Annotated in this window: 51 protein-coding genes and 6 pseudogenes; 44 read left to right on the top strand and 13 right to left on the bottom strand. The window is 45.6% G+C overall.

Features of this window, described 5'->3' with window-relative positions:
* Positions 1-83 precede the first annotated feature (83 nt).
* The 14 genes from E4T82_RS07190 to E4T82_RS07125 all read left to right on the top strand — a co-directional run bounded on the left by E4T82_RS07190 (position 84) and on the right by E4T82_RS07125 (position 11,990).
* Positions 84-722 carry an HAD family hydrolase gene (locus E4T82_RS07190; protein WP_135182174.1) on the top strand — a complete coding sequence of 213 codons (639 nt, stop codon included), beginning with the start codon at positions 84-86 and terminating at the stop codon, positions 720-722.
* A 241-nt stretch (positions 723-963) separates the two neighbouring features.
* Positions 964-1,752 carry a trans-2-decenoyl-ACP isomerase gene (gene fabM / locus E4T82_RS07185; protein WP_135182173.1) on the top strand — a complete coding sequence of 263 codons (789 nt, stop codon included), beginning with the start codon at positions 964-966 and terminating at the stop codon, positions 1,750-1,752.
* Between the two features lie 540 nt (positions 1,753-2,292).
* Positions 2,293-2,727 carry a fatty acid biosynthesis transcriptional regulator FabT gene (fabT, locus tag E4T82_RS07180; protein WP_135182172.1) on the top strand — a complete coding sequence of 145 codons (435 nt, stop codon included), beginning with the start codon at positions 2,293-2,295 and terminating at the stop codon, positions 2,725-2,727.
* Positions 2,724-3,701: a beta-ketoacyl-ACP synthase III gene (locus E4T82_RS07175; RefSeq protein ID WP_135182171.1), complete on the top strand. Its 978-nt coding sequence runs from the start codon at positions 2,724-2,726 to the stop codon at positions 3,699-3,701. The genes fabT and E4T82_RS07175 overlap by 4 nt, the downstream gene beginning before the upstream one ends.
* 59 nt (positions 3,702-3,760) lie before the next feature.
* Positions 3,761-3,985 carry an acyl carrier protein gene (locus E4T82_RS07170; protein ID WP_075105491.1) on the top strand — a complete coding sequence of 75 codons (225 nt, stop codon included), beginning with the start codon at positions 3,761-3,763 and terminating at the stop codon, positions 3,983-3,985.
* 195 nt (positions 3,986-4,180) lie between these two features.
* Positions 4,181-5,146, top strand: a complete 966-nt coding sequence (gene fabK / locus E4T82_RS07165) for an enoyl-[acyl-carrier-protein] reductase FabK (protein WP_135182170.1) — start codon at positions 4,181-4,183, stop codon at positions 5,144-5,146.
* Between the two features lies 1 nt (position 5,147).
* Entirely contained in the window at positions 5,148-6,071 is a 924-nt protein-coding gene (fabD, locus tag E4T82_RS07160; protein WP_135182169.1) for an ACP S-malonyltransferase, read from the top strand.
* A 3-nt stretch (positions 6,072-6,074) separates the two neighbouring features.
* A complete protein-coding gene (gene fabG / locus E4T82_RS07155; RefSeq protein ID WP_135182168.1) occupies positions 6,075-6,809 on the top strand; it encodes a 3-oxoacyl-[acyl-carrier-protein] reductase in 735 nt (244 codons plus the stop codon).
* Positions 6,810-6,820: 11 nt separating this feature from the next.
* The gene (fabF, locus tag E4T82_RS07150; protein WP_135182167.1) at positions 6,821-8,053 is read left to right on the top strand and encodes a beta-ketoacyl-ACP synthase II; all 1,233 of its coding nucleotides are present in this window, start codon (positions 6,821-6,823) and stop codon (positions 8,051-8,053) included.
* Positions 8,054-8,518 carry an acetyl-CoA carboxylase biotin carboxyl carrier protein gene (gene accB, locus E4T82_RS07145; protein ID WP_135182166.1) on the top strand — a complete coding sequence of 155 codons (465 nt, stop codon included), beginning with the start codon at positions 8,054-8,056 and terminating at the stop codon, positions 8,516-8,518.
* On the top strand, positions 8,515-8,937 hold the full coding sequence (fabZ, locus tag E4T82_RS07140) for a 3-hydroxyacyl-ACP dehydratase FabZ (RefSeq protein WP_135182165.1): 423 nt from the start codon (positions 8,515-8,517) through the stop codon (positions 8,935-8,937). The genes accB and fabZ overlap by 4 nt, the downstream gene beginning before the upstream one ends.
* A 17-nt stretch (positions 8,938-8,954) precedes the next feature.
* A complete protein-coding gene (gene accC, locus E4T82_RS07135; RefSeq protein WP_135182164.1) occupies positions 8,955-10,325 on the top strand; it encodes an acetyl-CoA carboxylase biotin carboxylase subunit in 1,371 nt (456 codons plus the stop codon).
* A gap of 34 nt (positions 10,326-10,359) precedes the next feature.
* Positions 10,360-11,226 carry an acetyl-CoA carboxylase, carboxyltransferase subunit beta gene (gene accD / locus E4T82_RS07130; RefSeq protein WP_135182163.1) on the top strand — a complete coding sequence of 289 codons (867 nt, stop codon included), beginning with the start codon at positions 10,360-10,362 and terminating at the stop codon, positions 11,224-11,226.
* Complete coding sequence (locus E4T82_RS07125) at positions 11,223-11,990, top strand: acetyl-CoA carboxylase carboxyl transferase subunit alpha (RefSeq protein ID WP_135182162.1); 768 nt, start codon at positions 11,223-11,225, stop codon at positions 11,988-11,990. The genes accD and E4T82_RS07125 overlap by 4 nt, the downstream gene beginning before the upstream one ends.
* 124 nt (positions 11,991-12,114) lie before the next feature.
* Here E4T82_RS07125 and E4T82_RS13175 read toward each other — a convergent pair.
* From E4T82_RS13175 to E4T82_RS07090, 7 genes and pseudogenes are all read right to left on the bottom strand, one after another.
* Positions 12,115-12,468 (bottom strand): annotated as a pseudogene (locus E4T82_RS13175) (hypothetical protein).
* Between the two features lie 239 nt (positions 12,469-12,707).
* A complete protein-coding gene (gene serS / locus E4T82_RS07115; protein ID WP_135182160.1) occupies positions 12,708-13,985 on the bottom strand; it encodes a serine--tRNA ligase in 1,278 nt (425 codons plus the stop codon).
* 212 nt (positions 13,986-14,197) lie between these two features.
* Entirely contained in the window at positions 14,198-14,569 is a 372-nt protein-coding gene (locus E4T82_RS07110; protein WP_135182159.1) for a DUF956 family protein, read from the bottom strand.
* Between the two features lie 243 nt (positions 14,570-14,812).
* The gene (locus E4T82_RS07105; RefSeq protein ID WP_135182158.1) at positions 14,813-15,724 is read right to left on the bottom strand and encodes a PTS system mannose/fructose/sorbose family transporter subunit IID; all 912 of its coding nucleotides are present in this window, start codon (positions 15,722-15,724) and stop codon (positions 14,813-14,815) included.
* Positions 15,725-15,739: 15 nt separating this feature from the next.
* On the bottom strand, positions 15,740-16,540 hold the full coding sequence (locus tag E4T82_RS07100) for a PTS mannose/fructose/sorbose transporter subunit IIC (protein ID WP_135182157.1): 801 nt from the start codon (positions 16,538-16,540) through the stop codon (positions 15,740-15,742).
* Positions 16,541-16,843: 303 nt separating this feature from the next.
* The gene (locus E4T82_RS07095) at positions 16,844-17,833 is read right to left on the bottom strand and encodes a PTS sugar transporter subunit IIB (protein ID WP_135182156.1); all 990 of its coding nucleotides are present in this window, start codon (positions 17,831-17,833) and stop codon (positions 16,844-16,846) included.
* A gap of 764 nt (positions 17,834-18,597) precedes the next feature.
* On the bottom strand, positions 18,598-19,413 hold the full coding sequence (locus E4T82_RS07090; RefSeq protein WP_135182155.1) for a Cof-type HAD-IIB family hydrolase: 816 nt from the start codon (positions 19,411-19,413) through the stop codon (positions 18,598-18,600).
* A 245-nt stretch (positions 19,414-19,658) separates the two neighbouring features.
* On the opposite strand from E4T82_RS07090, the gene E4T82_RS07085 reads away from it, so the two are divergent.
* The 4 genes from E4T82_RS07085 to E4T82_RS07070 all read left to right on the top strand — a co-directional run bounded on the left by E4T82_RS07085 (position 19,659) and on the right by E4T82_RS07070 (position 23,397).
* Positions 19,659-21,119: an NCS2 family permease gene (locus tag E4T82_RS07085; protein WP_135182154.1), complete on the top strand. Its 1,461-nt coding sequence runs from the start codon at positions 19,659-19,661 to the stop codon at positions 21,117-21,119.
* Between the two features lie 208 nt (positions 21,120-21,327).
* Entirely contained in the window at positions 21,328-21,774 is a 447-nt protein-coding gene (gene tsaE / locus E4T82_RS07080) for a tRNA (adenosine(37)-N6)-threonylcarbamoyltransferase complex ATPase subunit type 1 TsaE (protein ID WP_135182153.1), read from the top strand.
* The gene (locus tag E4T82_RS07075) at positions 21,761-22,294 is read left to right on the top strand and encodes a GNAT family N-acetyltransferase (RefSeq protein WP_135182152.1); all 534 of its coding nucleotides are present in this window, start codon (positions 21,761-21,763) and stop codon (positions 22,292-22,294) included. The genes tsaE and E4T82_RS07075 overlap by 14 nt, the downstream gene beginning before the upstream one ends.
* Positions 22,291-23,397: an LCP family protein gene (locus tag E4T82_RS07070; RefSeq protein ID WP_135182151.1), complete on the top strand. Its 1,107-nt coding sequence runs from the start codon at positions 22,291-22,293 to the stop codon at positions 23,395-23,397. Before E4T82_RS07075 ends, E4T82_RS07070 begins: the two co-directional genes overlap by 4 nt.
* A gap of 25 nt (positions 23,398-23,422) precedes the next feature.
* Here the strand turns inward: E4T82_RS07070 and E4T82_RS07065 are convergent, their stop codons facing one another.
* Together E4T82_RS07065 and E4T82_RS07060 are read right to left on the bottom strand one after the other, a co-directional pair.
* On the bottom strand, positions 23,423-23,713 hold the full coding sequence (locus E4T82_RS07065) for a chemotaxis protein (protein WP_135182150.1): 291 nt from the start codon (positions 23,711-23,713) through the stop codon (positions 23,423-23,425).
* Entirely contained in the window at positions 23,710-24,126 is a 417-nt protein-coding gene (locus E4T82_RS07060) for an HIT family protein (protein ID WP_135182149.1), read from the bottom strand. The genes E4T82_RS07065 and E4T82_RS07060 overlap by 4 nt, the downstream gene beginning before the upstream one ends.
* A 62-nt stretch (positions 24,127-24,188) precedes the next feature.
* On the opposite strand from E4T82_RS07060, the gene E4T82_RS07055 reads away from it, so the two are divergent.
* From E4T82_RS07055 to E4T82_RS13000, 9 genes and pseudogenes are all read left to right on the top strand, one after another.
* Positions 24,189-24,923, top strand: a complete 735-nt coding sequence (locus tag E4T82_RS07055) for an ABC transporter ATP-binding protein (protein WP_135182148.1) — start codon at positions 24,189-24,191, stop codon at positions 24,921-24,923.
* The gene (locus tag E4T82_RS07050; RefSeq protein ID WP_135182147.1) at positions 24,920-25,963 is read left to right on the top strand and encodes an ABC transporter permease; all 1,044 of its coding nucleotides are present in this window, start codon (positions 24,920-24,922) and stop codon (positions 25,961-25,963) included. The genes E4T82_RS07055 and E4T82_RS07050 overlap by 4 nt, the downstream gene beginning before the upstream one ends.
* 50 nt (positions 25,964-26,013) lie before the next feature.
* Complete coding sequence (gene ccrZ / locus E4T82_RS07045) at positions 26,014-26,808, top strand: cell cycle regulator CcrZ (protein ID WP_135182146.1); 795 nt, start codon at positions 26,014-26,016, stop codon at positions 26,806-26,808.
* Positions 26,805-27,440: a tRNA (guanosine(46)-N7)-methyltransferase TrmB gene (trmB, locus tag E4T82_RS07040; protein ID WP_135182145.1), complete on the top strand. Its 636-nt coding sequence runs from the start codon at positions 26,805-26,807 to the stop codon at positions 27,438-27,440. Before ccrZ ends, trmB begins: the two co-directional genes overlap by 4 nt.
* 401 nt (positions 27,441-27,841) lie before the next feature.
* Positions 27,842-28,729, top strand: a complete 888-nt coding sequence (locus E4T82_RS07035) for a glycosyltransferase family 2 protein (protein ID WP_135182144.1) — start codon at positions 27,842-27,844, stop codon at positions 28,727-28,729.
* Position 28,730: 1 nt separating this feature from the next.
* Complete coding sequence (locus E4T82_RS07030) at positions 28,731-29,717, top strand: sugar transferase (RefSeq protein WP_194185877.1); 987 nt, start codon at positions 28,731-28,733, stop codon at positions 29,715-29,717.
* Positions 29,710-31,455 (top strand): SP_1767 family glycosyltransferase, encoded by a 1,746-nt coding sequence (locus tag E4T82_RS07025; protein WP_245167488.1) that lies wholly within the window; start codon positions 29,710-29,712, stop codon positions 31,453-31,455. Before E4T82_RS07030 ends, E4T82_RS07025 begins: the two co-directional genes overlap by 8 nt.
* Before the next feature lie 2 nt (positions 31,456-31,457).
* Positions 31,458-32,336 (top strand): glycosyltransferase family 2 protein, encoded by an 879-nt coding sequence (locus E4T82_RS07020; protein ID WP_135182142.1) that lies wholly within the window; start codon positions 31,458-31,460, stop codon positions 32,334-32,336.
* A 409-nt stretch (positions 32,337-32,745) separates the two neighbouring features.
* A pseudogene (locus tag E4T82_RS13000) lies at positions 32,746-32,976 on the top strand (accessory Sec-dependent serine-rich glycoprotein adhesin); the annotation flags it as partial.
* Between the two features lie 29 nt (positions 32,977-33,005).
* Here E4T82_RS13000 and E4T82_RS12995 read toward each other — a convergent pair.
* Together E4T82_RS12995 and E4T82_RS12990 are read right to left on the bottom strand one after the other, a co-directional pair.
* The gene (locus E4T82_RS12995; RefSeq protein ID WP_280842409.1) at positions 33,006-33,239 is read right to left on the bottom strand and encodes a hypothetical protein; all 234 of its coding nucleotides are present in this window, start codon (positions 33,237-33,239) and stop codon (positions 33,006-33,008) included.
* Between the two features lie 312 nt (positions 33,240-33,551).
* Positions 33,552-33,713, bottom strand: a complete 162-nt coding sequence (locus tag E4T82_RS12990; protein ID WP_280842408.1) for a hypothetical protein — start codon at positions 33,711-33,713, stop codon at positions 33,552-33,554.
* Positions 33,714-34,158: 445 nt separating this feature from the next.
* Here E4T82_RS12990 and E4T82_RS12985 point away from each other — a divergent pair.
* Positions 34,159-34,623 (top strand): annotated as a pseudogene (locus E4T82_RS12985) (SdrD B-like domain-containing protein); the annotation flags it as partial.
* An 11-nt stretch (positions 34,624-34,634) separates the two neighbouring features.
* On the opposite strand, the gene E4T82_RS12980 reads toward E4T82_RS12985, so the two are convergent.
* Positions 34,635-39,914 carry a clumping factor B gene (locus E4T82_RS12980; protein WP_280842407.1) on the bottom strand — a complete coding sequence of 1,760 codons (5,280 nt, stop codon included), beginning with the start codon at positions 39,912-39,914 and terminating at the stop codon, positions 34,635-34,637.
* On the opposite strand from E4T82_RS12980, the gene E4T82_RS12975 reads away from it, so the two are divergent.
* The 16 genes and pseudogenes from E4T82_RS12975 to rbfA all read left to right on the top strand — a co-directional run bounded on the left by E4T82_RS12975 (position 39,901) and on the right by rbfA (position 57,036).
* On the top strand, positions 39,901-40,074 hold the full coding sequence (locus tag E4T82_RS12975; RefSeq protein WP_280842410.1) for an LPXTG cell wall anchor domain-containing protein: 174 nt from the start codon (positions 39,901-39,903) through the stop codon (positions 40,072-40,074). The two genes, E4T82_RS12980 and E4T82_RS12975, sit on opposite strands and share 14 nt — an antisense overlap.
* A gap of 547 nt (positions 40,075-40,621) precedes the next feature.
* Positions 40,622-41,881 (top strand): accessory Sec system protein translocase subunit SecY2, encoded by a 1,260-nt coding sequence (gene secY2 / locus E4T82_RS07010; RefSeq protein ID WP_135182141.1) that lies wholly within the window; start codon positions 40,622-40,624, stop codon positions 41,879-41,881.
* An 8-nt stretch (positions 41,882-41,889) separates the two neighbouring features.
* On the top strand, positions 41,890-43,464 hold the full coding sequence (gene asp1 / locus E4T82_RS07005; RefSeq protein ID WP_135182140.1) for an accessory Sec system protein Asp1: 1,575 nt from the start codon (positions 41,890-41,892) through the stop codon (positions 43,462-43,464).
* Position 43,465: 1 nt separating this feature from the next.
* Positions 43,466-45,043: an accessory Sec system protein Asp2 gene (asp2, locus tag E4T82_RS07000; RefSeq protein WP_135182139.1), complete on the top strand. Its 1,578-nt coding sequence runs from the start codon at positions 43,466-43,468 to the stop codon at positions 45,041-45,043.
* A complete protein-coding gene (gene asp3 / locus E4T82_RS06995) occupies positions 45,040-45,579 on the top strand; it encodes an accessory Sec system protein Asp3 (protein ID WP_135182138.1) in 540 nt (179 codons plus the stop codon). The genes asp2 and asp3 overlap by 4 nt, the downstream gene beginning before the upstream one ends.
* Before the next feature lie 13 nt (positions 45,580-45,592).
* Complete coding sequence (gene secA2 / locus E4T82_RS06990) at positions 45,593-47,974, top strand: accessory Sec system translocase SecA2 (protein WP_280842406.1); 2,382 nt, start codon at positions 45,593-45,595, stop codon at positions 47,972-47,974.
* Positions 47,975-47,985: 11 nt separating this feature from the next.
* Complete coding sequence (gene gtfA, locus E4T82_RS06985) at positions 47,986-49,503, top strand: accessory Sec system glycosyltransferase GtfA (RefSeq protein ID WP_135182137.1); 1,518 nt, start codon at positions 47,986-47,988, stop codon at positions 49,501-49,503.
* Positions 49,487-50,824, top strand: coding sequence for an accessory Sec system glycosylation chaperone GtfB (gtfB, locus tag E4T82_RS06980; protein WP_135182136.1), 1,338 nt, complete (start codon positions 49,487-49,489; stop codon positions 50,822-50,824). Before gtfA ends, gtfB begins: the two co-directional genes overlap by 17 nt.
* Positions 50,808-50,975 (top strand): hypothetical protein, encoded by a 168-nt coding sequence (locus E4T82_RS12510; protein ID WP_167753589.1) that lies wholly within the window; start codon positions 50,808-50,810, stop codon positions 50,973-50,975. Before gtfB ends, E4T82_RS12510 begins: the two co-directional genes overlap by 17 nt.
* A 362-nt stretch (positions 50,976-51,337) precedes the next feature.
* Entirely contained in the window at positions 51,338-51,808 is a 471-nt protein-coding gene (gene rimP, locus E4T82_RS06975) for a ribosome maturation factor RimP (RefSeq protein ID WP_135182135.1), read from the top strand.
* A 33-nt stretch (positions 51,809-51,841) separates the two neighbouring features.
* Entirely contained in the window at positions 51,842-52,981 is a 1,140-nt protein-coding gene (gene nusA / locus E4T82_RS06970; RefSeq protein WP_135182134.1) for a transcription termination factor NusA, read from the top strand.
* Positions 52,982-52,999: 18 nt separating this feature from the next.
* Positions 53,000-53,296 (top strand): RNase P modulator RnpM, encoded by a 297-nt coding sequence (gene rnpM, locus E4T82_RS06965; protein WP_135182133.1) that lies wholly within the window; start codon positions 53,000-53,002, stop codon positions 53,294-53,296.
* The gene (locus E4T82_RS06960) at positions 53,289-53,591 is read left to right on the top strand and encodes a YlxQ-related RNA-binding protein (protein ID WP_228065086.1); all 303 of its coding nucleotides are present in this window, start codon (positions 53,289-53,291) and stop codon (positions 53,589-53,591) included. Before rnpM ends, E4T82_RS06960 begins: the two co-directional genes overlap by 8 nt.
* A 17-nt stretch (positions 53,592-53,608) precedes the next feature.
* A pseudogene (locus E4T82_RS13170) lies at positions 53,609-53,738 on the top strand (translation initiation factor IF-2 N-terminal domain-containing protein); the annotation flags it as partial.
* A gap of 422 nt (positions 53,739-54,160) precedes the next feature.
* Positions 54,161-56,329, top strand: a pseudogene (gene infB / locus E4T82_RS06955) (translation initiation factor IF-2); the annotation flags it as partial.
* 353 nt (positions 56,330-56,682) lie between these two features.
* On the top strand, positions 56,683-57,036 hold the full coding sequence (rbfA, locus tag E4T82_RS06950; RefSeq protein WP_075105524.1) for a 30S ribosome-binding factor RbfA: 354 nt from the start codon (positions 56,683-56,685) through the stop codon (positions 57,034-57,036).
* Between the two features lie 109 nt (positions 57,037-57,145).
* Here rbfA and E4T82_RS06945 read toward each other — a convergent pair.
* Positions 57,146-57,529: pseudogene (locus tag E4T82_RS06945) on the bottom strand (transposase); the annotation flags it as partial.
* Between the last annotated feature and the right edge of the window lie 142 nt (positions 57,530-57,671).

Below are 57,671 nucleotides of genomic sequence, written 5' to 3'. Positions count from 1 at the left end.
TGTCAGTAGGCTTAGTATGAAAGTTTAGGAATGTTTCGATTTATGCTATAATGATATAAAAAACATCAAAAAAGGAGTAGTAGATGGCCTATAAAGGGATTATTTTTGATATGGACGGTGTCTTGTTCCAGACGGAACATTTCTATTATCAGCGACGGGCAGATTTTCTAGCGACCAAGGGTTTGTCGGTCGCTCACCTAAATCCAGCTATTTTTGTTGGAGGTCGGGCCAAACAAGTGTGGAAGCTCGTCCTGCAGGACGATTATGACAACTGGGATATCCCAGCCCTAGAAGCAGAATACAAAGAGTACAAGGAAGGTCGACAAACGCCCTACAAGGATTGTCTCTTCCTAGATGTGCCAAGGGTTTTGGCTAGTCTAAAGGAAAAGGGGATTGAACTTGCACTGGCTTCTAATACAGATCGCAGCGAGATTGAGCGTGCCTTGACCGAAGCGGGGATTCGTTCTTATTTCTCCCATGTCTTTTCTGGGACAGAATGTAAAGCCTGTAAGCCTGACCCTGAAGTCTACGAAAAAGTCTGGAGCGCGCTAGGCTTTGCCAAATCCGAAACTCTGGTCATCGAAGATAGCCCGAAAGGAATCGAAGCAGGAAAAGCCGCGGGTCTAACTGTCTGGGCCATTCGAGATCAAGAATTGGGCTTAGATCAGTCGCAGGCAGATGATTTTTTAGATCGACTGGGAGATTTGCTGGATAAGTTGTAAATGTAAGGAGCCTTGACTCCTTTTTTGTTATTTCTAAGACGAAATCGCATCGGCTGTCACACCAGAACTCCTTGTTTTCTGAAAAATATGTGATAGAATAGCTCCAACACGTAAAACCTCTTTCTTTGAGGCATCAAATGATCGTCGTTTCGCTTTGATTGATGATATGGTTCACTCATCAAAAGGAAACGATGCTAGCAACTAAAAGTTGACAGTCTATAACCATAAAAGGAGGACAAAGATGACCTATGAAACGATTCGGTATGAAGTAGAAGAGCGTATTGCGAGGCTGACCTTGTGCCGTCCCGAAGTATCAAATGGCTTTAATATTCCCATGTGCGAAGAAATGCTAGATGCAATTGGGCAAGCTGATTCAGATGAGGTAGCGCTTCTCATTATCCAAGCAGAGGGAACTGTTTTTTCAGTCGGCGGTGATTTGGTCGAAATGAAACGGGCTGTAGATGAGGATGATATTGCGTCCTTGGTCAAAATCGCAGAGCTGGTCAACCAGATTTCCTTTGCTCTTAAGAAATTGCCCAAGCCCGTCATCATGGTGACCGACGGTGCGGTGGCAGGGGCGGCAGCCAATATGGCTGTTGCAGCAGATTTTGTCCTTGCCTCTGATAAGACCAAGTTTATTCAGGCCTTTGTTGGTGTTGGTCTAGCACCTGATGCGGGTGGCTTGTTCTTGCTCAGTCGTAGTATCGGCGCAACCCGTGCCAGTCAACTTGCTATGACAGGCGAAAGTCTAAGCGCAGAAAAAGCCTTGGAATATGGACTGGTGTACAAAGTAGTCGAGCAGGAAAAATTAGTCAAGACCTGCCAGCAGTTGGTCAAACGCCTTTTAAGAAATTCGCCAAATTCCTACCGTGCCATCAAAGAATTGATGTGGAAGAGTGAATTTGAAACATGGGAAGAATATGCAGGGCTAGAACTTGATTTGCAACGCGAACTAGCTTTTAAAGAAGATTTTAAAGAAGGAGTCCGAGCTCATTTTGAACGCCGTAGACCACGGTTTGCAGGACAGTAGGAAAACGCACTCGTATTTTGAGTAATTGAACTCGCCCTAAACTCTGTGCGAAAAAGATAGTTAGCTGTTTTGGCTTTAGCCGATTACAGCTGAGAATCGAGGTCCATTTGAAAAAGCTAGCGCAACTTGTTAAGTTATAGTTTCATGTTGGCGGTAGCTAGCTGGATATTCACTACATTTCATTTGTTTAATTGAACACGGACTAAGAGCTGTGTAAAAAAAGATAGGCAGCTGTTCTCGCTTTAGCGAGTTACAGCTGAGAATCCCTTTAGTGGATAGGTAGCTGTTTTGGCTTTAGCTAGTTACAGTTACGAATGCCTTTAGGTGGACGTAGCTGTTTCAGCTTTAATTGATTACAGCTGGGAATATTAGGCTGAAAACCTCCACTGGAGCTTTTCACTCGTCGTATTTCCTATTTTGTCTAGGAGTTGTTTCACGTCCTCGTATCTTGTTTTTTTCCGGTGTGACAAAAAATATTTGACAATCAAACTAATTTGTCGTATACTTTGATAGTCAAAGTATGTAAGGAGGCATTCGATTGTGGAAGATGCAAAGATCAATGAATATCTGACTGCGATTTTTAATAATGTGCTCATTATTGAGGAGACCAGTCTGCGGGGGAGCCGCTTCAAGGATATTTCAATCAAGGAGATGCACACGATCGATGTCATTGGTGACAAAGCCGGTGTAACTCCGAGCGATGTTGCCCGTACTTTGATGGTGACACTAGGTACGGTGACCACCAGTCTGAATAATTTGGAACGAAAAGGCTATATTGAACGGATTCGATCGACCAAGGATCGTCGTGTGATTCATCTTCATTTGACCAAAAAAGGAAGATTGGTCTATCGTTTGCACCAACGATTTCACAATGAAATGGTGCGCCAGATTACATCAGATATGGATGAAGCCGAATTTAAGGTCATGAAAAAGGGTCTCTTGAAACTCTATCATTTCTTGGAGGACTTAAAATGACAACCTTTGCAAAAATCAGTCAGGTGGCTCACTATGTGCCAGCGCAGGTCATTGAAAATGATGATTTAGCGCAGCTGATGGACACGAGTGATGAATGGATTGCTTCGCGGACAGGCATTCGCAGGCGCCATATCACAAAAGATGAAGAGACCAGCGATTTAGCCGCGCAGGTAGCTACGCAACTCTTACAAAAAAGTGGCACTGCTCCAGAAACGATTGATTTTATCATCGTTGCAACGATTACGCCCGATTCAGCTATGCCTTCAACAGCAGCGCGAGTTCAAGCTAAGATTGGGGCAACGCAGGCCTTCGCCTATGACTTGGTCGCAGCCTGTTCAGGTTTCGTCTTTGCCTTATCTACTGCTGAAAAACTCATTGCTTCAGGGCGCTACCAAAAGGGTCTAGTGATTGGGGCAGAGATCCTATCAAAAGCCCTTGACTGGTCAGACAGAAGCACAGCGGTTCTCTTTGGAGATGGGGCGGGTGGTGTCTTGTTAGAAGCGACCGATCAGCCGCATTTCTTAGGAGAAATTCATCGGACAGATGGCAGCAGGGGCACGGATTTGCAGTCGGGTGTCCTAGGACTTTCATCTCCATTTTCAGAAGCAGGAGAAGATGCTCCCTATCTGAAAATGGAGGGGCGCTCCATCTTTGAATTTGCGGTTCGAGATGTGACCAAGACCTTGGACGACTTGTTAGCTAGTCAGGGCTTGACGGATGAGGATGTGGATTATTACCTACTCCATCAGGCCAACCGGCGGATTTTGGAAAAAATGGCCAAGAAGTTGCGCAGCGACATCCGTAAATTTCCAGCCAATATGGCGGAGTATGGCAATACCAGTGCGGCAAGTATTCCGATTCTACTATCGGAGTGTGTCGAGCAAGGAAAAATTTTCCTTGATGGCAGCCAAACCCTTGTCTTAAGCGGTTTTGGTGGAGGCCTCACCTGGGGAGCCATTCTTTTAACACTTTAGTTAATGAACTGTTTTTACAGTTATTAAAAATTTTATTATTTTCTTAAAGGAGAAACATCATGGCAGTATTTGAAAAAGTACAAGCAATTATAGTGGAAGAACTTGGTAAGGACGCAGAAGAAGTAACCCTTACAACAACATTTGAAGATTTAGATGCAGATTCATTGGATCTTTTCCAAGTCATCTCAGAAATTGAAGACGAATTTGATATTCAAATCGAATCAGAAGATGGTTTGAATACCGTAGCGGATTTGGTCGCTTACGTGGAAGAACAAACAAAATAAGACAGAAGAACAATAAAGAATAAAAATGCTAGTATCTAGCATTTTTACTGGAGTAAATACTTTGATTATCAAAACGTTGAACCATCAAAGTATTTTAAATAGGTAGTGGGGACAAGCACCCCGCTTCCTTGTTTAGTTAATTGTTTGATGTTCAAATGATTAACTAAGCAAATGAAGAATTGAAAAGGGGACATGATGCAAACAAAGATTACAGAACTACTTGAGATTGAGTATCCGATTTTTCAAGGTGGCATGGCTTGGGTTGCAGATGGAGACCTAGCTGGAGCAGTATCAAATGCTGGTGGTCTAGGGATTATCGGTGGAGGAAATGCTCCGAAAGAAGTCGTTAAAGCCAATATCGACAAGGTTAAGGCGCTGACAAATAAGTCCTTTGGTGTCAATATCATGCTCCTTTCACCCTTTGTCGATGATATTGTGGACTTGGTCATTGAAGAGGGCGTAAAAGTCGTGACAACTGGTGCTGGCAATCCAGGAAAATATATGGAGCGGTTCCATGCGGCGGGTATTACCGTCATTCCGGTCGTTCCAAGTGTTGCACTAGCGAAGCGGATGGAAAAGCTAGGTGTGGATGCGGTCATTGCAGAAGGCATGGAAGCAGGGGGACACATCGGTAAATTGACGACCATGACCTTGGTGCGGCAGGTGGCAGAAGCGGTTTCGATTCCTGTGATTGCAGCGGGTGGAATCGCAGACGGTCATGGGGCTGCGGCAGCCTTTATGCTGGGAGCAGAAGCCGTTCAGGTCGGGACCCGTTTTGTGGTCGCAAAAGAGTCCAATGCCCATCCCAACTTCAAGGCTAAGATTCTCAAGGCAAAAGATATTGATACCACCATTTCTGCTCAAGTGGTTGGCCATCCTGTACGGGCGATTAAAAACAAGCTCTCGACAGCCTATGCGAGTGCAGAAAAAGACTTCCTTCGTGGCTTGAAAGACAGCAAAGACATTGAAGAGCTAGGGGCAGGTGCCTTGAAACATGCAGTAGTAGATGGTGATGTGGAATACGGTTCTGTCATGGCTGGTCAGATTGCTGGATTGATTACCAAGGAAGAGTCTTGTGCCGAGATTGTGCAAGATATTTATGAGGGAGCAGCCCAAGTTATCAAGGAACAAGCAGCACGTTGGGCAGGAAATGGAGCATAAGATGATAAAAACAGCCTATCTATTTGCTGGTCAAGGAGCCCAATATCTAGGAATGGGACGGGACTTGTATGACCAGTATGACATTGTGAGACAGACCTTTGATGAGGCGGCAAGCGTCCTTGGTTATGATGTGCGAGACTTGATTGATACCGATGAAGAAAAGCTCAACCAGACCCGCTATACTCAGCCCGCTATTTTAACGACTTCGGTTGCGATTTGGCGCTTGCTCAAGGAAAAAGGAGCAAGAGCAGACATGGTAGCAGGTCTATCTCTGGGAGAGTACAGCGCCTTGGTAGCATCAGGTGCTCTGGACTTTAAGGAGGCGGTTGCCTTGGTGGCAAAGCGCGGTGAATATATGGAAACGGCTGCGCCAGCAGGGAACGGTAAAATGGTAGCGGTACTACATGCGGACTTGGACACCATTGAGAGTGCCTGTCAGGCTGCATCGATTCATGGCATTGTAGCGCCTGCCAATTACAATACCCCAGCTCAAATCGTCATTGGCGGTGAAGTAGCCGCGGTTGATGCAGCGGTTGCCTTGTTAAAAGAAGCTGGCGTGAAGCGAATGATCCTGCTCAATGTATCAGGTCCCTTTCATACCGCCTTATTGCAACCCGCTTCAAGGCGCTTGGCCGAGGATTTGGCAAGCATTTCCTTTGGGGATTTTGAGATTCCCTTGGTTGGAAATACCCTTGCTCGGGTCATGACCAAGGAGGAGATTGTGCCACTTTTGACCCGTCAGGTGATGGAGCCTGTGCGATTTTATGATGGGATTGCCTGCATGCAAGCAGCAGGGGTGACAGAATTTGTCGAAATTGGTCCGGGAACAGTCTTGTCAGGCTTTTTGAAAAAAATCGACCGTTCGGCACGTGTTCAGCAGGTGGAAAATCTGGCGACACTCACAGCGTTTACAACAGAGGACTAACAAATGGAAGTAAGTGGAAAAAATGTATTGATTACAGGGTCTAGTCGTGGAGTTGGCCTAGCGATTGCCCAGGAATTTACCAAGCAAGGTGCCAATGTTATCTTAAATGGACGAAGCAGCATTTCAGAAGAGGTCTTAGAGAGCTTCTCTGGTTATGGTGTCAAGGTTCATGTGGTGCTGGGTGATGTCGGAGAGCAGGCAGATGCCAAGCGTATGGTGGCTGAAGCCATTGATTTGGCAGGGTCTGTGGATATCTTGGTCAACAATGCGGGGATTACCAAAGATGGGCTTGCGCTCAAGATGACAGAAGATGATTTTGAAGCGGTGCTCAAGGTCAACCTTACAGGGACTTTCCACATGACGCAGGCTGTATTAAAGCCAATGACCAAGGCAAGGAGTGGTGCCATTATCAATGTCTCCAGCGTCGTTGGATTGATAGGAAATGCTGGTCAGGCCAACTATGCCGCATCTAAGGCAGGTGTGATTGGATTGACCAAGTCCATTGCCCGTGAAGTGGCAGGGCGCAATGTTCGTGTCAATGCGATTGCTCCGGGCTTTATCGAGTCGGATATGACAGCGGTCTTAGCAGATAAGATCAAAGAAGCCATGCTCGGGCAAATTCCGATGAAGCGCTTTGGCTTAGCACAAGAAGTGGCAGAGGTCGCTGTTTTCCTCGCTCGCCAAGAATACCTCACCGGACAAGTCATCGCCATTGACGGTGGCCTAACCATGCAATAAAGGAGTAAGATATGACAACACATCGCGTAGTAGTAACAGGATACGGTTTAACCTCACCGATTGGCAATACACCTGAAGAGTTTTGGCGCAGTTTAAAGACTGGAAAAGTCGGGATTGGTCCAATTACCAAGTTTGATACGAGTAGCTACAATGTTCACAATGCAGCAGAGGTCACCGATTTTCCATTTGATAAATATTTCGTTAAAAAAGATACAAATCGTTATGACTTGTACTCGCTTTATGCCATGTATGCGGCTCATGAAGCAGTTGCGAATGCGAATTTAGAAACGGAAAGCCTTGATCGTGACCGCTTCGGGGTCATCTTATCTACTGGTATCGGTGGGATTAAGGAAATCGAAGAGCAGGTTGAAAAGATGAATACCAAAGGGGCGAAGCGCATTCGGCCGATGGCTCTTCCTAAGGCGCTTCCGAATATGGCTGCGGGAAATATCGCCATGCAGGTAGGTGCAAACGGTATTTGCAAATGCGTTATCACTGCCTGTGCGTCCTCAAATGATGCCATTGGCGAAGCCTTTCGGGAAATCAAATTTGGTTTCCAAGATGTTATCCTAGCAGGCGGAGCAGAAGCAGCGATTACCCCGTTTGCTATCGGTGGTTTCCAGGCCTTAACAGCCCTCTCCACTACTGAAGATCCCCTGAGAGCTTCTATTCCTTTTGATAAGGACCGCAATGGCTTCGTCATGGGAGAAGGAGCAGCGGTTCTGGTCTTAGAAAGTCTCGAGCATGCTGAGAAGCGTGGAGCTACTATCCTAGCGGAAATTGTAGGCTACGGCAATACCTGTGATGCCCACCATATGACCTCTCCTCATCCAGAAGGGCTCGGTGCCGTCAAGGCGATGAAACTAGCGCTTACGGAAGCAGGTCTTGCACCAGAGGATATTGATTACATTAATGCGCATGGAACATCAACGCCGGCTAATGAAAAAGGAGAAAGCCAAGCGATTGTGACCGTATTTGGAACCGACACACCTGTTTCTTCTACCAAGTCCTATACAGGGCATTTATTGGGAGCTGCAGGAGCCATTGAGGCGGTTGCGGTGGTGGAAGCTATGCGCCATTCGCACGCTCCAAAAACAGCAGGCACCCAAGCCTTATCAGAGGACATTGAAGCAGATGTCATTTACGGAGAGGGACGCGACATGGAGATTCGCCACGCCATTTCCAATACCTTTGGTTTTGGGGGGCACAATGCTGTCGTTGCCTTTAAACGTTGGGAGGATTAAGTGAACAATACAGAGATTAAAGACTTGATGGATCAGTTTGACCAGTCAAGTCTACGTGAGTTTTCCTATACAAATGAAGGGGTGCAGCTTGTCTTTAGTAAAAATGAGCACAAACTTGAACCGACAGTTCCAGTTGGAGCCTCAGTGGCTGTATCAGAAACGGTGGTTGCTCCTCAAGTGAATACGACGCCAGCACCAACTACAGGAGCGATACTTGATGCCACTAGTGAAGGGACGGTAGTAGAAAGTCCGCTCGTAGGAGTGGCCTATCTCTCACCAGCGCCAGACAAGCCAGCCTTTGTATCTGTAGGAGATACAGTGAAACAAGGGCAGACGGTGATGATTATCGAAGCCATGAAGGTCATGAATGAAATTCCTGCACCGTGTGATGGTGTAGTGGCAGAGGTCTTGGTTGCAAATGAAGAGGTGATTGAATTTGGACAAGGATTGGTGAGGATTGTATGATCGATATTCAAGCAATTAAAGAAGCCCTACCTCATCGCTATCCCATGCTTTTGGTCGATCGGGTACTTGAGGTGACGGAAGATGAGATTGTCGCCTTAAAAAATGTGACCATTAATGAGCCTTTCTTTAACGGGCATTTTCCAGACTATCCAGTTATGCCGGGGGTTCTCATCATGGAAGCTCTAGCCCAGACAGCAGGTGTCTTGGAATTATCCAAGGAAGAAAACAAGGGGAAATTGGTCTTTTACGCAGGCATGGACAAGGTCAAATTTAAAAAACAAGTCGTGCCAGGTGACCAGCTCATCATGACTGCCCGCTTTGTCAAACGCCGCGGCACGATTGCAGTCGTAGAAGCTAAGGCAGAAGTAGATGGAAAACTAGCGGCGAGTGGGACGTTGACGTTTGCCATAGGGAGTTAAGAGAAAGGAGGAGAGCCATGTTTCGGAAAATACTCATAGCAAATCGTGGTGAAATTGCGGTGCGAATCATTCGAGCGGCGCGTGAATTGGGGATTGCAACGGTGGCTGTCTATTCAACGGCTGACAAGGAAGCTCTCCACACCATGCTGGCTGATGAAGCGATTTGCATTGGGCCGGCTCGTTCGCGGGACTCTTATTTGAACATGAATGCCATTATTTCTGCAGCCGTTGTAACGGGGGCAGAGGCGATTCACCCGGGCTTTGGCTTTTTAAGTGAAAATTCAATCTTTGCGACCCTTTGTGCAGAAGTGGGTATTCAATTTATCGGACCATCTGGCGATGTCATGGACATGATGGGAGATAAAATCAACGCTCGCGCCCAGATGATTGCGGCCGATGTACCAGTGATTCCAGGATCTGATGGTGAAATCATGACAGCAGATGAGGCGCTTTCTGTGGCAGAAGCCATTGGCTATCCTGTCATGCTCAAGGCTTCAGCTGGTGGCGGCGGAAAAGGGATTCGCAAGGTCGGAAAAGCTGAGGACCTCGTATCGGCCTTTGAATCGGCATCAAGTGAAGCCAAGGCTGCTTTTGGCAATGGTGCGATGTATCTGGAGCGGGTCATCTATCCAGCCAGACACATTGAGGTGCAGATTTTGGCAGACCGATACGGCCATGTTGTGCATCTAGGGGAGCGGGATTGCTCGCTCCAGCGCAACAATCAAAAGGTGTTGGAAGAAGCCCCATCTATTGCTATTGGACAAACCTTGCGGGAGCAGATTGGGCAAGCAGCGGTACGGGCAGCAGTAGCGGTTGGCTATGAAAATGCAGGAACGATTGAATTTCTCTTAGATGAAGCAAGTGGCCAATTCTACTTCATGGAAATGAATACCCGCGTGCAGGTCGAGCATCCTGTGACCGAGTTTGTGACAGGGGTCGATATTGTTAAGGAGCAAATTCGTATTGCTGCAGGGCAGGAATTAAGTGTAAGGCAGGAAGATATCGAGATTCAAGGACATGCTATTGAATGCCGAATTAACGCTGAAAATCCAGCCTCTCACTTTGCGCCGAGCCCAGGGAAAATTTCCAATCTCTACCTACCGAGTGGCGGTGTCGGAGTGCGCGTGGACTCGGCTGTTTATCCGGGCTATACCATTCCCCCTTACTATGACAGCATGATTGCCAAGGTCATTGTCCATGGTGCCAACCGTTTTGAGGCTCTGATGAAAATGCAGCGGGCCCTTTATGAGTTGGAAATTGACGGTCTTGTGACCAATACGGATTTTCAGTTGGACTTGATTGCGGATAAGCGAGTTGTAGCTGGGGATTATGACACGGCTTATCTGATGGAAGAGTTTTTGCCCCGCTATCAAGGAGGGGTAGAATAAGCTCTAGCAGTCATCACTAGAAAAGGAGGAGTTCATGGCTCTATTTGGAAAAAAGGATAAATACATTCGCATCAATCCCAATCGGTCGCTCCTGAACGAGACCGCTCAGAAAAAGCCAGAAGTACCCGATGCCTTATTTTCAAAATGTCCAGCCTGCAAGCGCCTGATTTATCAGAAGGAGCTGGGACAGGAAAAGATGTGCCAGCATTGTTCCTACACCTTTCGGATCAGTGCCTTTGAGCGCTTGAACTTGACGGTCGATGAAGGCTCGTTTGAAGAGTGGTTTACAGGAATAGAAACTGACAATCCTCTGGATTTTCCTAATTATTTGGAAAAATTAGCTGCAGTCCGCAAAAAGACTGGGCTGGATGAAGCTGTCATGACAGGAAGGGCACGGATTGTGGGACAGGAGGTGGCGCTCGGCATCATGGATGCGTCCTTTATCATGGCCAGTATGGGAACGGTTGTCGGTGAAAAGATTACCCGCCTGTTCGAGCTTGCGACAGAGCAGGGTTTTCCAGTTGTCCTCTTTACCGCTTCTGGTGGTGCCCGTATGCAGGAGGGGATTATGAGCCTCATGCAGATGGCGAAGATTTCAACGGCTGTCAAACGCCATTCCAATGCAGGGTTGTTTTACCTGACTGTGCTGACAGATCCGACAACAGGTGGGGTGACCGCCTCCTTTGCCATGGAGGGCGATATTATTTTGGCGGAACCGCAGGCCTTGGTGGGCTTTGCAGGTCGCCGTGTCATTGAAACAACCGTTCGGGAGCAGCTGCCAGATGACTTTCAAAAGGCTGAATTTCTGCAAGAACATGGTTTTGTGGACGCCATTGTCAAGCGTCAGGAATTGCGGGAGACCATTGGTTACCTAGTACGATTGCACGGAGGAAATAGATGACGGAGATTGCAAAAATCATTCGACAGGCGCGAGATCAGGCACGGTTGACCAGTCTGGACTACGCTCGTCTACTCTTAGATGATTTCATGGAATTGCATGGTGATCGTCAGTTTCGCGATGACGGTGCGGTGATTGGTGGTGTCGGATTCTTAGGTGGTCAGCCTATCACGGTAGTGGGCATTCAAAAAGGCAAGAGCTTGCAGGATAATCTCAAGCGGAATTTTGGCCAGCCACATCCAGAAGGCTACCGCAAGGCACTCCGCTTGATGAAACAGGCGGAAAAATTTGGCAGGCCCATTCTTACTCTGATTAACACAGCGGGAGCCTATCCGGGAATTGGCGCAGAAGAGCGGGGACAGGGTGAGGCTATTGCCCGAAATCTGATGGAGATGAGTGACCTAAAGGTTCCGATTATCGCCCTTATTATCGGTGAGGGTGGGTCTGGCGGAGCGCTCGCCCTCGCAGTAGCGGATCAGGTTTGGATGTTAGAAAATACCATCTATGCAGTGCTTAGTCCAGAAGGGTTTGCATCGATTTTGTGGAAGGATGCGAGCCGCGCTATGGAGGCTGCCTGTCTTATGAAAATCACCTCCTATGAACTCTTAGAAATGGGAGTGATCGATCGGGTGATGTCAGAGCAGGGGAGCCAGCAAGAACTGGTAGAGCGCCTAAAACAAGAGCTGATTGTGACCTTTCAGCATTTGAGTGCTCTTCCAGCGGAACAACTCGTCGCGAAGCGTTACGAGCGCTTTCGGAAATACTAATACTCGTCAAAAATCAATTGTGGAAGCTAGTCAGAATTCGATTTTTATAGAATCCAGTATAAAAGGAGTAAAGACAATCGTGATTTCGAAAGAATCGATTGTCTTTACTCCTCTTGTTTATTTTTTACTCCACATTCCAAGCGACACCCTCGTATTTCCAACCGCGGGTCGAGAGGACGTTCTTCTCATTGGCATCTCGTGTGTAGAGGTGCTTTTTTTATACCTGCGTGGTAGAGACGATAAACTGGGGTATTGCCGCTCGATTTGTAGGCTTCCCCCTCTAGTTTGCCTTAAATGTGACACCTTCGTATTTCCCTCCAGAATTGACTAGGGTATTTTTTTCATTGATACTTGCTGTGTAGAAATGCTCTTTTGTTACTTGACTATATAATCTAAAAACATCTACCTTAGTGCCACTTTGAAAAACAAATCCCTCATTTTTCCATCCTGCTGCTTGCAATGTCTGAACTTCATTCATGTTTGTAATTAACAAATGCTCTTTTGTACCTATATTTATTTTTAGTATATCAAATTCACAAACAGTAATTAAGCGATGATGCTTGGATAAATCATTATTCGCCATTCAGGAAAGATGCCTCCTATCTTTTTCTGGTTGATGAGTAAAAACAAATGGCTAATCCCTTGCTGGTAGGTATTTTAGTACAAATCAAAATAGGTCGAGTCTTGCTCAACCTATTTTAAACGATTCAAATTGTCTTATCTGGGTGCGATCACCTCAGCCCCGCCCATGTATGGACGAAGAACTTCTGGGATGGTGACAGAGCCATCTGCGTTTTGGTAGTTTTCGAGGATGGCTGCAACGGTACGGCCTACGGCAAGTCCTGAACCGTTCAAGGTGTGTAGGAGTTTGACCTTGCCGTCCGCCTCATCACGATAGCGGATTTGGGCACGGCGTGCCTGGAAATCCTCCGTATTAGAACAACTAGAGATTTCACGATAGGCGTTTTGAGCTGGAATCCAGACTTCCAAGTCGTAGGTTTTAGCTGCAGAGAAGCCCATATCGCCTGTGCAGAGAGCGAGAACGCGGTAAGGGAGTCCTAACTTTTGAAGAATATTTTCTGCGTTAGCCGTCATTTTCTCGAGTTCTTCGTAGGATTCTTCTGGTTTGGCAAATTTGACCATTTCAACCTTGTGGAATTGGTGGAGACGAATCAAGCCACGGGTATCACGACCAGCAGAGCCAGCTTCTGAACGGAAAGATGGGCTCATGGCAGTGAAGTAAATTGGCAAGTCTTTGCCATCTACAATTTCATCACGGTAGTAGTTGGTCAATGGCACCTCAGCTGTCGGAATCATAACGAAGTTGGTGCCATCTAGCTCAAAGGTGTCTTCCTTGAATTTTGGATATTGGCCTGTACCAAACATAGAATCATGGTTGACCATGTAAGGGGTGATGACTTCTTGGTAGCCTTCTGCGATATGTTCATCTAGCATGAAGTTGTAGAGGGCACGTTCCAAGCGAGCGCCGAGGTTTTTGTAGAAGAGGAAGCGAGCGCCAGTTACTTTGGCACCACGTTCCCAGTCGAGAATCCCCAAGTCTTCACCGAGGTCCCAATGGGCCTTTGGTTCAAAGTCAAATGCTCGCGGTGTACCCCAACGGCGTACTTCTACGTTTTCTTCTTCGTCTGCCCCGACTGGTACGCTGTCATGTGGTGTATTTGGCAAGATGACGAGGATTGCCTGTAATTCCTCATCGATGGTAAGGAGTTCCGCATCCAATCCTTTAATGGTGGCAGAGAGTGCTTGCATGGCTGCAATCTTGTCGTCTGCATTTTCCTTATTGCGTTTGGCTTGGGCGATTTCAGCTGAGACGGTGTTGCGTTCTGCCTTTAACTCTTCCACCTTGACCAAGACTTCACGGCGTTTTGCATCTAATTCCTTAATCGTTGCAAGGGTTTCGGTGTCTACACCACGAGTGGCGAGTTTTGCAGCCACTCCGTCAAAATCTGCTCGTATGCGTTTGATATCTAACATGGTTTTCCTCCTATAAAAAATGCACTCACGGAAGCGTTGGAGTGACGAGAGCCACGGTTCCATCCAACTTCACATGAGTGCACTTTGTTCTATGATAAAAATGGGATAAACGGTAGAATTTCATATCCCTTGCCTATCTGCTCACAGCGACCGCAGACTTTCTGAAAAGCGCACGATACTACTTATCCGTTGCGACTATTATACTTGATTTTTTATTTTTTGGCAAATAGATTTTTAAAAAATTGCCCGATAGTTTGCAAAAGTGTCGGTAATTTCACGACTTTTTCGTCGCCGAGATGTCCTCTCGCTTCTTTTAATATCTTGCCTGAATCCTTGGAAGCAAAGAGGAATTTTCCACTGTCTGTAAAGACTTGGAAATGCCGACTCACTGTTTTACCAGAGACGTTGGCGCCAATCTGTTGGACATTTTCCCAGGGGATTTGGATGTAGTCTTCGACGTTGGCATCGGCATAAAATTCCAAGGCCTTGTCGCCGATGAGAAATTTCCCGACCTTGCCTCCCACCCCTAGGTAGGAAACCCCGGTGGTTTGTAAGTCAACGACCTTATTTTGTGATTGTACCATAATTGATCCTTTATTGTTGTTCTACTTGATTATATCATAAAAAGAAGGTCGAAACCTTCTTTTTATGAAACTGTGCGTACAGGTTCTTACACTCTATAAAAATCAAAATCTGATTAGGCAACGAAGTCGCAGGTAGTTGAAATAGTTGAGAACTATTTCAAGTTGGAAATAAGAAAAGTGCTACTTTTCTCAACCGTTCAGCAAGGCGAGTTAACGACATCAGAGTTTGATTTTTGACGAGTATTACATGATATGAGCTACACGAGCAAGGATACCAACGATAAAGAGTCCAATGATGATGGCGATTGGAGAAACTTTTTTCTTCAACAACCACATGCATAGGAAGGTAAGAAGCAAGTTCATAAACCCTGGAATCAAACCGTTCAAGTTATCTTGGAAGGTTGTGATCTTCGTAGGAGTTTGTGACAGTCCTTGACCGACTTGTTCAAAGGCTTGACGAATTCCTTCGCTACCAGCTGGTAATTGATCCCAGTGGATATAGGCTTTGTCTGCAAGCGGTACTTCTGATACATTGAAGGTAAAGTTGATAGATACCCAACGTTGTGCAAGGACTGCAAGGATAAACATACCAAGGATGGACGCGCCTTTGGTGATGTCTTGGAGGATACCACCTGACATGTCTTTGGTGATTTCAGAACCAGCCTTGTAGCCGATTTCTTGTGTGTACCACAAGAAGGACATGCGGATAAGGTTCCATGCAACAAAGAAGATGATTGGTCCAATAACATTTCCTGAAAGGGCAAGAGAAGCTCCGAGGGAACCGAGTATTGGACGAACGGTAAACCAGAAGACTGGGTCACCGATACCCGCAAGAGGTCCCATCATACCGATTTTCACCCCTTGGATAGCCGCGTCATCGATTTCAGCACCGTTTGCACGTTCTTCTTCAAGGGCAAGTGTTACTCCAAGGATAGGAGCTGCCACGTATGGGTGAGTATTGAAGAATTCCATGTGGCGTTTGAGGGCTGCTGCTTGTTCTTCTTTATTTGTGTAGAGTTTCTTAAGAGCTGGTACTAAAGAGTAAGCCCAACCCAAGTTTTGCATACGCTCGTAGTTCCAAGAAGCCTGAAGGAATTGTGAACGCCACCATACTTTTTTACGGTCGTTTACGGAAAGTTGTAATTTTTCTGACATTGTAAATCTCCCTTCTTAGTAGTCTTCTAAGATATCGCCGATTGGGTCGTTAGAGGTAGCACCTCCGCCGCCATTTCCACCTGTTTTTGAAAGGTGAAGATAGATAAGGGCAATTGCAACACCAAGAGCACCAAAACCGATCAAGGTGATTTGAGTGACCGCTGCAAGTACGAAACCAATCGCAAAGAATGGCCATACTTCGCGCGTTGCCATCATGTTGATAACCATAGCAAAACCAACGGCTACCACCATACCACCACCGACTTGCATACCACCTTTAAGCCATTCAGGCATGAGGTTAAGCATAGCTTGTACAGATTCAGCAGGAATCGCAAGCAGAAGAGCCGCAGGTACAGCGATACGAAGTCCTTGGAGGGAAAGAGCGATTAAGTGGTAGCGTTCAAGAGCTGCGAAGTTTCCTTTTTCAGCAGCGGCATCAGCCCCGTGCACAAGAGCGACAGAAGCTGTACGGACGAGCATAGTAAGGAAAAGTCCAGCAATCGCAAGAGGAATCGCAATCCCTTGAGCGACACTGATGGCACCTTGAGAGAAGTCGCCACCTTTTACGAGGATAATCGCTGCAGCAACAGATGCAAGCGCAGCGTCTGGGGCAACAGCAGCCCCGATGTTTGCCCAACCAAGAGCTACCAGTTGAAGGGCGCCACCGAGAGCAACGCCTGCTGCAAGGTTACCTGTTACAAGACCGATAAGGGTACAAGCAACGATTGGTTGGTGAAATTGGAATTGGTCGAGGATTCCTTCCATACCAGCAAGGAATGCGACTACAACGACCAAGATCATTGAAAGTAATGACATGATAGATCCTTTCTTTTCATAACTTATGGATAGAACAGAGTGAAAACTCTTGGTTCCTTCTCTTTGTATGGGCAGATGATTACTCACTAGGTGAGGGGGTGAGTGTGATAGGCAACCGCTCAAGTCGTGTACCTGATGAAGCATCAACCGCCGTTTCTTATGCGAATGCTTTTCTTCTCACAATCATAGTCTAACGAGCTTATTACGAGCAAGAATGCGCAAACTGTTCTTCATTTATAACCGTAGGTAGAACAGAGTTCAGCGGGTCTAGGAGTGCTGTTAGAGTTTGAGAGGTGAGGAGCATTAGTGAGGGACATTTGCTTTGTTGATTAAGTCAAACAAGTCTTTTTTCGCGTCATTTGGTACTTTACGAACATCAAATTCAACGCCGAGGTCGCGCAATTTTTCAAAGGTAGCGACATCTTCTTTATCCATAGAAAGGACATTGTTGACCATTGTTTTACCTGTTGAGTGAGCCATTGAGCCAACATTCAAGGTCTTGATTGGCACACCACCTTCAACTGCACGAAGGGCATCTTGAGGTGTTTCAAATAGGATGAGGGCATGTGTATTTCCAAAGCGAGGATCTTTTGCCACGTCAATCAATTTCTGGATCGGTACGACATTTGCTTTCACGTTTCCTGGTGCAGCCTGCTTGATCAATTCTTTACGAAGGGCATCAGCAGCTACTGAATCAGATGCAACGATGATACGGTCTGCTTTTGAATCAGGTGTCCAAGCAGTTGCTACTTGACCGTGCAAGAGACGTGTATCGATACGAGCAAGGTTGATTTTTAATTTCCCGTCCCCGATGACTGTTCCCTCAGGGATAGCAGCTTGAGCCACCTCAGTTTTAGTAGCAGCTGTTTCTTCTACAGGGTTTAGTTCCTCTGGAAGGGCTTTGATTCCGTCTTTTGATTCTTTAATGATATTTGCAGCAACAGCGGCAACGCCAGCGTTTGCGTCCATCATTCGTTCTGTATAGGCTTGAATTAACATTGGTAGATTCAAGCCGGTGATGATAGCGAAGGTACGGTCTGGGTTTTCTCCCATGACACGGCTTGCTTGGTTGAATGGTGAACCACTCCACAAGTCGGCTAGGACCAAGACCTCGTCATCCGCATCAAAAGTAGCCACGGCATTGTTGAATTTTGCGTATAAATCATCTGGCCCCTCATTTGGCATAAAGGTTACAACTTGAACTTTTTCTTGTTCGCCAAAGATCATTGAACCAGATTGATGAATACCAGCGGCAAATTCACCATGGCTTGCAATAATGATTCCGATACTCATTATGTTTCCTCCTAAAAATTTTGTTAGCCAGTAAAAGGACATTTCATCTCCCCAGTGCCTGCCTATCTAAGACACTGTATTTCCTCGTTCCTTTCATCTGGCTAAAGTTCTCCATGTTACGGTCAATTGAGACGACATTTTTGAACTGTCTTATTATAAAACGGTTTCAAAGTTTCTGTCAAGTAAATATGTGCTATTTGTACGTAAACTTTGTAGAAAATTTCTGAAATCGGTCTATAGATTTACAGATTTGTTTGCAAAAAAAAGATTGACAGATAAAGGATTTTCATACTCCAAAACACCAGAAAAAAGATGACAGAAAAATGTGACATCTGATTTTGGTTTAAAAACTATAAAAACTCTTAAAAACACTATATCAGTATTTTTAAGAGTTGCTTCAAGATGAAGTTCACACTTTGAATTGGCTATTTTTCTATCACTTACGAGGGTTTGTCTATTTAAACAAGTTCAAAAGCTCTGCTAACGTAAGATTTGATTTTTCGATTTTTGCGAGCGGATCGAGCCACGTCAGCTACTTTTCGCTGTGGTAAAAGTGGGAGCGTGGGAGCGTGGGAGCGTGCCAGAAATTGTGATTTCGTTGAAATCGATTATCCTCGCTTTTTAGTTTCTGGGCTCGGGCTAAAATAATCCGTTGGATTATTTTACTCCACAAGAAGTCGCTACCGTCCGCACCACCTCAGAAAAGTATCGCAAAAGAACTTTTCTGTCAATCTGCTTAACTCCTCAGAGAGAAGCTGACAGGCTTAGTCTAAAAATAGGGCTTGCAGTTCTCTTGCGACACCGTCTTCATCATTGGTGTAGCTTGTCAAGCAGTCAGCATAAGGGATGAGCGTGTCGCTGGCATTTTTCATGGCATAGCCTGTTCCCGCTAGAGACAGCATTTGAATATCGTTGTGTTCGTCGCCAAAGGCAATCAAGTCCTTGGCCTCCATACGGTAGTGGTCGAGCAGATAGGTGAGGGCAGAGGCTTTTGTCACCCCTTTGGCACAGGCTTCAAGGATATTGAGAGGGCCACCCCAAGTGTTGAGTTCCAGTTCATCATTGAAATAGCGATTGATGTCATCTGCCAGAGCGTACTTGTCTGTGGCGCGGGTCTGCATCAAAATAGAGTGCGGGTCAGAGGTAATCCGCTCAGGCTTGATGAGGGTGTCTGGGGTGATTTGGTCAACGCCCAAGAGGGCAGGATCCACCTTGTACAAATAATTTTGGGTGATGAAAAACTTATGCTTGTACTCCCCTGCGATAAAATCTGCTTCAAACCGTTCTTCTTCTTTGAGGAAGTCGAGTAGATACTGTTTATCAATGCGGATATTTTGCTCCCATTCCCATCGTTGGTCTGGAATGTGGATAAGAGAGCCGTTGAAGTTGATCATCGGCGTTGTGAGTCCTAGTTCTCTATAATAATGGCGGGCCATGCGATAGGGACGACCCGTCGCAATAATCACGGTGTGGCCAGCTTCTTGGACCTTGCGAATGGTCTCAATTGTAAAGGCACTCAATTGGCTATTCCTATTTAATAATGTGCCATCTAAGTCAAGGGCAATCATTTTTTTCTTCATACAGGGAACTCCTTTCTGAGAGCTAATATGTCTCAGTATAGCAAAATAAAGCCCATCTGGCAAAACATAGTCAATGGATTCGCTTTTATGCATGTAGCTTGAAAATTGTAAAATCCAAACATTATTCGGTTGACAAAGCTGTTTTTTGCAAAAAAGAAAACGATTTCGCGAATATTACACTTGAAAAAGGAATGTTTTTGGTTTATAATGTGTTTATCGTTCGTAAATAAAGGAGAAAATGGAAAATGGACAAGTTTTTTGGTCTGAAAGAACATGGAACGACAGTTTCGACAGAAATCATGGCAGGATTGACGACATTTTTTGCCATGTCATACATTTTGTTTGTAAACCCAAGCGTATTGAGTGTGGCTGGTATGCCTTCGCAGGCGGTATTCTTAGCAACGATTATTGCTAGTACCGTCTCTACTCTTATCATGGGATTGTTTGCTAATGTTCCCTATGCCTTAGCACCAGGAATGGGCTTGAATGCTTTCTTTACCTATACAGTTGTTATCGGGCTAGGCTTTACTTGGCAGGAAGCTTTGGCAATGGTTTTCCTTTGCGGTTTGTTTAATATTTTTATTACCGTTACAAAGGTGCGTAAGAGTATCATAAAGGCGATTCCGGTTAGTTTGCAACATGCTATCGGTGGCGGTATCGGGGTGTTTGTGGCCTATCTTGGTTTTAAAAATGCAAACTTGATTACCTTCTTGACATCTGGTTCGGACATTATCACGGTCAATGGCGTGGCTCCTGCGGATGCAACAGCAGATACCTTCTCAAATGGCGTCTTTTCAGTCCTAGCAGGTGGTGGCGTTGTTCCAGCTATTTCAACCTTTACAGACCCAAGTGTCCTCTTGACCGTCTTCGGCTTGATTTTGACAGCTATCTTAGTTATTAAAAATGTACGTGGTGGTATCTTGATTGGGATTGTGGTAACAACCCTTGCAGGAATTCCAGCGGGTGTGGTGGACATTTCTTCTATTAATTTTGCAGAAAATCATATCGGAAGTGCTTTTGCAGAATTAGGGACAACTTTCCTTGCAGCCTTTGGTGGCATGGCCTCACTCTTTAGCAATACAGAGCGTTTGCCGTTGGTCTTGATGACAATCTTTGCTTTCAGCTTGTCTGATACGTTTGATACACTTGGAACCTTCATCGGTACAGGTCGTAAGACAGGCATTTTCTCGGCAGAAGATGAAGCGGCCCTTGAAAATGGCAAAGGCTTTAATTCAAAAATGGACAAAGCTCTCTTTGCTGATGCGATTGGTACGTCAATCGGTGCGATTTTTGGAACTTCCAATACAACGACTTATGTCGAGTCTGCCGCAGGAATTTCAGCAGGTGGACGGACTGGTTTGACTGCTGTAACGACAGCTGTCTTGTTCCTCTTGTCTATCCTCATCTTGCCATTTGTCGGTATTGTACCTGCAGCGGCAACTGCTCCAGCCCTTATCATTGTTGGGGTGATGATGGTGTCTTCTTTCCTTGATGTGGATTGGAGTAACTTTGAAGATGCGCTCCCAGCTTTCTTTGCAGCCTTCTTCATGGCACTATGTTTCTCTATCTCATACGGAATTGCAGCAGCCTTCATTTTCTATTGCTTGGTCAAAGTCTCAACGGGCAAGGCAAAAGACATTCACCCAATTCTCTGGGGTGCAACAGCCTTGTTCATTCTGAACTTTATCATCTTGGCAATTCTTTAATTATTAGGTACTTTCTAAAACAGATGGGGTTGGGTCAAAAAGATCCAACCCCATCTGTTTGTATCCATATGTTAGTAAGTCAACGTTTCACTAGACAATGAAAGTGCAGGTAGCACTAAAGTTTAGCAAGGGGAGTAAATGAAAGGAGCAGTTGATTTTTAACGAGTATAGAATGACAAAGCCCTATCACTGTGGTATAATGAAAAGCATGTATAGTCATAATGAAGAAGAATTGATTGCGCTGGGGCAGGCGATTGGCTGTAAGCTACGAGCAGGTGATGTGCTGGTATTGACAGGTGACTTAGGAGCTGGAAAGACCACTCTGACCAAGGGAATTGCCCAAGGTCTTGAGATTAAGCAGATGATTAAAAGCCCGACCTATACGATTGTACGTGAGTATGAGGGGCGCTTGTCTCTCTACCATTTAGATGTTTATCGCATTGGGGAAGACCTTGATTCGATTGATTTGGATGACTTTCTCTATGGCGATGGTGTGACGGTGATTGAATGGGGAGAGCTTCTGGATGCCTCACTTTTAGATGATTTTCTACGAATTGTCATTGAAAAAGTAGAGGATGGTCGTAAGCTAATCCTTGAGCCACAAGGAAAACGCAGTCAGGCCTTGGTAGAGGAGATTGGTCATGGCGCAGGTTGAAAAAGAGATTTTCTTTGAAGAAGCAGAAGGCTCTCACGCAGCTGCTTTCATTAAGTTTATGAATCAGGTAGCAAAAGAGACCGACTTTCTCGTCATGGATGAAACGGGGTTTCAGTTTACAGCGGAACAACTAGCCTCTATTTTTGAACAGAGTCTTGGCAGTTCAAACCAACTTCATCTCCTTGCCTTATGTGGGGAAGAAGTGATTGGAGCTGTCACCGTTCGTGCGTCTAGGCAGTACCGTATTAGCCATATTGGCAATGTCTTTATCGCGGTACGAAAAGACTATTGGGGTCATGGCATCGGACGGATTTTGTTAGAAGAAGTGATTGAGTGGGCAAGGGAAACCGGCTTAATCAAGCGGCTGGAGTTGACGGTTCAGGTACGTAATGACCGTGCGGTTGCCTTGTATCAGAAACTAGGGTTTGCAATTGAAGGCACTCAAACACGAGGTGCAAGAACAGATGAAGGAGAATGGCTTGACCTCTACTATATGGGCAGGCTGATAGATGATAAATGAGTATTGGTAAGAAGATTTTTCTCATGGCTTTAGCCATTGTTGGCTTAACAGTTGGAGCTGGAGCACTATACGCTACAACGGTATTGAACTATTCAACAGACAGTTTTTCCAAAACCTATAAGTCGATTGAAGGACAAGAGGAGGACCGTGTGATTGAAGCAACAGAACCTCTGACAGTCCTCTTGATGGGGGTTGATATGGACCAGGCCAGCCGAGGTGGAAACTGGGAAGAGGGACGGAGCGACTCCATGATTTTGGTGACGGTCAATCCCAAGACCCAAAAAACGACCATGGTTAGTTTAACGCGTGATATTATGGTTGAAGTTGCAAACGCAGATGGAACGTCCAGCGGTACGGTTGAAAAGCTCAACCATTCCTACAGTTACGGTCAGGCTCCGATGGCAATTGCAACGGTCGAGAAGATGTTAGACATCAATATCAATCGCTATGTCGAAATCAACATGGACGGGTTGATTGAATTGGTTGATGCGATTGGTGGAATTACTGTGAATAATACCCTCGGTTTTCCGATTTCCATCAGCGAGTATGAGCCAGCCTATACAGCAGTTGTTGACCCCGGAGAGCAACACGTCAATGGAAATCAAGCCTTGGTCTATTCTCGGATGCGCTACGATGATCCAGAAGGAGATATTGGCCGTCAAAAGCGTCAGCGTGAAGTCATTCAAGCCATGGTTAAAAAACTACTTCAGCTGGATGGAATTACGCAGTATAAACCGATTTTAGATGCCATTTCAAATAATATGCGCACGAACGTGTCGATTACGCCGGCTTCTTTCCCTGCCCTTCTAGGCTATAAAGATTCCTTGAAGACAATTGAAACCCACCAATTGGTTGGTGAGGGCCAGATGGTGGATGGACTATATTACCAGATTCCGACTAGTGAAGAATTGCTTGAAATCCAAAACGTCATCAAAAACTCCCTTGGTTTACCAATCGCGACAGAGTTGAAAACCAATGTGAGAGTATCTAGTGGTGCTACACCGATTTCGGTGATTAACGCCTATACAGGACTACCGGGCATTACTAGCTCAGTAGGGGAAGCAAATTCGACTGCTGGAGCTGGATTTGATGCTCCGCAATAAAAACCAAGCCCACTGGGCTTGGTTTTTAGTTTTCTTGGTATTTCGCTTGTATCTTTTGAATTTCATTCAAGTTGCCAGCAATTGATTGCTGGTAGACCCGTAGTTTGCGTTGGAGGTCGTCAGCCATTTCTTGGAGTGGCGCTTGGTAGCCTTGGATAAAGGCAAGCTGGTCTTGGATATTCTGATAGCTATCCTGCATGCGGTGGATGATGTCCATGGTTTCAGTCGTTTCTGTCACGATTTTGTCACGGTTTTTAACGGCTAGGTAGGCGATTGTGGCAGCTGTTCCAGCTGCGATGAGGTGTGATAGTTTCATTTTGTCTCCATCCGTAATTGGTCTGCAAGTTGCGCCAAGGCTGGGAAATCAGGCTCGTTGGCATCAAAGGAAATGTGTAGTCCGTCTTTGTCGTCAAAGCGGGGTAAGAGGTGGACATGGGTGTGAAAAACGGTCTGTCCTGCGCTTGCTTCCATGTTGCTGATTAGATTGACCCCGCTTGCTCCGAGCTGCTCTTTTAAGTGCTGAGCGATGACGGGGATTTTGGCAAATAGTGCTGCGCTTGCCACCTCATTCATTTCCAGAAGGTTTCGGAAGTGTTCTTTGGGAACGACTAGGGTATGCCCCTTTGTGACCTGAGTGATATCTAAAAAAGCAAGAATCTGATCATCTTCGTAGACGATAGATGAGGGAATATCTCCAGCAACAATGCTACAAAAAATACAATCTGACATAAAGCAAACCTCTTTTTTAAAATTCTGTTATAATAAGTATATCAAATTGTAGGGAAAAATGTATGTTAGAAGTAAAAAATGTCACAGGTGGCTATGTCCATATCCCTGTTTTGAAAGATGTTTCCTTTCAAGTAGCAGACGGTGAATTGGTCGGCTTGATTGGATTAAATGGTGCAGGAAAATCAACAACGATTAAAGAAATCATTGGCTTGTTGTCGCCGTATCAGGGACAGATTTTAATTGACGGAGAAAGTTTGCAGACCAATCCGCAGGGCTATCGCAAAAAAATCGGCTTTATTCCTGAGACGCCGATCCTCTATGAAGAATTGACCTTAAAAGAGCATTTAGAGGTGGTAGCCATGGCCTATGACTTGGACTGGGAACAGGCTTTTGTCCGAGCAGAAAAGTTGCTCAAGATTTTCCGTTTGGACGAGAAATTGGACTGGTTTCCCGTGCATTTTTCAAAAGGGATGAAACAGAAAGTCATGATTATTTGTGCCTTTATGGTCAATCCGAGTTTGCTGATTGTCGATGAGCCCTTTTTGGGGCTAGATCCAGTAGCAATTGATGATTTGATTCGTTTGTTGGAGGAAGAAAAAGAAAAGGGAACATCAATCTTGATGTCGACCCATGTTCTGGACTCGGCTGAAAAAATGTGTGACCGCTTTGTCATCTTACATCAAGGTCAAGTACGGGCTGAGGGCAACTTAGCAGAATTACAGGCAGTGTTTGGTCGTAAACAGGCTAGCTTGAATGAACTCTACCTTTCTCTGACCAAAGAAGGAGTAAAGGAATGACAGGACTGTTTCAGGAGCGTAGGCTAGCCTTTACCCAGCGCTGTCTCAAGTATCTCCGCTATGTGTTAAATGACCATTTTGTCCTTGTTTTAATGGTTCTGCTCGGTTTTTTAGCCCTACAATATCGCCAGCTCTTGGAGCATTTTCCAGCAAATCCTTGGATTGTCTACCTATTATTGGTAGTTGTGACGGTCTTGATATTGTTTACTGGACGGATAGCCACTTATCTGGAAGCAGCAGACCGTGTCTTTCTCCTGCCGAAAGAGGCTGAGGTTCTTGGATTGGTTCAGGCAGCTCGCCTGCGTGCGATTTTGCTCTGGGGAATCGTGCAGCTGGTGGTGCAGGTCTTGTTATTCCCCCTCTATCTGAAACTAGGCTGGTCACTTCTCGTTTTTGGAGTCTATCTCGTGGTCTTATCTATGGGAAAGTATGCTTGGCTCGTCTTTCAGACCCGCTTTGTCATCCAAGGAAAGCTGGACTGGGACAGGGCGGTGCAGTATGAAGCCAAGCGTCAGCAAGGAATCTTGAGGTTTTACTCGCTCTTTACCCATGTAGAGGGCATCAGCAGTGATGTCAAGCGCCGCAAGTATCTGGATTTTGTGTTGAACTTTGTCAAAAAAAGGCAGGAGAGGACTTGGGACTATTTATTTCTCCGCAGCTTTCTCCGTTCGGGGGATCTTTTTGGCCTTATTCTTCGCTTACTGGCTTTGAGTGTGGCAAGTCTTCTCCTAATTGCGGAATCTTGGCTTGGAGTAGGCCTAGCAGTCTTGTTTGACTACCTCTTGCTCTTTCAGTTACTGTCCCTCTACCATGCCTATGATTACCAGTACCTAACTCGTCTGTATCCTCTAAGTCAGCGGGATAAAGTAGTCAGTTTTAAGCGCGTAGTACAAATCATCATCTATTTTGTTCTTACTTCCCAATTGCTGGTGGGGTTGCTGGCTTTACAAGATAAGGTATACCTTGCCTTGCTAGTGGGAGCGGGGATTTTTTTGGCCCATCTCTATCTCAGTCTGAAATCAAAAAAATTGATTGACTAATGGGATGAAAACTAGTAAAATAGTAAGGAATTTTTCAAAGGAGAACTGGCATGCAATTTGATACAAGCGGACTTCGTCTGCAATCGATCGCAGGAAATAGTGGGAAAGCATTTAAGGGCATGCGAACAGACGGAACGCCTGTTTTTGTCAAATATGAAATGCCGCCGATTGTGTCAGCCTTGGCGCATGAACAGATTACCCCTCCAGTCTTAGCAGCCAATCGCGAGGTGGGGGTCGGTCAACGTGTTGAGCAGGAATGGTTGAATGGTCATACCCTGACCCGCTCTGAGATGGGGGGCAAGCAGGTGCAGCAGATTTTGGTGCGGATGCACTATTCGAAAATGTTGCTCAACCAAGCCTTGCAGCTCAATTATACCTATCAAGAGCCCCAAGATTTGGTTCGCAAGTGGCAGCAAGAAGCCCCAGCTCGCCTTGCTAAAAACAGCTATCTTCAGTCGGTTTGTAGTGACTTGTTGAATCATTTGCCAACTTTCCGTAAGGATGTGGCGACCTTTGTCCACGGTGATTTACACCATACCAACTGGGTCGAGACGACCAGTGGCTTGATTTATCTGACAGACTGGGAGACAGCTTGTGTAACAGATCGGATGCTTGATGTGGCTTATCTCTTGACCCACTACATTTCAAGACAATCTTGGGAAGAATGGCTGCGAAGCTATGGGTATAAATACAACCAAACTGTGTTAAACAAGATTTACTGGTATGGGCAGCTAGGCTATCTCAACCAGATTGCAAAGCATGTCGAAAGCTATGACATGGAAGCAGCGAATAAAGAAATTTACGCCTTGCGGTATTTCCGTAAGAGCTATTACAAGGAAGTATGAGAGTAAGAAATCGTAAAGGAGCTAGCGATATGCTAGCAGCATATCCTCAGTATGTCATCTTGACTCCTGAGGAGTGTAAAGGCAAGTGGGCCAGCATTTTTGGAAATAATCATCCCATTCATATCGAAGTGGGTTCTGGAAAGGGACGATTCATTACAGGAATGGCGGCTCAAAATCCTGACATCAACTATATCGGGATTGACATCCAGATGACAGTCTTGAGCTATGCCTTGGATCGTGTGGTCGAGATAGGGCTACCCAATATCAAGCTCTTGCAAGTAGACGGATCTAGTCTGACCAATTATTTTGCACCAGCAGAAATTGATCGTCTTTATCTGAATTTCTCAGATCCTTGGCCCAAAAAACGCCATGAGAAACGTCGCTTGACCTACAAGCGCTTTTTGGATACCTACAAAGAAATCTTGCCAGAAAAGGGCGAAATTCATTTCAAGACCGACAATCGTGGATTATTTGAATACAGCCTTGTTAGCTTTTCTCAGTATGGCATGACCCTAAACGGTGTCTGGCTAGACTTACATGCTAGCGATATGGAGGGAAATATCATGACCGAGTACGAAGAAAAGTTCTCCAATAAGGGGCAAGTTATTTACCGAGTAGAAGCGGTGTTTTAAATGGCAAATGAGGAGCCATTGAGCGTAGCTTGTCATCTCTCATGGTGCTGTTGTGCTTTCTTTGGTCAATAGATTCATTCAAATGAAAAACGCTAACAGCGAGGTTCTAGCCCGATGTTAGCGTTTTTGTTATGTGGGTATATGAGTTCATTTGGAGACTTGTTCCTCTATTTTTCTAGTAAGCCTTGTGAAATTGTTTGAAAAATCGAAAGGTGTGTGTTATGATTCATAATTGTATATGATAGTTTATCAGTAGCAACTATTAACAGAATCATTTTGTTGGTGTTTGACATGGGAAGAGGGTCGAAAGAAGTGGGCTTACTTAATAGTAGAGCTGTAAGTAGTAAAATCCGTTTTCTTTGAGCAGAAAATGACAAAATAGAGGTAGGGTAAAAAAGAGTATGGCAACGATTAGTGTGATTGTCCCCGTTTATAACGGGGAAAAGTATGTGGCAAATTGTGTGGAGAGCATCTTGAAGCAGACTTATCAGGAGATAGAGATTCTGCTGATCAACGACGGTTCAACAGACAGGACTGCGCTGATTGTGGAGCAACTCCGTGTAAAAGATTCGCGGATTCGGGTTCTTCACAAGAAAGAAAATGGCGGAATTGGTGCGGCAAGAAATAGTGCGCTTGCTATGGCGACAGGAGACTATCTGGTCTTTGTAGATAGTGATGACTGGATTGACCCGAATCATATCGAGGATTTGTATGGCTTGTTGCAGCGCACAGGTAGTGACGTAGCGGTCGCGAATTTCACGCAATACGATGAAGGGACAGGACGCTACAATCTTCATATTACAGAGCAAGACTACTATGAAGCAGTCTATACACCAGAGGAATGGTTTGCCTTCCAGTATGGTCATGGGCATAATCTTAGCTTGTGCTTTACGGTTCCGTGGGGGAAGATGTATAAGAAAGACTTGTTTGAAACGGTTTTATACCCGACGGATACATGGGCTGACGATGATTTTACAACATGGAAGCTGTATCTCATGGCGGATAAGATTGCTTATATGCATCGTTCCAGTTACCTCTATCGTGTCAATGAAGGGAGTATGACACAGGTTGCAGATCAGGCAACGATTTTTTCTGCTACTCCAGTCGCGGAACGTTTGGAAGTGTTGAGTTTGCTGGGCTGGGATATTTCAAGAGAGGTAGCTGCATATAAATGGCGTTTACAGTTGAACCGAGATGCGGCGCTACGCAGTGGTGATGTTACGAAATACAAGGAGTTGGAATTTCGGATGAAACTGTTGGAGAAGTATAGCAGCAAAAAAGAGAGATAGAATGAAAGTATACATTACAAATATAAACGGATTGGCAGGGACAGCCTCCATGGCGCAAAATATGGTGACAGATATTGCGACGAGGCTAGGTTTTCGTGAATTGGGAATCTACTGCTACCAAATGGCTGCAGATAGTCCAGCGGAATTGAGCAAGCGCTTGGATGGCATTGTCGCAGGGCTTCATCATGGGGATGTAGTCATTTTTCAGACGCCGACCTGGAATACGACCGCATTTGATGAGAAAGTAATGGATAAGCTAAGACAGTATCGGATTAAGATTGTCATTTTTATCCATGATGTCGTCCCTCTGATGTTTGCGGGGAATTTCTATCTTATGGATCGGACGATTGCCTATTATAACAAGGCTGACTTGATTGTTGCGCCGAGTCAAGAGATGATAGACGCCTTGCGTGGCTATGGTTTGACGGTTGAAAAGACCTTGATTCAAGGGATGTGGGATCATCCAACGACAGTGACCTCCTATCCTGCAACTTTGAAGAGAGAGATTCATTTTCCGGGAGATCCAGAGCGATTTAGCTTTGTGAAGTCATGGAATTACGAGGTACCGTTGCAACTCTACTCCAGACGGGCAGAACAGTTACCTGAGCAGGTGCGACATGTTTCTTACCTGCCAGATGAGCAGTTGCTTTTAGAGTTATCTAAGGGTGGTTTTGGGCTAGTCTGGATGGATGATCGTGATAAGGGGTATCAGAAGCTATATTGCCCCCATAAGTTAGGGAGTTTTCTTGCAGCGGGGATTCCAGTCTTTGTGCAAAAAGGAATTGCCAATCAAGCGATTATTGAGAACAATCAGCTAGGTTTTGTTGTAGAGAGTCTGGAGGAGGTCGTAGAAGTCATTCAAGGAATGACGGAAGCGACCTATCAGGAAATGGTGGAGCGGGTTCGGCAGTTTAATCCCTTATTGCGTGAGGGGTATTTTACGCGTAGATTATTGACAAATGCAGTATTTGAGGTGTTGTGTGACTAAGAAAAGATCGTTATCAGACATAAAAGTTCGTCCTATTTTGGATAGTCTGCACTATATTCAGGAACACGGAGCATCGGTTGTTCGCTTTGGAGATGGGGAGATTGATTTAATCAATGGACGAGGCATTCCTTATCAGGACCATGATGAGCAACTGGCGCGGGCGTTGAAGCTCATCTTGCAGGTGCCAAGTAGTGAGGAGTTAGTGGTCTGTTTGCCAGATGTTTTTCAGCATTTAGAGCGCTACAATCGGAATGCTCAGGTCTTTTGGGCCTCTCATTTTGAGCGGTATCGGGATTTCTATGAAAAAGAGTGTCAGTCAGAATGGTACGGTTCGACCTTCTTGTCACGCCCTTATATTGATTTGCAGGACAAGTCCTTGTCTGATGTGTATTTTTCGGCAATTAAAGGATTGTGGCAGGGACGAGATATTTTGATTGTTGAGGGAGAAACATCACGCTCGGGTGTGGGAAATGATTTATTTGCTGGCGCGCAGTCTGTTTCACGGATTGTCTGTCCTTCTCACAATGCCTTTGCGAACTATGATGAAATCATGGAGCGGCTACTGGAACATGTGGAAGGAAAACTCGTTATTCTCATGCTGGGGCCGACGGCTAAGGTGTTGGCTTATGATTTGATGAAGCGAGGGTATCAGGCGATTGATCTAGGACACATCGATTCAGAGTATGAGTGGTATCAGATGAAAGCATCTCATAAGGTGAAGTTAGCCCATAAGCATACGGCAGAGCACAACTATGATGAACAAATTGTGCTGCAAGATGATGCAGACTATAACCGTCAGGTCGTTGCGACCGTCGGGATTGAATGGGAGAAAAAAGAGGAGGAACTGGTGAGTCAGTCAGAGATGATTAGTGTGATTGTGCCTGTCTATAATGTGGAATCCTATCTGAGACGGTGTCTGGATTCATTGTTAAAACAGACCTACACGGATTTTGAATTGGTGCTTGTCAATGATGGTTCGACAGATAGGAGTGCGGAAATCTGCGAGGAGTATGCGAGAAAGGATGTGCGGATTCGTGTCTTCCATCAAGAAAATGCAGGTCCCTCTGCTGCCCGCAATCATGGAGTAGAGCAGACAAGAGGGCGTTATATTACCTTTGTAGACTCCGATGATTTTGTAGAGGACTATTATCTGTATGAGCTTCATAGAGCTTTGGTGGAAAATAAAGCAGATATTTCGATTTGTAACTTTAATTCTTTCAATGAGGAACGCCAGAGTTTTCTATTCTCCATCACTTCTGAGATGTATTTTGAAAAGACCTATACGGTAGAAGAGTGGCTCAATCAAGAAAATACAGCGAGATACAACCTTTATTTGACCTTTACCTTCTCGCCGTTGAAGTTGTTCAAACGCGAATTATTTGACGGTGTTTATTTCCCAGTGGGACGCTTGCGTGAAGATGATGCGACGATTTATAAGCTCTATTTAAAGGCTTCAAAGATTGCCTTTATCAATCAGGGCTCCTACTACTATTCACAGCGGAGCGAGGGGCTGTCCCGGAGTGGTATGCTAGAGGACATTGCATCAATGATCAGCAATGCGGAGGAGCGGCTTGCACTTCTTGCGACCTTGGGGTATGATGTGACAGAGCATCGAGATTCCTATATCAAGCGTTTGAAAAAATGTCAGGCAGATAGTTTGAGGGCAGGGCAGATTGGCTTGTATCGTCAATTGTCCACGAAGCTAGATCTGATTGAGCATTATCAAAAGGGGGAGTAAGTGTGGAAAAGGTAACGGTTATTGTCCCCATTTTCAATGCAGGTCCCTATTTGGAGCCGTGCTTGGAGAGTATCGTGCGTCAGACGTATCGGAATCTTGAGATTCTTCTCATCAATGACGGGTCAACGGATGGGTCAGCAGTCATTTGTGAGCAGTATCGCCAAAGAGATCAGCGAGTGCGGTTGGTACATAAAAAGCTAGGCGGTAGTGGTGTCGGTGCGGCGCGCAATACTGCCCTGCCACTTATTACAGGAGACTATGTCTTGTTTGTTGACAATGATGACTGGCTGGAGTTGGATCACATTGAACGCTTATATCAAGCGTTGACGGAGACAGGCAGTGATATTGCAATTGCGAATTTTACGGAGTTTATAGATGAGACGAGTGTATTTCGCTTTCATGTGACGGAGGAGGACTATTTTCAGAAAGTCTATACTCCCAATGAATGGTTTGAGATGCAGTATGAAGGGAAATTTGCCTTTAGTCAATGCTTCACAGTGCCGTGGTGTAAATTGTATAAGGCTAGCCTGTTTGAAAATATTGTCTATCCAGAAGACGAAAAGGTTGAGGATGACTACACGACATGGAAGCTTTATCTGATGGCGGATCGGATTGTCTATCGTCACATGGGTCTATACTACCACCGTAAGCGTGAGACCAGCGTGACCAAGACGGTGGATATGGGGTCGGTCTTTCCCTTAAAGAGCATTGAGGAGCGCGTGACCCTGCTGTCATTGATTGGTTTTGATGTTGCTGCTGAGTTGCGTGCTTATCGCTGGCGTTTAGAGAAACACAAATCGTATTTTTTAGAAGCTGGCGAGGTACAGGCCTATCAAAAATGCCTCCAAAAACTCAATATTCTGGAGAAGTGGTGCAAATGAGTAGGTTGATGTAGAAGTTTATAGTTTATGTGACTAGATAGGGAGTGGATGATCATCTACTCTTTTTCTATGCCTAATACTCGTCAAAAATCAAACTCTGATGTCGTTATACTCGCCTTGCTGAACTGTTGAGAAAAGTAGGTCCTTTTTTTATTTCCAACTTGAAATAGTTCTCAACTATTTCAACTATCTGCGGCTTCGTTGCCTAATCAGATTTTGATTTTTATTGGGGAATATAAAAATAGCCTTAAAAGATTGATAACATGTAAGACAGAGGAAAATATTTCAGAAAAACACAAAAAAAGTACATGAAACAAGAGAAAATACTTGCAAAAATCGGGGGGGGGGGGTATAATAGTACGGTATATACTTTTTCGTATAAATCATAATATTAAGTGGAAAGGCTACAATGAGTAATAAACTGAATAAACATGGCTATAGCGAGTCCTCGCGTAAAACGCGGGTGAAAATGCACAAATCTGGAAAGCATTGGGTTAGAACGATTATGTCACAAATCGGACTAATCCGTTTGATACGTGGTGGGGAAGCTGAGAAAACCGTACGAGTAGATGACCTTACTCCAGCGACGATTTCTGCAAGTACCATCCTCAAAGGAGCGGCTGCTCTGGGAGCACTGGCTGGTGCTGGTGCGCTAGAGATGACGGGTGTTTACGCGGATGATACCGTCGTAGCAACAGAGACACCTGTTAATACAGTAATTGGAACAGATGAAGTAGCCTTACCAAAAGATACGGAGTCAGGTACAGTAGCGCCAGTTGATGAAAACGAAACAGAGACGATTGTAGAAGAGAGTGCTTCCATCATCGTCTCTGAAGGTTCTGAAAGCACATCCGTATCTGAAAGTGTCTCTGTTTCGTTCTCAGAGTCAGTCAGTGAATCCATATCTGAATCCGTCAGCGAGTCCGCTAGTGAGTCTATTTCTTTGTCTGAATCGGAGAGTGAATCCGGCTCAGCGCCAGAGAGTGTAAGTCATTCTGAGAGCCAGGCGACGGATAGAAAAGACGAAGGAACTCGTAGTGCAGTTTCGCAAGATGAGCAAGCCGAGGCTGAGCTTAGGGCGGCCTTAGATACGCTGAATAAAACCTACAAAGATGCAGTGAGCAAGAATATTGCAGAAGCTGGCTTAGCTTATCGCTTGATTCTTGAGGCACAGGGGTTACTATCAGGTGGCACGTTTGATGTGACCCAAGCCAATCAATTGCAGGCTGCAATGGCTGCAATGGACAAGTCCTTAAAACAAACCATTGCCTCTAAATCTGCAACAGAAGAAACACCAGTCCGTGCACGTGTCCGTGTGTCACGAGCTACGACAAGTGGAACAAAGACGACCTTTAGTATTGGTGATTTTTCAGACAAGAGTCATTCGTATATCTGGAGTGGTGGGAATAGGCGATATACCAACACTATTACAGGAATTACAGCAGTATATGATTCAGCAACGAAGCAAATCACATGGACGGTCAAATATGATGCTAGTTCTGTATTAACCCAAGCTGATTGGAAAAATAAGGGAGGGTATACAGGTTTATACATCGATACAACGAATGACCCTAACCTAGGGGAACCAACGAATGTTAAGATTGATGGACAGGCAACTAACAAAGTTACCTATCAGCAAGCACACAATGCAGGAACAGCTAGTTCAACACGTGCAAGGAAAACGGGAACTCAGTATGTGTCGCGCAGTACTGCTGGGGTCGGACCGCATACCTTTACCTTTACCACGGCCTATACTGGACGACCGAGTGATTTAGCCAATTTGAGAATTAGTATTATCGGTGCGACCTCTAAGAGTGCTAACATGTATGAATCGGGAGCGGACCAATACAATGGTCGTTATGGTAAGACCTATATTGTGGCAGGGGATTCTTCAACGGCTGCCTCTGGTTATGACATCAATGGTGTCAATGCCAAGTCTGTTCCAAAAGATCCAACTTATCAAATCACTGGTAAGATTTGGACGGATGGGGATAAGAATGGGATTCGTAGCAATGGTGAAGTAGGTAAAGCAGGCATTACCGTTACAGCAACGGATGAAACAGGTAGCGTTAACTATACAACCACCACTGATGCCAATGGTAATTATACTTTTACCGGATTACCTAGTGGTCAGTATTTAGTGCAGTTCACCTTGCCAAATGGACATGTTGTGACAATTACCGATGCTGGAAATGATGATAGTATCGACTCCGATTTCACCCAACCAGCAGGAACAAACGTTGCGCGTGCTCATGTTGTGATTACGAATGCGAATGTGGCGAATGTGGATGCGGGAATTTATGATTCGGTTGCGGAGTCAATCAGCGAATCTACATCACGCTCTGAGTCAACCTCTCGTTCAGAATCGGTAAGTGAATCAACTTCTAACTCAGTTTTTGAGTCTGTTTCCCTATCTATGAGTGAATCTGTGTCTGAATCGATTTCGACTTCAGTGAGTGAGTCCATTTCCGAATCCGTAAGCGAATCTGTATCTGAATCCATTTCAGAATCGGTAAGTGAATCCATCTCAGAGTCAATTTCAGAATCGGTAAGTGAATCTGTATCAGAATCCATCTCAGAATCGGTGATCGAGTCAGTTTCAGAATCAATTTCGGAATCCGTAAGTGAATCAGTATCAGAGTCCATCTCCGAATCGGTAAGTGAGTCAGTATCAGAATCCATTTCTGAATCGGTGAGTGAGTCAGTATCCGAGTCAATTTCTGAATCGGTGAGCGAATCTGTATCCGAGTCAATTTCAGAATCAGTGAGTGAATCAGTATCAGAATCAATTTCGGAATCGGTAAGTGAGTCAGTATCCGAGTCCATTTCAGAATCGGTAAGTGAATCCGTCTCAGAGTCAATCTCCGAGTCAGTGAGCGAATCTGTTTCAGAATCCATTTCAGAATCGGTGAGTGAGTCAGTATCCGAGTCAATCTCCGAATCCGTAAGCGAATCTGTATCAGAATCCATTTCAGAATCGGTGAGTGAATCTGTCTCAGAGTCCATCTCTGAATCGGTCAGTGAGTCTGTGTCTGAATCCATTTCCGAATCCGTAAGCGAATCTGTATCAGAATCCATCTCTGAATCAGTGAGCGAGTCCGTATCGGAATCCATCTCCGAATCGGTAAGTGAGTCTGTATCAGAGTCCATCTCAGAATCGGTCAGTGAGTCTGTCTCAGAGTCTATTTCAGAATCCATCTCCGAGTCAGTCAGCGAGTCTGTGTCTGAATCCATTTCCGAATCCGTAAGCGAATCTGTCTCAGAATCGGTCAGTGAGTCCATTTCAGAATCAGTAAGTGAATCTGTATCAGAATCGATTTCCGAGTCAGTGAGTGAATCTGTGTCAGAATCCATTTCAGAATCAGTTAGCGAATCCGTTTCTGAGTCTATTTCCGAATCAGTGAGCGAATCCATTTCAGAATCCATCTCAGAATCAGTTAGCGAGTCAGTATCTGAGTCCATTTCGGAATCGGTAAGTGAGTCAGTCTCAGAATCTATTTCAGAATCAGTTAGCGAATCCGTTTCTGAGTCTATTTCCGAATCAGTGAGCGAATCCATTTCAGAATCCATCTCAGAATCAGTTAGCGAGTCAGTATCTGAGTCCATTTCGGAATCGGTAAGTGAGTCAGTCTCAGAATCTATTTCAGAATCAGTTAGCGAATCCGTTTCTGAGTCTATTTCCGAATCAGTGAGCGAATCCATTTCAGAATCCATCTCAGAATCAGTTAGCGAGTCAGTATCTGAGTCCATTTCGGAATCGGTAAGTGAGTCAGTCTCAGAATCTATTTCAGAATCAGTGAGTGAATCTGTATCAGAATCCATCTCCGAGTCAGTAAGCGAATCTGTCTCAGAGTCGATCTCTGAATCGGTCAGTGAATCCATCTCAGAATCAGTTAGCGAGTCCGTATCGGAATCAATTTCCGAATCGGTTAGCGAATCTGTATCAGAATCTATTTCAGAATCAGTGAGTGAATCTGTGTCAGAATCCATCTCAGAATCAGTTAGTGAATCCGTCTCCGAGTCTATTTCAGAATCGGTAAGTGAATCAGTGTCTGAATCTATTTCAGAATCGGTCAGCGAATCAGTATCAGAGTCTATTTCTGAATCAGTAAGTGAATCAGTATCAGAATCCATCTCAGAATCGGTAAGTGAATCCGTCTCAGAATCTATTTCCGAATCAGTGAGTGAGTCTGTATCAGAATCCATCTCAGAATCAGTTAGCGAGTCCGTATCAGAGTCCATCTCAGAATCAGTGAGTGAGTCTGTCTCCGAGTCCATTTCAGAATCAGTAAGTGAATCTGTTTCAGAATCGATTTCCGAGTCCGTCAGCGAATCTGTATCAGAGTCGATCTCAGAATCGGTAAGTGAGTCCGTCTCAGAATCCATCTCAGAATCAGTTAGCGAGTCCGTATCAGAGTCCATCTCCGAATCAGTGAGTGAGTCTGTATCTGAATCCATCTCAGAATCAGTTAGCGAGTCCGTATCAGAGTCCATCTCAGAATCAGTGAGTGAGTCTGTCTCCGAGTCCATTTCAGAATCAGTAAGTGAATCTGTGTCTGAATCCATCTCCGAATCGGTCAGCGAATCTGTCTCCGAGTCCATTTCGGAATCGGTGAGTGAGTCTGTGTCAGAATCTATTTCTGAATCAATCAGTGAATCTGTATCTGAGTCTATTTCGGAATCAGTCAGCGAGTCCGTATCAGAATCCATTTCAGAATCGGTTAGCGAATCAGTATCAGAATCCATCTCTGAATCGGTAAGTGAATCCGTGTCTGAGTCCATTTCCGAGTCAGTAAGCGAATCAGTATCTGAATCAATCTCTGAATCAGTTAGCGAGTCTGTATCAGAATCCATCTCCGAATCGGTAAGTGAATCTGTGTCAGAATCTATTTCTGAGTCAGTCAGCGAGTCAGTATCGGAATCAATCTCCGAATCGGTCAGCGAATCTGTCTCTGAGTCCATCTCTGAATCCGTAAGTGAGTCAGTATCAGAGTCCATCTCTGAATCAGTAAGCGAATCAGTGTCTGAGTCCATTTCCGAGTCAGTAAGCGAATCTGTATCTGAGTCAATTTCAGAATCGATAAGTGAATCCGTTTCCGAATCAATTTCAGAATCGGTAAGTGAATCTGTATCAGAATCCATCTCTGAATCGGTAAGTGAATCTGTATCTGAGTCAATTTCCGAATCCGTAAGCGAATCTGTATCTGAGTCTATTTCGGAATCCGTAAGCGAATCTGTATCTGAGTCTATTTCGGAATCGGTCAGCGAATCCGTATCAGAATCTATTTCAGAATCAGTGAGTGAATCTGTATCAGAATCCATTTCGGAATCGGTAAGTGAGTCAGTCTCCGAGTCAATTTCTGAATCAGTAAGTGAGTCAGTCTCCGAGTCCATTTCAGAATCAGTAAGTGAATCTGTGTCAGAATCGATTTCCGAGTCAGTGAGTGAATCTGTGTCAGAATCCATTTCAGAATCAGTCAGCGAATCCGTTTCAGAGTCTATTTCCGAATCAGTGAGCGAATCCATTTCAGAATCCATCTCAGAATCAGTCAGCGAGTCAGTATCTGAGTCCATTTCGGAATCGGTAAGTGAGTCAGTCTCAGAATCTATTTCAGAATCAGTGAGTGAGTCTGTGTCAGAATCTATTTCTGAATCAATCAGTGAATCTGTATCTGAGTCTATTTCGGAATCAGTCAGCGAGTCCGTATCAGAGTCCATCTCCGAATCAGTGAGTGAGTCAGTCTCCGAGTCCATTTCAGAATCAGTAAGTGAATCTGTGTCTGAATCCATCTCCGAATCGGTCAGCGAATCCGTCTCCGAGTCAATCTCTGAGTCAGTAAGTGAATCTGTATCAGAATCTATCTCAGAATCGGTAAGTGAATCCGTCTCCGAGTCCATCTCCGAATCAGTGAGCGAATCTGTCTCCGAGTCCATCTCAGAATCGGTAAGTGAATCAGTATCAGAATCCGTCTCCGAGTCAGTAAGCGAATCTGTGTCAGAATCGATTTCCGAGTCAGTGAGTGAATCTGTGTCAGAGTCCATTTCGGAATCAGTTAGCGAGTCCGTATCTGAATCCATCTCCGAATCGGTCAGCGAATCTGTCTCCGAGTCCATTTCGGAATCGGTGAGTGAGTCTGTGTCAGAATCTATTTCTGAATCAATCAGTGAATCTGTATCTGAGTCTATTTCGGAATCAGTTAGCGAATCAGTGTCTGAGTCTATCTCTGAATCGGTAAGTGAGTCTGTGTCAGAATCGATCTCTGAGTCAGTAAGTGAGTCCGTCTCAGAGTCCATCTCTGAATCAGTAAGCGAGTCAGTATCTGAATCCATCTCCGAGTCCATTTCAGAGTCAGTGAGTGAATCTGTGTCAGAATCTATTTCAGAATCGGTAAGTGAATCCGTTTCCGAATCCATTTCTGAATCAGTGAGTGAATCAGTATCAGAATCAATCTCAGAGTCAGTCAGCGAGTCTGTGTCTGAATCCATCTCCGAGTCAGTGAGTGAATCAGTATCAGAGTCGATCTCAGAATCGGTCAGCGAATCCGTCTCAGAGTCCATTTCCGAGTCAGTGAGCGAGTCCGTATCAGAGTCCATCTCCGAATCAGTGAGCGAGTCTGTATCAGAATCCATCTCCGAATCGGTAAGTGAGTCAGTCTCAGAGTCTATTTCAGAATCCATCTCCGAGTCAGTCAGCGAGTCTGTGTCAGAATCCATTTCAGAATCAGTAAGCGAATCCGTTTCAGAGTCTATTTCCGAATCAGTGAGCGAATCCATCTCAGAATCAGTAAGCGAGTCAGTATCTGAGTCCATTTCGGAATCGGTAAGTGAGTCAGTCTCAGAATCTATTTCAGAATCAGTGAGTGAATCTGTCTCAGAGTCGATCTCTGAATCGGTAAGTGAATCCATCTCAGAGTCCATTTCGGAATCAGTTAGCGAGTCAGTATCGGAATCAATCTCCGAATCGGTCAGCGAATCTGTATCAGAATCCATCTCCGAATCCGTAAGTGAGTCAGTCTCAGAGTCCATTTCAGAATCAGTTAGCGAGTCTGTGTCAGAATCTATTTCTGAATCAATCAGTGAATCTGTATCTGAGTCTATTTCGGAATCAGTCAGCGAGTCCGTATCAGAATCCATCTCTGAATCAGTAAGCGAGTCAGTATCGGAATCCATCTCTGAATCAGTAAGCGAGTCTGTGTCTGAGTCCATTTCGGAATCAGTTAGCGAGTCAGTATCGGAATCCATCTCAGAATCGGTCAGCGAATCTGTATCCGAGTCCATCTCTGAATCAGTGAGTGAATCAGTGTCTGAATCCATCTCCGAGTCAGTGAGTGAATCTGATTCAGAGTCTATTTCCGAATCCGTAAGTGAATCTGTCTCAGAATCCATTTCCGAATCCGTCAGCGAGTCAGTATCAGAATCCATCTCAGAATCGGTAAGTGAGTCTGTCTCAGAGTCTATTTCCGAATCCATCTCCGAGTCAGTGAGCGAGTCTGTGTCTGAATCCATTTCCGAATCCGTAAGCGAATCTGTATCTGAATCCATTTCAGAATCGGTAAGTGAATCAGTGTCTGAATCCATGAGTGAGCTTTCATCGGAAACAATGGAAGAGCGTAGTACGCGTCGCCTACCAAATACTGGTGAGAATAGCTCCTCACAGGCTGGTCTCCTTGGTGCAGGTATTCTGTTCGGAGCTCTCCTTGCCAAGAAGAAAAAGAAAAAAGCAGAGGATAAGGACTAAGCAGCCTTTCCCTCTCGCACTGTGAACGACACTCAAAGGGTTGAGGTTGGGATTTCATTGTCCCAACCTCATTCCCATGTTTACTTCCGTGAACCACTGAATGCTCAAACAAATGTAAAATCTTAGCAAGTTATAGCTCTTTAGGGAATAGGCTGAAAAGCTCCACTGGAGCTTTTCACTCGTCAGATTTCCTATATTGCCGTAGCTGTTGCAGGCTATGCCTGCTTTACAGATACGGAAGAAATAATCCAGTGGATTGTTTCTTCAAACAGGGTACACTTTGTGCTTCAACCGTCTAGGAATAGACTGTTGAAGGTTGGAAATAAAATGAGCGTTGCTCATGTCAAACGCTCTCACATCTTATGAAACTGAACTCGGGCTAAAAGCTCGGAAAATAGATAGGCAGCTATTCTAACTTTAGTTACAGCTGTGGCTAGCTTTAAGGAATGGGCTGAAAACCTCCACAGGAGCTTTTCACTCGTCATGTTTCCTAATTTTCAGTCGCTTTTTTCACGCCCTCGTATCTTATGAAAGGATCTACTTCATCTTGTTCGTCGAACTAACCAAACGCTGGCGCAGAGGCTTGATTGTCCCTAAGATTGTCTGGACCCTCTTGATTGCCCTCATTTATCTCCTTGGTAGGAAACTCCCCGTCACCACACTGGTAAGCAGTCAAGAAAGTCTGAAGCAAATCGCCAACCTTGACCTCCTAAACAACCTAGCCGCGGTGACAGGAGCTAGCTTTGGCACGATTAACCTATTCTCACTCGGTCTTAGCCCTTGGATGACCTCCATGATCCTCTGGCGCTTTTTCACCGTCTTTGGGATTTTCAAGGATCTCACCAACCTGCAACTGCATTGGTACCGCACCCTTCTGTCGCTCTTGATTGCAGGCATCCAAGCCTATGGCTTAACACTCAACACCCCGTTTTCCCTCTTTCAAGATCAGGGAGCACAGGGCATCGTATGGGCGCGCCTCGTGACCATCCTCATCCTAGTCTCAGGCTCCTTTGTCCTGACTTGGCTCGGTGGGGTCAATTCCCAAAAAGGCTTGGGGGGCATGACGATTATTATCCTGACCAATATGATCCTCTCCTTTGTCCAAAATATCGGAAGATACATTGAAAATGGTCTAACCCAGACCATCTGGCAGAATTTGCTTCTCTTTCTCCTTGGCTTTTGTGTCCTCGTCTTTGTGACCGTACTCCTTTATCACGCCGAATACCGGATTCCCATTAAACGGATTGGGATTCAAAACGCCTACCATAAGGACAGCTACCTGCCGATTCGGGTCACCCCCGCAGGAGCTATGCCCTTTATGTACGGGATGACCTTGATGCTCTTACCGCCTTATCTTATCCAGATTCTCCTCTCCTTTTTCCCTGACCAGCCCACTCTCTTGTTTTTGGCAACCCATATTGGCATTTCCCAACTACCTGGGGTGATACTCTACCTCATCTTGTTGTATATCCTTGCCATTGGCTTTTCCTACTATAATTACGATGCCTACAACATCGCTAAAAATATGCGTCAAAACGGGGATTACATCGCAAGTGTTCGTCCGGGAGAGGAGACTAGGCGGTATATTCAAGGGAAAATCACTGTCTTAGCCCAGTTTGGCGCGTTTTTCGTCCTCTTAATGGGAGGGCTTCCGCTTTTGGTCATCGTACTTCAAAATGGAAACGCTGAAAACGTCAGTCTGGCCCTGCTCATAAGCAATGCCTTTATCATAGCCAGTCTCTTGCTCGGCATGAAGGAACAGGTTCAACTATTACAAAATTGGAAAAACTATCAGAATCTCATCTAGGAGGAAGCATGTTTTATTTCATTCCAGCTTGGTATCCCAAGGAACGACCATGGTATGACGGTACCGCCCCTTGGTTTCGCGTCTTTGAGCGCATGTCCTTTGATGATACGGTCAATCAGCTCAAGATGTTTCAGAATGCGGCAGAAGCTTCTTGTCTGGTACTGCTGAATTACCAACCACAGCTGCGCTATTTCCTGCATAAGCAGGACTTGCTCGATACCCCTTATTGGTCCTTCTTTGATGACATCCAGACGGTATCGCGAGTGTCCACTCATCCCCTTTCGTTCAAGGAGTTGAATTGGCCCCGTGGCACGCGGTTTCTTTACAGTCCGTTTGCGGTTGTGGCTCAAAAGGGGGATGAGACCTTGGCCACCATTCATTTTGCGGAGAATGGGAATCTGTTCACGATTGATTGGCAAAAAGAAGGGCATCTGGACAAACAGTATGTCTTTGATGATCGCGGCTTTATCTCCAGCATCCTCTATCACAATGACATGGGGCAGCCCCTTTACCAAGACTATCTCAATCCCAATGGCGTCTGGCAGGTCAGAGAACACCTAGGCGTAGAGAAGAGGGGGATTGAGGTGAATGGCTATGCGGATGGTCGCTTTGACAAACGCTGGTATGTCACTTGGGAGGAATTGCTTCAAGAGCGTTTAGGGGTCTTAAAGAGGGAGGTCATAACGGCAGAAGATGTCTTGGTCTTGGCGAGTCATGCGCACCATAACGATCTCTTATTAGAGAGTTTTCCCGAACAACAGAAGGTGGTTTCCTTTTTTGCGGATCGCTATGATACGACCCGTTGTGATCTACTGGCTCCACTTGCCCAAGCTGCCACTCTTTTGGTGGTGGATACCAAGCAACAGGAGCACCAGTTGCTTACGAGCTTAGAGGAATTAGGGAGTTCATCTCATCCAGTGAGTCGCATTTCCCCCTTTGATACCCGCTTGCGACTCGGTCACAGCCAAATGGTCAAAGAACTGATTCTGTATTTCCATATTGACGGTCTGCTTGAGGAAGAGGTGAAAGCAATCTTGTCAGACCTCTTGATCTTAATGGATCAGGAGGCGCTGGTTGAGCTGCGCCTCGTGACTTTCCAGCACCAGTATCCCCTCGCTGGGCTTAAGGAGTGGGTAGAGCAGGAGATTTCCCGTTCGTTTGAGTTGGCTCATTTCTTTCAAGTCGTAGAAGGGACAGGCGAAAATGAGTTGGAAGAGGAGGAGGAACTGGAGTTGACCCGCATCCGCTTTGACTGCTTTTCCAATGAGAGCCAGGTGATTGAAGCCTTGGATACTGCCCGCTTAGTGCTTGATTTGGGACCAGAGCCAGACCTTTATACGCAGATTGCCAGTATCAGTGCAGGCATCCCCCAGATTCATCGTGTCGAGACGGAGTATGTGACCCACCTCAAGAACGGTTGGGTCTTGGGGGAGGGAGGCTCACTCCTTGAAGCACTTCATTATTACCTGGACGGTCTTGCGAATTGGAACGCTGCCTTGGTCTATGCCGTTCAGAAGATGGCTGACTATACCAGTGGTCGCATCCTTTCCCAGTGGAAAGACCTACTAGAACAGGAGAGCTAGCATGAAGATTTTACAAATAGGACAACTCAACTGGTTAGAGGAGTTGGGAACTCTGCCAGAGGATCTGGAGTGGTTGTTTAGCCGTCCTGAGGCGATTGACTCTTTCTTAGAGGAAGAAACCAAGCGGGCGCTTGCCCAGCTCCCTCCTTCCAAAGAGGGAGAGGAACCCTTGAAAATCCGCCTTCATTTTGATGCCATTCTCGTGACGGATTCCGTTAAGGAATCGGCTCTCACACAGCTAATGCCGACCATTGAGGCCTATGGGCTCTTTTGCCTGCCTGATTTGGGGCTGGCCAGTGAGGAGCCACAGGGGATCTTCCGCCGGAAGGTCCTGCGTGAGCTGCCTCCCTTTTCCAGTAAGGATGAATTGGTTCACTTTCTTCACCTGACCCTCTTTAGCAGTCAGTATGGTGCCAAGTTAAAGATTCCTGAAATCGACGTCAATCCCTTGTTTAGAGGGAAGGTGACCTATGAAGGTCATGTCTCTGCTAGCTTTGAGGGTTCATTTGGCGAGGAGTTTGAACCCCTCTTTACCTTTCGGTATAATTTAAGTAGCTTTCCTATCGCTTTGGAATTATGGTTGGAGTACATCAAGGTAGCTGGCGAGACTAAGATTTGCCTCGAACTGGTTCCCATGTACCGCGGGAGTCTGTATGATATGAAAGCCCCCTTACTCTTAAGAGAAGAGAACCTTTCTAGCCCTTATATCTTAGAGCCAGATGAGGAAGTAGGTTTTTATGCCGTGACCGTCTATGCCAAGGGTGAGGGCAAGTTGAGCTTTGGACCGCTTCATTGGCGGTATTCTCGTATGGGCTTGGGCCGGTTTGTCTTGGGTGGAGAACGCTATAGCGATGCCAAGCGTCAAGAGTTCATCTACTATTTCAATCCAGGTGATATGAAACCACCCCTCAATGTCTATTTCTCTGGTTTTCGCTCAGCTGAAGGCTTTGAGGGCTTTGGGATCATGAAATCGCTCAAGGCCCCCTTTATGTTAATTGGCGATCCTCGCTTAGAGGGAGGAAGTTTTTATGGTGGCACCAAGCCCTTAGAAGAAGCGCTGGTCCGTGTGATTCAAGAGTCTCTAGCTTATCTGGGCTTTTCTTCATCAGACTTGATATTGTCTGGGCTGTCCATGGGGACCTTTGGGGCGCTCTACTATGCCTCCCAGCTCGAACCCTACGGTGTTGTAGTTGGGAAGCCCTTTACCAATCTTGGGGATACAGCTGCTGGGATGAAGCTCAAACGTCCAGATGAATTTGAGACCAGCGCTGATGTCCTCTTGAACTTGACAGGTGGGGTGGAGGTCGATGCCATTGAGCAACTCAATCACACCTTCTGGGATCAATTCTCCCAGTCGTCCTTCCCGCACACCCGCTTTGCGATTGCTTATATGGAAAATGATGACTATGACGGACAGGCGGCTCAGCGCCTGATTGCCCACCTGTCTAGCAAAGGGGCTCATATTTATACCAAGGGCTATGAAGGACGGCACAATGATAACAGTCGCGCCATTAACAAGTGGTTTATGCGCCAGTATAAGGATTTACTAGAAGAAGGCTATGGAAGGAAGTACTCATGACCAAGCACTTATTAACCACGATTCGTTGGCGGGAAGTCTATAGTGGCTCGGCCTATCTCTACGGGTCGTTGGTGGATTTTTCAGAGGACAACGTGACCTTTTACAATCCCCGTCTCGCTTCTGGAAAGCCCATTGTTCGCTTTACCTCGCGGACGAATTATCAAGGGGAGCGGCGTAGCCCCAATCTTCCCTTGCTTATCGCCCACCACAGGTATCGTTTAGAGCGGCAGATTGTATCAGAGCCAGCTGATCGTGTCTTTATCCAGATTGACTATTACAATCGGCAGAATGAAAAAATCAGCTTTGAGATTTTACGAAAAGGGAAAGAGGTCTTTACCTGTCCTGCAGGCGTCGCCTTTTATACTATTACTGTTTTGAGCGCAGGTTGCCAGAGGGTCCACTTTGAGGAAATGCGCCTCTACCATGAAGGGGAGCTAAAAGAGGTGGCAGTCGCGCGCCCCTTAGCCAAGCGCTATACAGAAAACCAACTCCCTGAGGAATTGAATCTGATCAAACCGTTTATTCAACTACTATGATAAGGAATTTACTGTGTCACTAAAAGAAAGACCTTCATTCATCAATCGAATGAAATTACGAGAATTAAGACGAATATTAGAGAAAATCAATGCCCTGGCGCCAGCGATGCGCCAGTTATCAGACGAGGCCTTACGCGCTAAGACAGATGAATTTCGCCTGCGCTTAGCCCAGGGGGAGACCCTGGATAATGTGACGGTAGAGGCTTTTGCGGCTGTCCGTGAAGCCGCAAGGCGGGTGCTTGGCCTGTATCCCTTTGACGTGCAGGTTTTGGGTGCTCTCGCCCTTCATCAAGGCCATATAGCTGAGATGAAAACAGGGGAGGGAAAGACCCTGACTGCTACTCTTCCCCTCTATCTTAATGCCCTAACTGGTAAAGGCGTCCTGTTAATCACGACCAATGAATACCTCGCCCGGCGTGATGCCAAAGAGATGGGACCGCTGTATCGCTTTATGGGCTTGAGCGTTGGGATTGGTGCCTTTGAGGAGGGGGAGGAGGTTGACATAGAGGACAGGCGTGCGGTTTATGCGGCAGATGTGACCTATACGACGAGTACCGCTCTAGGCTTTGACTACCTTGCGGAAAATTTAGCAGGGGATCGAAAGGACAAGTTTATGCGTCCCTTTCACTATGCCATTGTCGACGAGGCGGATGCCGTATTACTGGATAGCGCGCAAACTCCCTTGATTATTTCAGGCTCTCCCCGTGTTCAATCCAACCTGTATGATGTCTCCAACCAATTTGTCTTGACACTGGAGGCAGAAGAGGAGTATCATTTTAACCAAGAAGAAAAGACGGTCTATCTGACGGAGAAGGGAAGTCAATACGCAGAATCCTTTTTTGACGTCCCAGATCTCTATGCGGAATCTGCCTTTGAGCTCAACCGTCACATCAATCTAGCTCTACGCGCTCATCATCTCTATCAAAGGGATGTTGATTATGTGGTGATGAACGATGAGGTGCAGCTGTTGGACAATCGGACGGGGCGCATCTTAGAAGGTACCCGCCTGCAATCGGGGATTCACCAAGCGATTGAGACTAAAGAAGGGGTCAAAAAGACCAAGAATTCTCGGTCTATCGCCTCTGTCACTTATCAGAGTCTCTTTAACATGTTTCCGAGGTTGGCTGGCATGACAGGGACGGGCAAGTTAGCAGAAGATGAGTTGATTGCGACCTATCAGCTTTCTGTCGTGGTGATTCCGACCAATACCCCCATTCGACGGATTGACTACCCCGATCAAGTCTATGTCACGCTACCAGAAAAATTACAGGCGACCTTACGCTATGTCAAGACCTTGCATGAAAAAGGGCAGCCGGTCTTATTGATTTCAGGAACGGTGGACATCGCCGAGATTTATTCGCGGATGTTGTTGCAAGAAGGCATTCCGCACAGCGTTTTGACGGCAAAGAATACGGCGAAAGAAGCCCTGATTATTCAGGAAGCAGGACGCAAAGGCACAGTGACGGTAGCGACCTCTTTAGCTGGACGGGGAACGGATATTAAGCTAGGTGAGGGTGTCGCAGCGCTAGGTGGCTTAGCGGTTGTGGGAACAGAACGGATGCCCAATAGCCGGATTGACTGGCAGCTCAGGGGGCGTGCGGGTCGCCAAGGGGACCCCGGTTTGAGTCAGTTCTTTGTTTCCTTAGAAGATGAATTGCTTCAGCAATACGGTGGCAAGAGCGTCCAGCGCTATTTCGATGCCCATAACCATACAAACCGTGCCAACTATGGCCACCCCTTAAAGGGGCGGCGTTACCAACGGTTCATTGGTCGGGCTCAATCAATCAGTGAAGACAAGGCAGTGGCTGCTCGCTCCTCTACGATTCGCTTTGATGAGAGCTTGCGGGTGCAGCGTACGAAAATCTATGCCCTTCGGAACGAATTGATTGAAGAAGAGAGAGCATTGGAGGAGCAGATTGACCGCGTGTTTCACGAGGTGATTTCTGACTATGTTAGGCAGGCTCAGCCCTTGACAGAAGAGGCACTCCGCCGGTATATCTTGGAACATTATAGCTATCAGCTTCAGAACTTTTCGGGAAAGGTCGATGTTTCGAGCTCTTCTTCGGTCAGAGCCTATCTGTGGCAGTTGTACCAAGGTGAGTTGAAGAAAAAAGCCAGCGAATTAGGAGACCAGTACGCTCACTTTTTGCGTCTAGCTGTCTTGCGGGCGATTGATGAATGCTGGGTTGAGCAGGTGGACAATCTCCAGCAGTTAAAAAGTTTTGTGACCATGCGCCAGATTGGGCAGCGGGATTCGATTACAGAGTATTATCGCGAATCCCTGTTGTCTTACGAGCAGATGAGCCAGCAGGTCAAACGGGGCATTGTGCGCCATGTGATGTTAAGCCGTGTGGAAGGGAACCCTACGGACGGTCATTCGATTTATTTTGTATAGGCAGAGGGGTTATGACAGTTTATAATATCAATTTAGGGATCGGTTGGGCGAGCAGCGGCGTTGAATATGCCCAAGCCTACCGTGCCCAAGTGTTGCGGCGTTTGAAGATTCCCGCTAAGTTTATCTTTATGGATTTCTTTCAATCTGAAAATCTTCAGCATCTCACCGCCAATATCGGCTTTCGGGATGAGGAGATTATCTGGTTATATGGATTTTTTACCGATATGGTTGTCGCCCCTACGACGTATACGCGGGAGCAACTAGAAGCGAGCTTCAGCCTGCCCATTCGTAAGATTGAGACAGGCAACAAGTTGGTCCGCTATTATTTTGAAGGCCAAGACCTGTATGTCAATGCGGCAGTGTGTGGCAAGGAGGGGCGCTGTGTGCAGCGGGTGGAGTATGTCGCAAACGGTCAGTTGATGCGTAAGGATTACTACAGCTACAGTAAAGTCTTTAGCGAATACTATGTCCCTAAAGACGGGAAACCCACGCTCTCTCACCGTTTCTTTTTCAATGAGGACGGCAGTGTTGCCTATACGGAACAGATTAGAGGAGAGTCCAGTATCTTTACCTTTCAGGACCGCATCTGCTTTTCCAAGTCCGACTTGATTGCCTATCTCTTGGAAGGTTTGGGCTTGAGCTCTCAGGATGTAATCCTGTTAGACCGCGCGACTGGTGTCGGTCAAGCTGTTTTACAGCATCGGGGTGCAGCCAAGCTAGCTGTTGTGGTGCATGCGGAACATTTTAATGCCAAAGGAACAGATGAGCACCATATCCTTTGGAATAATTATTATGAATATCAGTTTACCAATGCGGACAAGATTGATGCCTTTATCACCTCTACCAATAAGCAAAAAGAGGTCTTAGAAGCCCAGTTTCAGACCTACACCTCACATCGTCCCAAGATTTATGCCATTCCGGTTGGGAGTCTGGACAGGCTTCGTTATCCCACGAGGGCGCGCAAACCGTATTCACTGGTGACGGGTTCCCGCCTAGCCAGCGAAAAGCATATTGACTGGCTGGTTTTAGCGGTTGTGGAGGCACGTCAGACGCTTCCAGACTTGACCTTTGACATCTATGGTGAAGGTGGGGAGCGGGGGAAACTGACCCAGCTGATCGAAGAACACCAGGCTGGCGCTTACATTCACCTAAAGGGGCACCAACACCTGACGGAACTCTATCAAGCCTATGAGGTCTATCTCACTGCTTCGACCAGTGAAGGCTTTGGCTTGACCTTAATGGAGGCAGTCGGTTCAGGTCTCCCCCTGATTGGACTAGATGTACCGTATGGGAATCAGACCTTTGTGGAGGATGGGCAAAATGGCTATCTACTTGCCCGTCATGAACCGGATGACCGCCGCCAAATGGCTCGCTCCTTTGCGCAGGCGATTTGCCGGTATTACCAAGAGCTAGATCAAGCGCAGGCTCAGAGCGTCTCTTATCAAAAAGCGACCGACTTTTTAGATGAGCGCTTGGCTGACACCTGGAAAAACTTTGTGGAGGACATGACCGATGATTACGCTATTTGATCGTTTCAATGCCGCAGCAAGAGACCTCTATTACTCGTTAGAGGCTAGTGGTCTTTTAGGTAGCAGTAGCATTGTCTTAGAAGAGGACGGCGGCTTACCAGCAGGTGTCACGTCTCCCTATGCCTTCTTTTGTGGGATGGAAGAGGGAGAGGGGGAGCCCCTTTATTTCAATGAGGTTCCCCTACCAGCCTTTTGGCAGATAACAGGAACCAATACCCAAGGGGCTATTTATAACGACAGCACCAAGCAGGCGACCATTCATTACCACGAGCCCAAACACCTCCGCTTGGTTCAGACAGTGGAGTGGCTTACCCCGTCTCAAGAGGTGTACCGGCAGGATCATTACAACCAGTATGGTTGGATGTTTGCGCGGACCTATTTTAACGCAGAGGGTCAGGCTGTCTCTAAACACTATTACCAAGCCAGTGGGGAGGAGGTCTTGGTGGAGAACCTCCAGACAGGCTATCATCTCCTGAATTGGAGGGGGAAGGTCTATCCCTTTGCGAAACGAACGGATTTTTATCTCTTTTACCTGAGGGAGGCTCAGGTAGATCTTTCTGCCATTTGGTATACATCCCTGTCCAGTCCCTTTGTCTTGTCCTATTACTTAGGAGGAGACGGGCAGGATGTTCTCTTTTGGCAGGAGAAGATTGGTCAGGAGATACCGGGGAATATGCGCTTGATTTTATCTGGTTCAGCCAAGCGGACCAAGAAGATCGTCGTGCAGGATAAGGAGAGCTATGAGAAACTCCTTCAACTTGTCTCAGACGAAGAGGCTTCGATGATTTCTTATCTAGGCTACCTTTATCCACGTCATTCGGAGAACGCACAGACCAAGGAAATCCTTATCTTGACCAATTCGGATCAGTTGGAGGGCATGGCTGTCTTGGTGAAGGAATTGTCCGATTACCAGTTCCATATCGCCGCCTTGACTGAGATGTCTCCGCGTTTGAAGGCTTATGAGGAGGAGGCCCATGTGACCCTTTACCCCAATATCGCTCCGCGTCAGGTAGCGGACTTGTTTGAGAAGTGTTCGATCTATCTTGACATCAATCATGGCAGTGAGATCTTGTCAGGAACCCGTCAAGCCTTTGAGCATAACCTCTTGATTGCAGGTTTTGAGAATACGGTTCATGACCAGCGTTTTGTCTTAGACGAAGCCCTCTTTTCCCCAGATGCTGCCTCTCATTTAGCAGCATGGTTGCGAGGGGAGGAGATTCAATCGCGTGTTTCACGTCAACGCCTAGAGAGCGAGGAAGCTACCGAGGCGGCCTATCAAGCCTTATTAGGAGAGGAGGGGCAGTATGTCCAAGCGGAATGAATTATTGGAAGCCGACATCAAGGAGCGGATTGAGGAGGTGCGGTATGAGCGAGGGGAAAAGGAAGCACCCAAGCAGTCCTTGTTTTACCTCATCATTGTCCTTCTCGTGACCCTTTCTATCCTCTTTTCCCTCCTACGATTTGTGGGGTAGGGAGCGGGGATAGTGCCCTACTCAAGAAATGATTATGGGTAACAAGAAACATGGGTGTAGGCTCCAAAACCACGATAACCACATGAAAGATTTTTAGCAAGAAAATAAAGTTTTCTGCATCTCATTGTTCGGATTTTATCAAGTATTGAACAGAGGTTCGCGTTTTTATTATAGAAAAATTTAAAAAGAAAGCATGTTTATTCAGACTATAATTCGGAAATAGGTGTTTCATGCGTTTGCCATGGCTAAAAAACATATTCCTTTACAAAGTCTTGAAAGTGTGTTATACTAACTAAAAATAGAGAAAAGGAGGGTTGGTCTTGTACCAGCCCTTTGATGTGTATCTAGAAGGAGGTTTTCCGATGGCAACGATTGTAGAGATTGTCACGCAGGCGATTGCTCCGCACATTACTGCTCCCTATGAGCTGGTGGATGTGGCGTATGGCAAGATGGGTGGCGATGATGTCCTATCTATCTTTGTAGATAAGGAGGGAGGGATTTCCCTCAATGATACGGCTGAGTTATCAGAAATAATCAGCCCACTTTTGGATCAGATTCAGCCAGATCCCTTTCCAAACCAATATATGCTGGAAGTTACCAGTCCTGGTCTTGAGCGGCCATTAAAAAATGCTGAAGCGGTTGCGAAAGCCGTTGGTCAGTATATCCATGTCAAACTTTATCAAGCAATTAATAAAAATAAGATTTTTGAAGGAACGCTCCTCTCCTTTGAAAATCAGGAATTGTTGATGGAATACATGGATAAAACGAGAAAAAAACAAGTCACCATTCCCTATCAGACAGTCGCAAAAGCACGTCTGGCTGTCAAAATTTAACAGAAAGGACCTTTTGAGAAAAAGGAAAATAAGATGAGTAAAGAAATGCTAGAAGCCTTCCGTATTTTAGAGGAAGACAAGGGGATAAAAAAAGAAGACATCATTGAGGCGGTCATGGAGTCGCTTCGCTCAGCCTACAAACGCCGCTATGGTCAATCGGAATCTGCTGCGATTGAGTTCGACGAGAAAAAAGGAGATTTTCGCGTCTATACTGTTCGCGAGGTCGTAGATGAAGTCTTTGATAGTCGTCTTGAAATTAGCTTGAAAGATGCCTTGGCGATTTCTTCTGCTTATGAATTAGGGGATAAGATTAAGTTTGAAGAATCACCAGCAGAATTTGGTCGTGTAGCAGCTCAATCTGCTAAACAGACTATTATGGAAAAGATGCGTAAGCAAACGCGTGCGATTACCTATAATACCTATAAGGCGCATGAAAAAGAGATCATGTCTGGAACAGTTGAACGCTTTGATAACCGCTTCATCTATGTCAATTTGGGCAATATTGAAGCACAGTTATCCAAACAAGACCAGATTCCTGGCGAAGTCTTCCAATCGCATGACCGCATCGAAGTCTATGTGTATAAGGTTGAAGACAATGCGCGTGGTGTCAATGTTTTTGTGAGTCGTAGCCACCCTGAGATGATTAAGCGTTTAATGGAGCAAGAAATTCCAGAAGTCTATGACGGTACAGTAGAAATCATGAGCGTTGCTCGTGAGGCAGGTGACCGGACCAAGGTTGCGGTGCGCAGCCACAATCCAAACGTGGACGCTATCGGAACAATCGTCGGTCGCGGTGGTTCAAACATCAAGAAGATTACAGGCAAGTTCCACCCAGCACGCTATGATGCTAAATTGGACCGCATGATTCCAATAGAGGAAAATATCGATGTCATCGAGTGGGTTCCAGATGAAGCAGAATTCATCTACAATGCCATTGCCCCAGCAGAAGTTGACCAAGTTATCTTTGATACGGAAGATGGCAAGCATGCGACTGTTGTTGTACCAGATGACAAACTGTCTCTTGCCATTGGTCGTCGTGGACAAAACGTGCGTTTGGCAGCTCATTTAACTGGCTTCCGTATTGACATCAAATCTGCATCAGAATACGAAGCAATTGAAGCGGAACTTTATGGTGAAGCAGAGGCTGTAGACGCTGTCGAAGCAGGCGAATAAGCTTGTTTGGAGGTGTGTATGGCAAAGGCTAGAAAAATCCCCTTACGAAAATCGGTTGTTTCGGGAGAGATTATTGACAAGCGTGATTTATTGCGCATTGTGAAAAATAAGGAAGGCCAAGTCTTTATTGACCCGACTGGGAAAGCAAATGGTCGCGGAGCCTATATCAAGCTGGATAATGCAGAAGCAGCTCAGGCCAAGAAAAAGCGTGTCTTTGACCGTGCCTTTAGTATGGAAGTAGCCGCAGAATTCTATGACGAATTGATTGCCTATGTTGATCACAAGGTCAAAAGGAGAGAACTGGGTCTTGAATAACCAGCAAAGAATATTAAATTTACTTGGCTTGGCTCAACGTGCTGGTCGCCTAATTTCAGGAGAAGAATTAGTTGTTGAGAGTATCCAAAAGCAAAAGGCTAAACTTGTCTTTTTAGCACAGGATGCGGCTCCCAACCTAAGTAAGAAAATCACAGATAAAAGTCGTACCTATCAGGTAGAAGTTGTTACCGCGTTTTCAACGCTGGAATTAAGCTCGGCAGTCGGCAAGCCACGTAAGGTGCTGGCTGTGACAGATGCTGGATTTACTAAGAAAATGAGGTCTATTATGGAATAGAACAGGAGGACAAGATATTGTCTAAGAAGAGATTGTACGAGATTGCCAAGGAATTGGGCAAGGAAAGTAAAGAAGTTGTCGCCAAGGCGCAAGAATTAGGAATTGAGGTCAAAAGCCACTCCTCAAGTGTCGAAGCAGAGATTGCAAGTAAAATTATCGAAGGATTCTCTGGAGCGAAAAAGACAGTGGAGAAGGTAGTGGAAAAGGTTGAAGCAGTAGCGAAGGTGGAAAAAGCACCACGTAAACCTGAACAAGCTGAGCCAAAAACTGTAGAAGAAAAACCTGCAACTCCTGCTCCTCAAGCTGCGGTGAATCGTCCAAAAAGTCGTAATTTTAAGGCGGAGCGTGAAGCGCGTGCCAAAGAGCAAGCGGCGAAGCGTAATCAAGGAAAAGGTCAAGGACGTCCGCGGGACAACCGTTCAAATGGCCAACAAAAACCGCGTCGTGACCACAGAGACCAAGACCGTAGAGGAAATCGCAATCCAGGATTTGATAAGCGATCTGCTCAAGGAGGTCAGCGTCCAAATCGTGGTGACCAACGCCCAAGAATGGAAGAAACCCGTACTAAAATTGATTTCAAGGCTCGTGCAGCTGCTCTAAAAGCAGAGCAACTGCAAGAATATGCACGTACCAGTGAAGAACGCTTCCGCCAAGCCCAAGAGGCCAAGAAGCAGCCTCAAAAGCCAAAAGAAATCAAATTTGAAGAGCCTGTAGTAGAAACAAAGCCGAATGTTGTACCAGCGGCAGTTGAAGCAACACCTGCTACAGATAAACGTCGGAAAAAACAAGCTCGACCAGACAAACGTCGTGATGATTTTGATCACGAAGAAGATGGTCCAAGAAAACAACAAAAGAATCGAAATAGTCAAAATCAAGTGAGAAATCAAAGAAATAGTAACTGGAATCCAAACAAGAAAAAGAAAAACGGCAAACAACAAGCAGCCAAGCCTATCACAGAACGCAAGTTCCACGAATTGCCGACAGAGTTTGAATATACAGCGGGTATGACGGTTGCTGAAATCGCAAAACGCATCAAACGCGAACCAGCTGAAATCGTGAAGAAACTCTTTATGATGGGTGTGATGGCGACTCAAAATCAATCCCTTGATGGCGATACGATTGAATTGCTCATGGTGGATTATGGCATTGAAGCTAAAGAAAAAGTGGAAGTCGATAATGCCGATATTGAGCGTTTCTTCGTTGAAGAAGGCTACCTCAATCCAGAAGAAATGGTAGAACGTCCACCAGTTGTGACAATCATGGGACACGTTGACCACGGGAAAACCACCCTTCTTGATACCCTTCGCAATTCACGCGTTGCAACAGGTGAGGCAGGAGGAATCACGCAGCATATCGGTGCCTACCAGATCGAAGAAAGTGGTAAGAAAATCACCTTCCTTGACACACCTGGACACGCAGCCTTTACGAGTATGCGTGCGCGTGGAGCATCTGTCACTGACTTGACTATTTTGGTCGTTGCCGCAGATGACGGTGTAATGCCACAGACCATTGAAGCGATCAACCACTCAAAAGCTGCGAATGTTCCAATCATCGTAGCCATTAACAAGATTGATAAGCCAGGTGCAAATCCAGAGCGTGTCATCGGTGAATTGGCAGAGCATGGTGTCATTTCAACAGCCTGGGGGGGAGACAGTGAATTTGTAGAAATCTCAGCCAAATTCAATCAAAACATCGATGAATTGTTGGAAACGGTTCTCCTTGTTGCGGAAATCCAAGAGTTGAAAGCTGATCCAACAGTTCGAGCAATCGGTACAGTTATTGAAGCGCATTTGGATAAAGGAAAAGGTGCGGTTGCAACGCTTCTTGTTCAACAAGGTACCTTGAATGTCCAAGATCCAATCGTTGTCGGAAATACCTTCGGACGTGTTCGTGCCATGACCAATGACCTAGGACGCCGTGTCAAAGTAGCTGGACCATCTACACCAGTTTCGATTACTGGTCTGAACGAAGCACCAATGGCGGGTGACCATTTTGCCGTCTACGAAGATGAAAAATCAGCCCGTGCAGCAGGTGAAGAGCGTGCCAAACGTGCCCTCTTGAAACAACGTCAAGTTACCCAACGTGTCAGTCTTGAAAACCTCTTTGATACCCTTAAAGCAGGTGAAGTCAAGTCCGTGAATGTCATTATCAAGGCCGATGTACAAGGTTCGGTTGAGGCCCTTGCTTCCTCTCTTCAAAAGATTGAAGTAGAAGGTGTTCGTGTCAATATCGTCCATTCAGCGGTCGGTGCAATCAACGAATCTGACGTGACCCTGGCAGAAGCATCAAATGCTTTCATTATCGGATTTAGCGTCCGTCCGACACCACAAGCACGCCAGCAGGCAGAAACTGATGATGTCGAAATCCGTCTCCACAGTATCATCTATAAGGTGATTGAAGAAATGGAAGACGCCATGAAGGGCATGCTTGACCCTGAATACCAAGAAAAAGTCATTGGTGAAGCTCTTATCCGCGAAACCTTCAAGGTTTCAAAAGTGGGAACCATCGGTGGATTTATGGTGATTAACGGAAAAGTTACCCGTGATTCAAGTGTCCGTGTTATCCGTGACGGAGTTGTTATCTTTGACGGCAAACTTGCCAGCTTAAAACACTTCAAAGATGATGTGAAAGAAATCACCAACGGCCGCGAGGGCGGACTCATGATTGAAAACTACAACGACCTCAAAGTCGACGACGTTATCGAAGCCTATATCATGGAAGAGATTAAAACGAAGTAGTGAGAGCGTTTGACACGAGCGATGCTCGTTCTATTTCCAACCTTCAACAGTCTATTCCTAGACTGTTGAAGCACAAAGTGTACTTTGTTTGAAGAAACCCTCCACTGGAGCGTTTCTTCCGTATCCGTATCACGAGCAAGCTCGTAATGGCTATGGCAAATAGGGGCTTTGGAAGCGTCTGATGAATACAAGTAATTCGACTTTCATCTATCACTAGCTAATTGTGCTACACTTTTTAGGCTATACTAGTATTAAATAAACAATACCCCGTCACCTCAATCCATTAGATGATAATTTGTAGCGTTTTGTGTTGATTTTCAATCAGAAAATCCTTTAAATTAGGAGGGAAGAACATGGCGAACCATTTTCGTACAGATCGTGTGGGCATGGAAATCAAGCGTGAAGTCAATGAGATTTTGCAAAAGAAAGTCCGTGATCCACGGGTTCAAGGCGTAACGATTACAGATGTTCAAATGCTGGGCGATTTATCGGTAGCTAAAGTATATTACTCCATCATGAGTGACTTGGCTTCTGACAATCAAAAAGCCCAGACAGGACTTGAAAAGGCCAAAGGAACCATCAAACGGGAACTTGGCCGCAAACTCACCCTGTATAAAATCCCAGATTTGGTCTTTGAAAAAGACCAATCGATTGAATACGGGAACAAGATTGATCAAATGTTACGCGCGTTAGAGAATAAAGAGTAAAAAAACAGTCCAGTGGACTGTTTTTTCACGAGCCTAGAAATAGGAAAGCGAGTAAGTTCCAGTGGACTGTTTTTTCGGCCCTTTGTCAACTGTAGTGGGTGACTTATAACTAAACACGAGAGGCGACGATTTTCGCCTTCTCTTTTTTGATGTTCAAAGCGAGGAAAATGCGATTTTTAAAGTTATCAAAGCTCCTGTAGCCAAAAGCTTTTTGTTTGATGTCTTTAATGAGTTTGTTGGTAGCTTCAAGCTTTGCGTTAGAATAAGGAAGTTCCATGGCATTGGTGATGTACGTTTTGTAGCGTATAAAGGTGTTACAAGTGTTTTTGAAGGTGTGTGATTGAGGTAGAGCGTCGTGTATTAACCCAAAGAATAGCTCAGAATTATTCTCTTGCAGGTGAAAGAGAAGTGTCATAATAGTCTTTGAGGTTAGGCACAGGGCTGATATCTTATTAAGACACTGTCTAGGTGTTAGTGTTTCTCTGAAAGTCCTATTTTTATCCCTTTTAGGTAGGAAATTTCTTTCTATTTGGTTTCAATATTTGGATCTACTTTCCCAACAAGATAAACGGAATCCTATTTACAAATGAACTCCCGTTTTGCTATAATGATTGATGTAAAGGAGGGCTTCATGA

This window comes from Streptococcus cuniculi, assembly GCF_004570575.1.
Classification (GTDB): domain Bacteria; phylum Bacillota; class Bacilli; order Lactobacillales; family Streptococcaceae; genus Streptococcus; species Streptococcus cuniculi_A.
This window is presented reverse-complemented; position numbering and strand designations above follow the sequence as displayed.

Excerpts from the sequence above, each read along its gene's own strand:
- trmB (WP_135182145.1), top strand. The coding sequence starts at position 26,805 with ATGAGAGTAAGAAATCGTAAAGGAGCTAGCGATATGCTAGCAGCATAT.
- E4T82_RS07095 (WP_135182156.1), bottom strand. The coding sequence starts at position 17,833 with ATGAGTATCGGAATCATTATTGCAAGCCATGGTGAATTTGCCGCTGGT.
- gtfA (WP_135182137.1), top strand. The coding sequence starts at position 47,986 with ATGACAGTTTATAATATCAATTTAGGGATCGGTTGGGCGAGCAGCGGC.
- serS (WP_135182160.1), bottom strand. The coding sequence starts at position 13,985 with ATGTTAGATATCAAACGCATACGAGCAGATTTTGACGGAGTGGCTGCA.
- fabG (WP_135182168.1), top strand. The coding sequence starts at position 6,075 with ATGGAAGTAAGTGGAAAAAATGTATTGATTACAGGGTCTAGTCGTGGA.
- E4T82_RS07175 (WP_135182171.1), top strand. The coding sequence starts at position 2,724 with ATGACAACCTTTGCAAAAATCAGTCAGGTGGCTCACTATGTGCCAGCG.
- accD (WP_135182163.1), top strand. The coding sequence starts at position 10,360 with ATGGCTCTATTTGGAAAAAAGGATAAATACATTCGCATCAATCCCAAT.
- E4T82_RS12995 (WP_280842409.1), bottom strand. The coding sequence starts at position 33,239 with ATGGATTCACTGACTGACTCTGAGAACGAAACAGAGACACTTTCAGAT.
- E4T82_RS07090 (WP_135182155.1), bottom strand. The coding sequence starts at position 19,413 with ATGAAGAAAAAAATGATTGCCCTTGACTTAGATGGCACATTATTAAAT.
- fabM (WP_135182173.1), top strand. The coding sequence starts at position 964 with ATGACCTATGAAACGATTCGGTATGAAGTAGAAGAGCGTATTGCGAGG.
- E4T82_RS07110 (WP_135182159.1), bottom strand. The coding sequence starts at position 14,569 with ATGGTACAATCACAAAATAAGGTCGTTGACTTACAAACCACCGGGGTT.
- E4T82_RS07055 (WP_135182148.1), top strand. The coding sequence starts at position 24,189 with ATGTTAGAAGTAAAAAATGTCACAGGTGGCTATGTCCATATCCCTGTT.
- E4T82_RS07035 (WP_135182144.1), top strand. The coding sequence starts at position 27,842 with ATGGCAACGATTAGTGTGATTGTCCCCGTTTATAACGGGGAAAAGTAT.
- fabF (WP_135182167.1), top strand. The coding sequence starts at position 6,821 with ATGACAACACATCGCGTAGTAGTAACAGGATACGGTTTAACCTCACCG.
- E4T82_RS07050 (WP_135182147.1), top strand. The coding sequence starts at position 24,920 with ATGACAGGACTGTTTCAGGAGCGTAGGCTAGCCTTTACCCAGCGCTGT.
- rimP (WP_135182135.1), top strand. The coding sequence starts at position 51,338 with ATGGCAACGATTGTAGAGATTGTCACGCAGGCGATTGCTCCGCACATT.
- E4T82_RS07100 (WP_135182157.1), bottom strand. The coding sequence starts at position 16,540 with ATGTCATTACTTTCAATGATCTTGGTCGTTGTAGTCGCATTCCTTGCT.
- E4T82_RS07105 (WP_135182158.1), bottom strand. The coding sequence starts at position 15,724 with ATGTCAGAAAAATTACAACTTTCCGTAAACGACCGTAAAAAAGTATGG.
- E4T82_RS12980 (WP_280842407.1), bottom strand. The coding sequence starts at position 39,914 with ATGGATTCAGACACTGATTCACTTACCGATTCTGAAATGGATTCAGAT.
- gtfB (WP_135182136.1), top strand. The coding sequence starts at position 49,487 with ATGATTACGCTATTTGATCGTTTCAATGCCGCAGCAAGAGACCTCTAT.
- accC (WP_135182164.1), top strand. The coding sequence starts at position 8,955 with ATGTTTCGGAAAATACTCATAGCAAATCGTGGTGAAATTGCGGTGCGA.
- fabD (WP_135182169.1), top strand. The coding sequence starts at position 5,148 with ATGATAAAAACAGCCTATCTATTTGCTGGTCAAGGAGCCCAATATCTA.
- asp2 (WP_135182139.1), top strand. The coding sequence starts at position 43,466 with ATGAAGATTTTACAAATAGGACAACTCAACTGGTTAGAGGAGTTGGGA.
- E4T82_RS07065 (WP_135182150.1), bottom strand. The coding sequence starts at position 23,713 with ATGAAACTATCACACCTCATCGCAGCTGGAACAGCTGCCACAATCGCC.
- rnpM (WP_135182133.1), top strand. The coding sequence starts at position 53,000 with ATGGCAAAGGCTAGAAAAATCCCCTTACGAAAATCGGTTGTTTCGGGA.
- E4T82_RS07070 (WP_135182151.1), top strand. The coding sequence starts at position 22,291 with ATGAGTATTGGTAAGAAGATTTTTCTCATGGCTTTAGCCATTGTTGGC.
- E4T82_RS07060 (WP_135182149.1), bottom strand. The coding sequence starts at position 24,126 with ATGTCAGATTGTATTTTTTGTAGCATTGTTGCTGGAGATATTCCCTCA.
- E4T82_RS07125 (WP_135182162.1), top strand. The coding sequence starts at position 11,223 with ATGACGGAGATTGCAAAAATCATTCGACAGGCGCGAGATCAGGCACGG.
- E4T82_RS12510 (WP_167753589.1), top strand. The coding sequence starts at position 50,808 with ATGTCCAAGCGGAATGAATTATTGGAAGCCGACATCAAGGAGCGGATT.
- E4T82_RS07190 (WP_135182174.1), top strand. The coding sequence starts at position 84 with ATGGCCTATAAAGGGATTATTTTTGATATGGACGGTGTCTTGTTCCAG.
- asp3 (WP_135182138.1), top strand. The coding sequence starts at position 45,040 with ATGACCAAGCACTTATTAACCACGATTCGTTGGCGGGAAGTCTATAGT.
- tsaE (WP_135182153.1), top strand. The coding sequence starts at position 21,328 with ATGTATAGTCATAATGAAGAAGAATTGATTGCGCTGGGGCAGGCGATT.
- ccrZ (WP_135182146.1), top strand. The coding sequence starts at position 26,014 with ATGCAATTTGATACAAGCGGACTTCGTCTGCAATCGATCGCAGGAAAT.
- nusA (WP_135182134.1), top strand. The coding sequence starts at position 51,842 with ATGAGTAAAGAAATGCTAGAAGCCTTCCGTATTTTAGAGGAAGACAAG.
- E4T82_RS07030 (WP_194185877.1), top strand. The coding sequence starts at position 28,731 with ATGAAAGTATACATTACAAATATAAACGGATTGGCAGGGACAGCCTCC.
- asp1 (WP_135182140.1), top strand. The coding sequence starts at position 41,890 with ATGTTTTATTTCATTCCAGCTTGGTATCCCAAGGAACGACCATGGTAT.
- rbfA (WP_075105524.1), top strand. The coding sequence starts at position 56,683 with ATGGCGAACCATTTTCGTACAGATCGTGTGGGCATGGAAATCAAGCGT.
- fabK (WP_135182170.1), top strand. The coding sequence starts at position 4,181 with ATGCAAACAAAGATTACAGAACTACTTGAGATTGAGTATCCGATTTTT.
- E4T82_RS07085 (WP_135182154.1), top strand. The coding sequence starts at position 19,659 with ATGGACAAGTTTTTTGGTCTGAAAGAACATGGAACGACAGTTTCGACA.
- fabZ (WP_135182165.1), top strand. The coding sequence starts at position 8,515 with ATGATCGATATTCAAGCAATTAAAGAAGCCCTACCTCATCGCTATCCC.
- E4T82_RS07170 (WP_075105491.1), top strand. The coding sequence starts at position 3,761 with ATGGCAGTATTTGAAAAAGTACAAGCAATTATAGTGGAAGAACTTGGT.
- E4T82_RS07075 (WP_135182152.1), top strand. The coding sequence starts at position 21,761 with ATGGCGCAGGTTGAAAAAGAGATTTTCTTTGAAGAAGCAGAAGGCTCT.